Raw genomic sequence first — 57,671 nt, 5'->3', positions numbered from 1 at the left:
TCGTGCCGTACTGGATCGCCTTGTAGTAGGCGCCGGAAAACGCGGCGAGGCTGCCATGCGTGAGATGACCGCCGTGTTCCACCGCCATGCCCAGCAAGGTATCGCCGGGCTCAAGCAAGGCCGTGAGCACTTGGTAAACGGCGTTCGACGCTGAGTGTGGCTGCACATTGGCGTATTGCGCGCCGAACAGTTGCCGCGCCCGGCGGATGGCCAGCGATTCGACCAGCTCGACATTTTCGCACCCAGCGCTGTGACGCTTGCCGGACATGCCTTCAGCGGTCACGTTGACCAGCACGGAAGCGGAGGCCGCCAAGGTTCGCGGCTGGACTGCGCAGGAGGAGGAGACCAGTGAAAGCGTGTGCTGTTGACGCGTGACTTCAGCGTCGAGAATCGCCGCCAGTTCGGCGTCTTCTGCGCGAAGATCCGCCAGGCCGCGTCGCAGCAAGTCAGCCTGGTTCTTGAGCGGTTCAGTAATGACTGCCATTGCTTGATTCCTTCCCTGGTTTTGCGTGATTTGCGCATGTCCTTGCTTGCCAGATCTGTACAGGCGAATCCGTGTTTTGACCGCTGTGCGTGCAAAACTAAACCCTGTACAGGCCTCCCGGTTTTTAGTTCTTTCACTCTTGAGAATGCGATGCCGGATTGACGCATCATAAATTTTTCAGTGAGGAACGCCACAGAATTAATCAAAAAAATGAACATTCTTCAAAGAAAATGATTCTTTTTGTGGTCGCGTCGGGTGTAAAACGGGCACTGCCCGGGGCCGATTTTCAGGCCAAGGGTGGAAGTCGACAGGAACTGACGAGTCATTACCGAGGCTGAAATAGCCCCGCACGTTGGCGGAAGCCGCCTGTGAAAGCTGACTTTTTATACCGAATCCAGGGAGGGAGAATGCTATGATCCTGCGCGGCACTGACAGGGATATAACTGCAATTTCCTACCTCACTTGTGTATGTCCGGAATGATCATTCGGGACGTGACATTGATTGCAGTTAAAAATGGATGATAAGCATGTGATGCACAGAAGAGAAAGATCGGAGAATCTGAAGAACAACATCAAATACCTGATAAAGAGTCGCGGGGAGACGCAGCTGTCCTTGTGCAACTCCAGTGGTTTGACCCGAACGACCATCTACAACATCCTTGAAGGCAAGGTGGTCAATGTCCAGCAGTCCACTGTGCGCAAGATTTCTGATTTCTTCGGGGTGTCTTACGAAGAAATAGAGACGATTGATTTTGAAGAAAAGGAAATCATCGAAAGCAGTATTTCGCCACAGGGGAACATGAATCCGGCGGCGGTGCCTGTCATCAAGGAAAGTATGCTGCTGCAAAGTCTGGACAAAAGAATTGGCGAGTTGGCCACGATTCATCCACTGACTTACTATTTTGGCGCGTCCTTTAACCTGATTGGCGTGCTTCTGGAAAATGAAATCAGTGGCATGAATGAACCCGGCGATCTGTTGATCGTGCAGAAAGGAGCATCGACCAGCGACAGGGAAAAGCTGGTGTATGACAAAATCACAGCGAAGTTATCTATAAGCCATGAAGGCAGCTTTGATACGGATCGTGTATGCGTGATCGGAGATGTAATCGAGGAACGATTTAATGGATTGCAGTGTTGAATTGGAAAACAGCAAGTACAAGTTGCTGGGATTCGAAAATGGAAAAAGCCTGGCCGTCATCATGGTCATCGCGACAGGCAAAATAATTAAAATAAAGCTAAGTGAAGTGTTGAATAGTGAGATTATGGATAATCTGAATAAAATCGAAGTGAAAAACCTCTACAAGAAGTTTTACTCCCAGGGCGGAGCACTCACCGCTTACGAAATAAATGACCGTCATGAGAGTTCCTGGATGATCTACATCATCCTGAACCTGATGCTGTTCACACTTTACATTTTTACCAGTATTGCAGCGACAAAACCGATCTACCTCGAGTATTTCGATATTGTCGTAACGCCGGGCACCTTTCTCTATCCGCTGACATTCCTGATCGTCGACTTGCTCAACGAAACGTTTGGCCTGAGACTCGCGCGAAAAGCTATTCTGTTCGCGTTCATCAGCAACGCCGCGATTATCATTCTGCTGGCCATTACGACCCATCTTCCGGGACTGCCGGGTTGGAAACTCGATGGCGCTTACAATGATGTTATCAGTCAGTTGTCAGCAGTTCTGGTAGCGTCTTCTATATCGTTTCTGGTTTCCGAGAACATAAACTCGTACCTGTTGTGCAAGATTAAAGAGCTGACCAATTCCAGATTTCTGTTCTTGCGAGTGTTTTTAAGCACATTGTTTGCCGTGATCATCGACAGTTTTCTGTTCTGCTATATCGCGTTTTACGGAACGATGGAAAATAGCGCGATACTGGGCATGATCTACGTTCAGATCGCAATCAAGGTAGGTTTTGCCTTCTTTAATATCTTGCCGGCCTACGGCGCAAGATCATTGTTCAAGAAATACCTGACGGGTGCGCAGACGCAATAATGAGGGGAGGGCGCTCACTCGGCATGCTTGAGTGAGCGCTTGTTGTTGCAGTATTAATTTAAGCCAAGCTTCTCTTTCAAGCGTTGAGTTACCTGCACTTTATTGTTCAGGAACTCATTCAAGCCTTTGGCACGAAGATTACAGGCATCGCAATCGGAACATCCAGTGCCTTTGATGCCGTTGTAGCAAGTCAGTGTTTCTTCGCGAACCAGATCCAGTTGATGGTGGTAATCAGCCAAGGCCCAGGTTTCTGCCTTGTTCAGCCACATCAATGGCGTATCCAGTTGCAGCTTGTAATCCATGCCCAATTCAAGGGCTTTATTCAAAGCCTTGACGAACTCATCCCGGCAATCGGGATAGCCGGAGAAGTCGGTTTCACAGACACCGGTAATGACCGTTTTGGCCTGGACTTGATAGGCATAGATAGAAGCCAGGGTCAGAAACAGAATGTTCCGCCCCGGAACAAAGGTGCTTGGCAGGCTCTCGCCGGAACTGTTCACGGTTGGGACAGGAATGTTATCGCGGGTCAGGCTGCTGATGGCCAGCTCATTGAGCAAGGACACATCCAGCGTTTTGTGCACGGTGACACCGAGCTTTTTCGACAGCTGCTGCGCCACTTCAATTTCCGCGTGATGACGCTGACCATAGTCAAACGTGATGCAGTGGACTTCATCGTAGTGGGTCAGGGCGTGGATCAAACACGTGGTGGAGTCCTGCCCGCCGCTGAATACGATAACTGCTTTGTTGGTCATGGTTATGCTTCCTGCATTGAGGTCTTGAGGGCAAAGGGGGAGATGATACTCGAAATAGGGATGGAGTTCGGTGCCGAGTCCAGATGCGCTCGTGAGTCCGCGAGCGGCTATTTTAAGATGGAGTGAGGCTTCAATCCCTGAATAATAGGCATGTTAAATTGGAACCGTTTTTAGATCGGTGCAAAAAGCAGAGGGATCTAAACAACTGGCACGGCGCCCTGTGTGGCCAGCGCCACTTGCTCACCGCACCTGTGCCCAAACACTAGCTTTTCCATCGCCTCGACAAAAGTTCTGCCCTGCAGCCAGAACCCGTCATGAATGAAACTCAAGGCGTAGCAGCGACCTTTTTCGTCCATCAACAGTGCAGCGTGGCCATGATGAATTTCGGCGATGTTCACCAAGGTGCTGCCCAAGCGTTGCTGCCAGGCCAAGAAGTCTTCATCTCCATACAGGTGCTTAAAGGCGCGAAACGCTACATCGCTGGTAGCGCAGTCTTCGCCTGGGCCGCAGGTGCCGACGGTCAGGCCGGTCAGTTGTTCGAGCAGAGCAGCGGCCGGATGCTCGCGCGGGACGAAATCCGGCAATGGCTCGATATGGGTGACAGGCCAACCGGCAGCCAGGAAGAGTGGGTGGAGAGTCTCGGGAAGTTCGATCAGCGGGTGCATTGGGAGCGTCCAGGCTTAGGCAGCGATCTGCATTAACGGTCTTTTTTAATTGCACTGAATCGTTTGTCAACATCCAGCCGTACCGGGATACCTCGTCTCTGAGAGGTGCCCCTATTTCAATGGGCTTTTTCATGGGAACTGTTCCCCGGATTTAGTTTGCGACTCGCCTAAAGCATTGTTTTTTTTGATTAGCAGGAGCAGCAAAGTTATTTTTGTGCGCCTGTTGATCGCGCTTTCTGGAGCCATTTTGGGTAATGGGTTTTTTGTAAACTAGTATATTGGGAGTTCAGTTGGATTATCGACCATAATCAAGTCCACTGACTCGCCAGTAATACTGAAAAATTCGTCGAAAAAATAATTTAAATCGCTGGAGAAGACATCAAAAGCACCATGTCCATACTCGCCTGAAATTTTAGCGATCGCGACATATTGGCAGGAGTTTTTGAAAAGTTTATATGTCTCTTGGCTTATGGAGAAATCATCGCTCTGCAAGAAAACAGTTAAGGCGGGAGGCGTAGGTTTTTCCACGCTTCGATGCCTTGATAGTATTTCATGTTTTTTGACGTCCACTTCGTATCGTCTATGCGCATTCACTGCGTGCTCGAACCACCCATCTTTGCCTCTAAACATAAAAAATGGCATGTAGTGAAGTTCTTTGCTTGACGGTGGCTGAAGCTCTCCATTTATGTCGATGTAGTAACAATTGCTAATTAGGGATTTAATCGCAGCAGCGCCTTCCTTAGATTTATCGAACCCGATGGGGCCGTTTTTACCAACAGAGGCTAGCACTGCGAAATCGTCATTAATTTCCGCAGGGAGATTCCTAATGCGACTGCTAGAGGTTTTTTTGAAATCATCGAATTTTGCCCGATAACAAATAACAGAGGCTGAGTAATCGGCGTTCATTTTTTCAAGGACTTGACAGATTTTTGATTGATTACAATCACGTCAACATGTCTTTTGTGCGAAAAGTTTCCGAGCATGTTTTGTAGATGTATGTGCTCTAACTCGTTGGTCTCCATTTCGTACGCAGCATTGATCAAAAATAATCCTAAGCTTTTTATCGTTGCCGGATCTGCGAGAATTGAAATTTCATCCGGTTTTATGCTTTTGCGTTTTCCGATAGAAGATCCATAAGCAGTGAATTTTTTTAGGTTTTTCATGATTTAATTGTGGGGCTCGACAGTTCTATATTATTCGAATGGTTCGTTAATGTCGGTTTGAAGGTCGTGTATTCTGCTTGCTAATATCTTTTTGCTCAATGTTATGATGTCAAGATAATGGCTGGCGCTCATATTTTCAGTAAAAATATTGTTTCTTCCCCAAGGCTTCAAAGCTATATAGCTATCACCTGCTACACTAAAAAACGCACCCATGTCGCCATCGAACGCTTCAATTCCGAGAGGCAAGCAGGAGTGTCTAATATCACTGTTGATAAGTGACGAAAGTGTTTGCTCCAGTTTGTCTGGCTCGCAATCAATTGAGGTGTGTTCTTCGAGTCGAAAAATTAGATCTTCGAGAGCTCCAATCAGATTTTTCCCTAAGATGACTTGTTCGAAGTCGCCAATGGTTATCGACTCAAAAATAAAGCAGCAACGTGTGAAGATGTACCGTTTATCTTCCGATAAAAATATATCAACCTTAATATGTAGGTCAGTCATTTCACTCTCCTGCAATAGCAGTATTTTTTCATTGCGCTGAATCGTTTGTCGACTTCTGGTGGTACTGGGATGCCACGATTCTGAGAGGTGTCTCCAATCCTCAACCCCAAGCGCTGGCCGGCCTGGAGTCTCCATTGGTTTACCGCATGTGCATGTCGAGCTAAAGCTTTTCAATCAAACGATTAAACGCACGTGAGCAGCCTCGTTGCTTTGCATCTCTGATCATCGAATCGTGAGTGGACGGTTCAAACGTTTCGCGAACCGCTTTCTTTGCTATTTCATTGAACTGCACATTATCAAAATCACACTCTACTGTTGAAATCATATAAGAATTGCGCTTGGACCACTGGTCAAACCTTATGACGATTTTTTCATCGAAAATCAGTGCTCCATCACTTTTATCCTCGAAGAAAAAGAACACCATACGATTCGTATCGACATGCCCCATTGATGTAGCAAATGGCTGTTTTCTCAAAAGCGATGTCAGCCTTACCCCACCTGCAATACCAAGACCTCCCCCCAAACTCTCACTCGCAAAAAAATACTGCTTGAACACTACCGTTATTTTTCTACGAAAATAAGGAACGTCGTATGCTTTCTCGAAAGAATGAAAGCCATTCGGATCGCCGATCAGTTCAAAACCGGCGCTTATGAAATCCGACTCGGAAAAGCTGTCCAACCCAAAAATACTTGGCTGAAGATTGCCCGACCCCTCTATGAACAACTCAACAAGCTGATGAAAATCAGTAGAAACCATATATGGGTCAGGACTTTTTGTAATCTAATATAGTGTTGGTTCAGGCGGATTATCAACCCTGAGGCACTTTACTTGGTTCAAGATGAACGGCTCGCGGATCAAGAACAGATGTTAGGGTGCCGATCTTGTTAGGGGTAGACGGTGTATGTTGGTTTTTTGACCATATGATCCACCCCCTATATGCTCCGCAAGATCTACTTCAAGGCCACACAATCAAGGCTTTCTTTCTTTGTAATTACACTCCGCCACTCTTGCAACGTTCTCGCTTTCATCATTGAGCAGCTTTTCAAGAATTTCGATAGGTGTTTTTCTATTTGCAGCTATTGCACCTCTCACCACGGAGCAGGGATCCAAGGAAAGTCGCTCGAACAATGTAAGTGATAATTTTCGCTTGGATGCAACGAAACGTCGGACACTGGCATCGAACGCACATAGCTCTTCAAGAATTTCCAGTGGTACTGTTTTATTGTGAGCCACCCATCTTCTATGCTCAGGAAATCTTTCAATTACTTCGCGCCACACTGAAAGAGGAGCCTCTTCCATTGCTGCTCGATCATAATCGACTTTTATTTCACTATCGCGCAGCGCGACAAATTCTTCAGCAGACGTAATCATTTAGCATCCTTACACTTCAAAGACTTAAAGTTTATATTTTTCCCTGTCTCACTCTTATGTTTGCTCATGTAGTCACCGTAGGTGTCAGCGTCAGCAATCCATACTCCTTTTTGGTCGTAGACCTTCCACGCACTCTCACCATGACCCGTTTTGTCCTCTGACCACCATGTATCGGTTTTAGTGTCGTGATGGTACTTCGCGTAACCAACGCCAGCCACGTTCCCTTCACAAACTCGATCATACCGATTAACTTCCCATTTTTTCCTGCACGGGCATTTGGAGTTTTGATTTGGTTTATCAGACTTAGGTTTTCGCCCCGCACCATTTGGCGACTTCGTCAATCCAAGTGGATCGAGCCAGCTAAGCGGATTGGGCGCGTAGGCATACAGATTCAAACCGCCCACGTAGCTAACTGGATCCTTACTGATAAACCGCCCAACTCCTGGATCATAGTACCGATGCCGGTTGTAATGCAGCCCCGTCTCATGATCGTGATACTGCCCCTGGAACCGTATCGGGTTCTTCACGCCATGTTGCCGCGCCCACTCCGAACGCTGCTCCGTCACCTGTCCCCACGCCTTGTATTGCGCGGTCCAGGCCAGGTTGCCTTGCGAGTCCGTCAATTCCTGCGGCGTGCCGAGGTGATCACACTGATACCAGGCCAGCGCATCAAACGGTAATGCCGTTGCCTTGTGATTCCACACTGGATCTTCATCAAGGCTGTATTCACCGCTGTAATCCGGCAGCCCAATCAGATCAATTGGCGCATGCCGTATAGCCTGTGCCACAGGGACAAAAGTGCCCGGTTCGAAGACGTAGTGCACCGTGCGGCCGGGCTCGCCATCGCTTTGTGCCGGACTGCTTTCCCAGGCGAGGTTGTCGCCATCCCAGCCGTACAAGGTGAAGCCGCAGCCCAGTTCGCTCTGTTTGCGGGCGTGTTCGTTTCTGTTCCAGAGAGAGCCTGCTTCAGGACGCTGTTTGTAGTGCGCGCGGGAGTTTTTATGCAGGCGGCGTCCCAGTGCGTCGTAGGCGAAGTCAACGCTCAGACGCGGGTCTTCGAAATGCACCAGTCGATCAAACAGATCCCAGCGCAGGTCGCTGCGTTGGCCGTTGTGCCAGCGCTGGATCTGGTTGCCGCGTTCGTCGTAGTCGTAATGGGTGCCGGCGTATTCGCGCAGCAGGTTGTCGACCAGTTTGCTGCGCGGTGGGGTCAGGTCCAGTGGGCGGCGAATCTCTGTCGCTTTGTCGTTGAGCAGGTTGCCGGCCGGGTCGAAGGCGAAGGTTTCCACGCCTTGACGTGTGGTGGCGCTGAGCAGTCGGCCGACCGGATCGTAGCGATAGGCGAGCGGGCCGCGACGGCTGTCGTTGATGTCGGTCAGTTGGCCGGCGGCGTCGTAGCTGTACTCGCGTTTTAGCAGTGTGGATTTGTCGTCGCTGCGTCCCAGCAGTTGTTCTTGCAAACGGCCGGCCGGGTCCCAGCTTTGGGTTTGCAGCAGGTGGTTGCCTTGATGGCGGGCGACTTCGCGGTGCAGGTCGTCGCGCTCGTAGCCGATCAGTTCGTGCTCATCCAGGCGCAGACCGAGCAGGTGGCCGCTGCCGTAAGTCAGCCAACTGACGCGGTGGCCATCCGGACGCACGCTGGCGACTCGTTGGTTGAGCACGTCGTACTCGTGCTGCCAGATCGCGACGGTGGGTTTTTCCAGGCCGAGGTAATGTAGGTGTTCGCGCAGCAGATTGCCGGCCGGGTCGTGGAACCATTGCAGGCGACTGTCGGCGTTGTCAGCCAGCACCAGGTTGCCGTTGCCGTCGTAAGCGAAGGTCTCGCTTTGCGACTGCTCGCCCAGGGTGGCACGACGTTCGGTCAAACGGCTCATCGGGTCGAAGTTCAGCGAGATGACGCGTTGGCCATTGATCGATTGCGCGAGGCGCCCGGTGAGCGGGTCGTACTGATAACGCGTGCTGCGTCCATCGAAACCGCGTTCTTCGAGCAGGCGTCCGACCGGGTCGTAGTGGAAGTGCGCACGTTGTTCGTTTTCGTTTTCCAGGGCCGTTAGCCGTCCGAGACGGTCCCAGCGATAGCGCAGGGTTTGCTCGGCGGCATCGACACGCTCGGCGATCAAACCGGCAGCGCTGTAGCTCCAGGTGGTGCAACGATCGAGAGCGTCGACATGCGCCAGCAGCCGACCTTCGGCGTCACGCTCAAAGCGCTCTTCGGTCTTGTCCGGGTGCTTGATCAGCACCAGTTGCCCGGCCTTGTATTCATATTCGGTGGCGTTGCCGGCAGCGTCGGTGAAGCAGATCATCTGCCCCAGTTCGTTGTACTCCCAGGCGCTGGTCTTGCCCGAGCAATCGACGTACTCGACCAGTTGCCCGGCATCGTTGTAGTCGAGGATTTTTTCGTTGCCGTTGGCGTCCTTGATCGCGGTGGGCTGGCCGGATTTGTTGTAGGCGTATTCGGTTTTGTTGCCCAGCGGATCGAGCGCTTCGACCAGGTTGCCTTGGTCGTCATAGGCGCGTTGCCACTGACCGCCCTCGGCATCGCTGATCTTGATCAGCAGATCCTGATCATCGTAGGCGTAATGCATCACCGTGTGATCGGCGCGGATGTGCTCGAGCAGGTTGCTGCGTTCATCGTAGCTGTAGCGATCGGTGCTGCCGTCGGCATTCACACGGCGCACGATGTTCTTGGCCTCGTCGCGGAAGAACCACTCCGAACGCTCGTCCGCGTAGCGAATGCGATAGGTGTAGCCAAGGATGTCGTAGTAGTGCCAGGTCTCGTTGCCGAGGGCATCGGTGACGTAGGTCAGACGGATGTTCTCGTCCCACTCCAGGCGCGTGTCGAAGCTGCCGTCATCGGCCCATTCGCGCACGGCTTTGGCCTTGGCGCTCTGGCCATCCCACTGCAGATTCATGCCGCGCCCGGTGCGGTCGGTGTAGCGGGTGATCAGGTGATGCTCGAACTGATACGACCAGACGGCGCCGTTCTCGTCCTGCGCCTGAATCAGGTCGCCATAGGCGTCGTATTGGTACGCACAAAGTTGTCGTAACGGTTCTCCGTCAACGATCTGCCAGAGGCCGATAAACCGGCCGTGATCGTCGATCATCGTGCCGAGGTGCAAATGGACTTTGGTGAAGTCGTTTTCCTGATAGGTGATCAGGTCGGAGAGCAGCGAGTGTTCGCCGTGACGGTGCTCGTAATGCAGCATCACTCCGGCGCCGTTGCGCAGCGAAATGTTACTCAGCACAAAGCGCTGGCCACGACGGACGTAGGTTTCCTTGCGCTCGAAACCACGGCACAGCAACAGCTGATCTTCGCTGTTGCGGACCAGAGTGATGTCTTCGATGGCGTCGTAGTGGAACAGGCCGACTTTTGGCAGTGGATAGCTGTGGTCGCGGCCGTCGGCGCCGTAGAACGTCAGGCCATCGTCCACGCAGTCAAAACGTGTGGTGAATTCACTGATCCAGCGAGCGCCAAGTTCGCTCTGATCGTAGGCGTCGAGGCGCGAGTTGTAAGTGCGTGTCCATTCGATCGGGAAGGGGCCGGGCAGGCTGAAATCGGTATGGCTGAGGCTTTCCGAACCCAGGGCAAAATTGATGCTGAATTCAGTGGCGCATTTACAGGGACCTTTCTCCGGATTGGGCGCGCTTTTCGCTGGGACTTGCTTGTTGTTGGCGCCCAACTCGCCTTCCGCAGCCGTGTGCGTGGCCTTGCCGGTCTTCTCGGTATGGACCGCGGCGTTCTGCCCATGGGCATTGCGCTTGCGCCACAAGATCACGGCGCTGGAGAGGATCTGCAGCAGCCAGCCGATGGAGTTCTGCACATTTTTATCGTCGAGCTTGCTCAACTGCGTGCGCAGTTCCGGGCCCATCGCGCGCAGCTTGCCGGTCTCGGTGGTGATCTGTGTCTGGAGCTTGTTCGGCAGCAGGTTCTGCGCGACGCTGTTGACCATCCCTTTGCCTGCCGCTTTCAAGGCACTGTTGGCTGCCGCTAAAAAATTGTCGGCCGTCGCTAGGGGGTCGTTGAGCAGTTGGCCGCGGCCGACGCTGGCTCTTGCGCTGGCTTCCTCCAGATCGCCCTTGGCATCCAGCCGGCCAAGGGCCGTTGTTTCGATACCGGTGGCAATCTCGTTGATGATTTGTTCGCCGAGCTTGCCAGCGTCCGCCAGAATCCCCGGCAACTTGCCTTTGGCTTGCTCAACAAAGTCATCGAGGGTGCCGATAATCGAGGCGTTCAGGTGACCGACCAGCACCTCGATCACGGAGGTGCTGAGCAACAACTTGCTGCTGGCTCTCATCTCCTGACGCACCAGAAACAGCGTTGGCCGCAGGGTCATGCGCGCTGCGGCCATCGACGGTGGCAACGGCAAGACGCCGATCAGATTGATGCCGAGGCTGGCCCACGTGAGCAAGTCGCGTTGCTTGGCGTCCGACAGGGTGACGATGTCACTCAGCGCATCGACCAGCGCCATGATGTTGCCGACCACCGGCAAGAAACCGGCGTAGTTCTTGATTCGATCAAGCGTAACCACACCATCGGTGGCGGATTGCAGCCAGGCATCGAAAGCCGCCGCACTGCTGGCGACGTCCTGAACGTCGATGGCATTGAGTGGAACGATGGCAGCTTGGGGCTCACGTTTTGCGACAGCAGTTTCAGTGGTCATTACGGCATCTCACCCGCCAACAAGGCGCGGGTTTTGAGGACAAAAGTTGAAGACCTCAACGAGCGGGCGACAACAAGCCGCCTCTCAGAGGTACGCATCAAAGTAAAAAACGGGATTAGCTGATGACAGCGCCTTTCGGGCCACTGGCGATCAGTGCGGCGCCGCAGGCGGTTTTCATGCCGTCCAGTGCGATGGGGGTGCCATCGACGGTGTAGGTGCTGCTGCCCTCGGCAATCGGGAAAATCCCTTTGCACAATGGGCAACTGACCTTGTGACCGACCCCGGCAATCGGCTTGCCGTTTAGGTCGGTCTGGGAGAAGGCTTCGAGGACTTTGCCACCGTGCGTGGTGGAGTCGCCCAAGCGAATTGCGTCTTTCATTGCGTCATTCCTTTGACCGAGGGTGGCTGGCTCTGCGAGCAACCCTGTCGTTCCTGCCTGCGTTCAGCAGGCGTTAGTGCCGATTTGATATCAAAATCCGTGCCAGCCACCATATAGCCACTACGCAGTAAGGGTTTGCGCCGGATGCCTGTGGGATAAATCGATTTTTACTGGGGAAACCGCGTCAAAGTGCGCAAGAAGTTGCGCAGTGCTGTGCAACTTCTTGCGCACTCGGCTACAGGGCCCGTGTGACGTGGGCTGCAGGCGATTGGCGGGTGCTTTTTCGAAGGCAGGTGCGCAAGAAGTTGCGCACTTGGGCGGCTGATCGATTTCTGCCAAATCAATGGCGATTGCACTGACCTCAGCGTGAACAGGCGAAGGTCTGCAGTGGATCTTCAGCAGGTTGTGGGTCTGTTTCGCGGTATCCTGCGCGTTCTGATTACGGACGTTTTTCCATGCTGGTGATTTCCAACAACGTGCATCTGCCGGATGCCGAGATCGAACTGACCGCCATCCGCGCGCAAGGCGCCGGTGGGCAGAACGTCAACAAGGTCTCCAGCGCCATGCACTTGCGCTTTGACATTCCGGCCTCGTCGTTGCCGGAGTTCTACAAGGAGCGGCTGCTGGCGCTGCGTGACAGTCGCATCACCAGCGACGGCGTGTTGATCATCAAGGCGCAGCAATACCGCACGCAGGAAGCCAACCGCGCCGATGCGCTGGAGCGTCTGGTCGAGCTGATTCTCAGCGCGACCAAAGTCGAAAAGAAACGCCGTCCGACCAAACCGACCCTCGGCTCAAAGAAGCGCCGACTCGAATCGAAAACCAAGCGCGGCAGTATCAAGGCCGGGCGCGGCAAAGTGGATTTCTAGTCTTCGCGATACTTGGCGGTGTGCTTGTACAGATACACGCTCAGTGCCAATCCGCTTAGCGAGGCGAGGGCAGCGAAGAGGAAGATCGAGGCAAAACCGAATCCCGCGGCAATCGCCCCGGCCAATGGCCCGGTGATCCCCAGCGACAAGTCGATGAACAGCGAGTAAGCGCCGACGGCTGCGCCGCGACTGGAGGCGGGCACCAGATTCACCGCTTCCACGCCCAGCGCCGGGAACACCAGCGAGAAACCAAACCCGCTCAACGCCGCTCCGGCCAGCGCCCAATGTGCGTCCGGCGCCAGCCACAACAGCAGCAGACCAAGGGTTTCCACCGACAGACAGGCAATCGCCACACGAAAGCCGCCGAGGCGGTTGATCAGGTTGCCAAACAGCAGTCGCGCACCGATGAAGCTGGCGCCGAACAGGCTCAGGCACAGTACGGCGTTGTCCCAATGCTGGGTCGCGTAATACAGGGTGATGAAGGTGGCAATGGTGCCGAAGCCGATCGAACCCAGCGCCAAGCCACAACCGTGGGGAAACACTTTGCCGAGCACATGCATGAACGGCAGGCGTTCGCCGGCGACAATCGGTGCCGGCGTTTTTGGCCAGGCGAGCAACAGGCCCAGGGCGGCGAGCAGGATGATGCTGACGCCCATGCTCCACAGACCCAACTGGCCGACCAGCCACACACCGAACGGGGCGCCGACCGCCAGTGCGCCGTAACTGGCGATGCCGTTCCAGGAAATCACCTTGGCGGTGTTTGCTGCGCCGACCCGGCCAATGCCCCAGCCGATCGAGCCGGAGCCGACAAGGCTTTCCGCGCTGCCCAGTACCAGACGGCCGATCAACAGACTGATCAAACTGAGCATCGGCATGCTCGGTGTCCACGCCGAAATCAGCATGAACACACCGCTCAAACCACACCCGGCGAGGCCAATCATCACCGCGCGTTTGCTGCCTTGGTTGTCGATGATCTTGCTGGCATACGGGCGGCTGAGCAGGGTGGCGAGGTATTGCACGCTGATCACCAGACCGGCAATCACCGCACCAAAGCCCAGATCACTGTGCACATAACCCGGCAACACCGCGAGCGGAATGCCGATGTTCAGGTAACCGATAAAGGTGAAGAGGACGATGGAAACGACTTGCAGCGTAACCGCCAGGGGGCGCTGGGGTTCTGGCATAGAGGATGACATGGGTAACGATCCACGGGAGCGGCAGATTAGATAGGCTGCTTATGATACCGGCGCGGACGGATCTGGGGCGGGAAAAGTAAAACTATTTGCCGGGTGGGTGTTTCAGGATTTGGCCGGGGCAACCAGTTGTGTGGTGACCAGCGCCGCCAGGGCATTTTCTTCGCTGCCGAAACGGGCGAGCAGGGCGGCTTGTTTCTCGGGCGAGAGACGGTTCCAGATCTCGATCATTTTCTCGGTGGCGCCGATCAGGACGGCAGCTTGGCTTTCGGAGAATTCGTCGGTCATGGCGGGCTCGGGTTTCAGGCAGTGTGGAAAGCGCATGTTAGCGCTTTCCACACGGTCTGTACGACGGGTCTTACTCTTCGTTGTCGGCCGGGCGGCTCTCAACGGCTTCTTTCGGTTCGGGCTGCCCCGCGCCGGCTTGTTGCGTGGTCGTCTGCTCAGGTACGTGCAGGCTTGGGAAGGGGAGATTAGGAATCTCGTGCATGGTTGCGCTCCTCGCTAAGTCTGTTGATAGATCTGGTAGATCCGCGCTTCTTGAAAGCCTGCGCAGGATACAGCAGGAAAAATGACAATCAGACTTTTAATTCAAATTAATGCGACAGATGGCCGCAGGGAAGGGCAAAACCCAAAGGTCACCACAAAACAAATGTAGGAGTGAGCCTGCTCGCGATAGCGGTGTATCAGTCAACTAAGATGCTGGCTGATACACCGCTATCGCGAGCAGGCTCACTCCTACAGGGGTATTGCGGTGTTACTTGCTGACGTCGGCGATGGCTTGTGCCAGCAGGGCGAGGCGCGTAGCGTCGATACCGGCGACGTTCGCCCGGCCCGAGCTGACCATGTACACGCTGTGATGCTCGCGCAGTTGCTTCACTTGCTCCGGCGACAGGCCGGTGTAAGAGAACATGCCGCGCTGCACACCAATGTGTGCAAAACGCTCGCGCAGGCCATGCGGTTCCAGTGCTTCAACCAAGCCGCTGCGCAGTTGCGCAATCCGCAGGCGCATCGCTTCCACTTCATCGGCCCAGCGCGCTTTCAGTTCTGGATCGGCGAGGATGGTCGCGACCACCGCAGCACCGTGATCCGGCGGCGTCGACCACAGGTTGCGGGCGATGTTGGCCAGTTGGCTGCGGATGTCGATGAGCTTGTCGGCGGTTTTCGCGCAGACGATCAGCGCACCAGTGCGGTCGCGGTACAGGCCGAAGTTCTTCGAGCAGGAACTGGTGATCAGCAGCTCAGGCACCTCGGCCGCGAACAAGCGGGTCGACCACGCATCCTGCTCCAGACCGTCGCCAAAACCCTGGTAGGCAAAGTCGATCAGCGGCAGCAGATTGCGCGCGCGCACCACATCGAGCACGCGCTGCCAGTCGTCATGGCTCAAGTCAAAACCGGTCGGGTTGTGGCAGCACGCGTGGAGCAGCACCACATCACCTTTCGGTACTTCGTTGAGCACCGCGAGCATGGCGTCGACGTCGAGGCGGTTGTCACTGCCCACGTATGGGTAGTGACTGACCTTGACCCCGGCCGTCGCGAAAATGGTTTCGTGGATCGGCCAGGTCGGGTTGCTCAGCCACACGCCTTTGCCCGGCAGGCACTGAGCAATGAAGTCAGCCGCCAGACGCAGGGCACCGGTGCCGCCCGGGGTCTGGGTGGCGCCGGCGCGCTGTTCGGCGATCAGCTTCGAGTCGGCGCCGAGCACCAACTCGTTGATGACTTTGCCGAACAGCGGGTTGCCGTGGCCGCCGATGTAAGTCTTGGTGTCCTGGCTTTCGACCAGTCGCGATTCGGCGATTTTCACCGCTTCCGGGATCGGCGTCAGGCCCTGGGCATCCTTGTAGACGCCAACGCCCAGGTCGAATTTGCGCGGATTGCTGTCCTGCGCATACGCCTCCATCAAACCGAGGATCGGGTCGCCGGGTACCCGGCCGATGGCGTCGAAATGCATTACTTGCGTCCTTCTGCAGTCTTGGCCACTTCGTCAGTGCGCGCGGCCATGATGAAGTCGTTGCGGTGCAGGCCTTTGATCGAGTGGCTCCACCAGGTCACGGTGACTTTGCCCCACTCGGTGAGCAGGCCCGGGTGATGACCTTCGGCCTCGGAGATCTCGCCGACCGCGTTGGTGAAGGCCAGCGCGTACTTGAAGTTCTTGAACAGGAAGACCTTCTCCAGTTGCATGATGCTGTCGCGTACTTCGATGTTCCAGTCAGGGATCTGCTTGATCAGGATCGGCAGTTCTTCGTCGCTGACTTGTGGTGCATCGGCGCGGCAGGCTTCGCAGTGGGCTTGGTTCAAAGTGGACATGGTGTATTCCTGAAATCGAGTGTGTTTTTTTTATAAAGGCTTCTGAGTCGTCAATGCCGTCACGCTAAACCAAAGTGGCGGCGACTGACAGGCTCAATTGTCAGCAAAAGTCGCGGTTCACGCGGCTTTGGGTTTCGGCGGAAATTTCGGTGCGTGCAGACCCAGCTGCATGCCTTGGCGAACCATGGCCATGATGTCTTCATGGGCCACGTCGAACAGGCGCTTGAGGTTCGGCAGGACAAAGTACAGCGGTTGCAGGATGTCGATGCGATACGGCGTGCGCATGGCTTCGAGCGGGTCGAAGGCCTGATGTTCAGGCTCGTCCGACAGCGAATAAACGGTTTCTTTCGGCGAGGACAGGATGCCGCCACCGTAGATGCGTTTGCCTTGCGGAGTGTCGACCAGGCCGAACTCGATGGTCATCCAGTACAGACGCGCCAGATAAACGCGTTCTTCCTTGGTGGCCTGTAGGCCGAGCTTGCCGTAGGTGTGGGTGAATTCGGCGAAGTACGGGTTGGTCAGCAGCGGGCAGTGACCAAAGATCTCGTGGAAAATATCCGGCTCTTGCAGGTAGTCCAGCTCTTCGCGGGTACGAATAAAGGTCGCGACCGGAAATTGCTTGCTGGCCAGCAGTTCAAAAAACGTCTGGAAGGGAATCAGTGCCGGAACGCGGGCGACCTGCCAACCGGTGGTCTCGCCGAGCACCTTGTTGATCTCGCCGAGTTGCGGAATGCGGTCGTGGGGCAGTCCGAGTTTTTCGATACCGTCCAGGTACTCCTGGCAGGCACGCCCTTCAATCACTTTCAACTGGCGAGTGATCAGCGTGTTCCACACCGCGTGTTCTTCGGCGGGGTAGTCGATAAAACCTTGCGCATCGGGCTCGCGGGCCACGTATTGCGTCTGCTTCATACTGCTCTCCTGCTAGGGGAATTCGTTCTTGTTATGTCCAGCGATGGATTCAGAATTACCTGAGAGCGGATTGATGTGCAGCAGGTTGAATGGCCTGTGCGTAGGAAATTTCTCTGTAATTCGTAAAGTTATCGTTACGGTTTGGCGGATATCTCGCGTTTGCAGTGATTCATGGGTTTGAAAAGGCGGTTGGCTGTCACATAATCTTGACAACTATCTGCGTGCCGCCACAGAAAAGTCTGGCGCGGTCCCCCTGTAGGAGTGAGCCTGCTCGCGATAGCGGTGTATCAGTCAGCATCAATATCAACTGACCCAAAGCCATCGCGAGCAGGCTCACTCCTACAGGTTTCTCATCGTTTATTCGGGCGATTTATATGCGCATCAAAGTCCACTGCCAGAACCGCATCGGCATCCTGCGCGACATCCTCAACCTGCTGGTGGCCTACGGCATTAACGTCGCGCGCGGTGAGGTCGGTGGCGAGCACGGCAATGCGATCTACCTGCACTGCCCGAATCTGATCAATATCCAGTTCCAGGCGCTGCGACCGAAATTCGAGGCGATCGCTGGGGTGTTCGGCGTCAAGCGGGTAGGGCTGATGCCCAGCGAGCGCCGGCACATGGAGCTGAACGCCTTGCTCGGCGCGCTGGAGTTTCCGGTGCTGTCGATCGACATGGGTGGCTCGATCGTCGCCGCCAACCGCGCGGCGGCGCAGTTGCTCGGTGTGCGCGTCGATGAAGTGCCGGGGATTCCGCTGTCGCGCTACGCCGAGGATTTCGACTTGCCAGAGCTGGTGCGCGCCAACAAATCGCGAATCAACGGCATGCGGGTCAAGGTTAAGGGCGACGTCTTTCTCGCCGATATCGCGCCGCTGCAATCGGAGCATGACGACAGCGAAGCCATGGCTGGCGCGGTGCTGACCTTGCATCGCGCCGACCGCGTAGGCGAGCGCATCTACAACGTGCGCAAGCAGGAGCTGCGTGGCTTCGACAGCATCTTCCAGAGCTCCAAAGTCATGGCCGCCGTGGTGCGTGAAGCGCGGCGTATGGCCCCGCTCGATGCACCGCTGTTGATTGAAGGCGAAACCGGCACCGGCAAGGAATTGCTCGCGCGTGCTTGCCACCTCGCCAGCCCGCGCGGGCAGTCGCCGCTGATGGCGCTCAACTGCGCAGGCCTGCCTGAGTCGATGGCCGAGACCGAGCTGTTCGGCTACGGCCCCGGCGCTTTTGAAGGGGCGCGGGCCGAAGGCAAGCTCGGCCTGCTGGAGCTGACGGCGGGCGGCACGCTGTTTCTCGATGGTGTTGGCGAAATGAGCCCGCGCTTGCAGGTGAAGTTGCTGCGCTTTCTACAGGACGGTTGTTTCCGTCGCGTTGGCAGTGATGAAGAGGTTTACCTGGATGTGCGGGTGATCTGCGCCACGCAGGTCGACTTGTCGGAGCTGTGCGCGCGGGGCGAGTTTCGCCAGGATTTGTATCACCGCTTGAACGTGCTCTCCCTGCATATCCCGCCGTTGCGCGAATGCCTCGACGGACTGACGCCGCTGGTCGAGCACTTTCTCGATCAGGCCAGTCGGCAGATCGGTTGCTCGCTGCCGAAACTGGCACCGGCAGCGATGGATCGGCTCAGTCATTACCACTGGCCGGGCAACGTGCGGCAACTGGAGAACGTGCTGTTCCAGGCGGTTTCCCTGTGCGATGGCGGCACGGTGAAGGCCGAGCATATTCGGCTGCCGGATTACGGCGTGCGTCAGCCACTTGGCGATTTTTCGCTGGAGGGGGGGCTGGACGAGATTGTTGGCCGCTTCGAGAAAGCGGTGCTGGAGCGGTTGTATTCCGAGCATCCGAGCAGTCGGCAGTTGGGTAAGCGGTTGGGGGTTTCGCACACCACCATTGCCAACAAGCTGCGTGAATATGAAGTCGGCAAAACCGAGTCGTAGCCCAAACATGTGTGGGTAGTGATGGCCTCTTCGCGAGCAGGCTCGCTCCCACATTTGAAATGCATTCCCCTGTGGGAGCGAGCCTGCTCGCGAAAGCGATAGTCCAGGCAACACCAGCGCCAGACATTGCCACCTACCGGCATAACACCGCCGGTTTTTCGTCTTCGATACATTTCAGATTTCCCCTCATCACTCCCCAAGTCCTTTGTTTACCGGGTCTTTGTGCGCCAGAAAAAAGTTGGTCTGCAAATTGCTTATGGCTCAGCAGTACAGCGGTGGGCGGCAAACGTCCGGCATGCAGAGGAAAGAGTGTGGACAAGTACCTTTATGTGGCAATGACCGGCGCCAGCCAGAACGCACTGGCGCAGAAGGCTCATGCCAACAACCTGGCGAACATCTCCACCAACGGTTTTCAGCGCGACCTGGAGCAGGCGCGTTCGATGCCGGTGTTCGGTGACAGCTTTCCGGCGCGTGCGTTTGCCATGAGCGAACGGCCCGCCACTGATTTCACCCCAGGCTCGCTGGTGCAGACCGGTCGTGACCTCGACGTCGCGGTGACCGGCAACGGTTTCATTGCCGTGCAGAACCCGAACGGCGGCGAAAGCTACGTGCGCACTGGCAGCCTCAACGTTGACGCCCTCGGCGTGCTGCGCGCCGGCAACGGCATGCCGGTGATCGGCAATGGCGGCCCGATCGCCGTGCCGCCCGAGCAGCAGATTGAAGTCGGTGAAGACGGCACCATCAGTATTCGTGCAATGGGCGAAGGCCCGCGCGTCATGGCGGAAGTCGACCGGATCAAACTGGTCAACCCGGACATCAAGAACATGAACAAGGGCCTCGACGGCTCGATCTACACCAAGGACGGCCAGCCGGCGCCGGCCGATGCCAACGTCAAACTGGTGTCGGGTTTCCTTGAGTCGAGCAACGTCAACGCCGTTGAAGAGATGACCTCGGTGCTGGCCTTGGCCAAGCAGTTCGAGTTGCACGTCAAGATGATGAACACCGCCAAAGACGACGACCAGGCCATGGCTCGGGTCTTGCAGATCAGCTAATTATCAGAACGTCGCGCCGAAAAACAGGCGCACGAGGAGAATCGAATGCTTCCGGCTCTATGGGTTGCCAAAACCGGTCTGTCCGCCCAGGACACCAACCTGACCACCATTTCCAACAACCTGGCGAACGTGTCGACCACGGGTTTCAAACGTGATCGCGCCGAGTTCCAGGACTTGCTCTATCAGATCAAGCGTCAGCCAGGCGCTCAGTCGACCCAGGACAGCGAACTGCCGTCGGGTCTGCAACTGGGTACTGGTGTGCGCATCGTCGGCACCCAGAAAAACTTCACCGCCGGCAGCCTGCAAACCACCGAGCAGCCGCTGGACATGGCCATCGACGGTCGCGGTTTCTTCCAGATTCTGCAGCCGGACGGCACCACGTCCTACACCCGTGACGGTACCTTCCACCTCGATTCCAACGGCCAGATCGTTAACGCCAGCGGTTTCGCTCTGGAACCGGCCATCGTCATTCCGAACGATGCCCAGACCTTCACTGTCGGCCGTGACGGCACCGTGTCCATCACGGTTGCTGGCAACGCTGCGTCGCAGGTGATCGGCAACCTGCAAACCGCCGACTTCATCAACCCGGCCGGTCTGCAAGCCGTGGGCAACAACCTGTTCCTGGAAACTGCCGCTTCCGGCGCGCCGCAAGTCGGCACCCCGGGTCTGGCCGGTTTCGGTACCACCCTGCAGAACACCCTGGAAACCTCCAACGTCAGCACTGTTGAAGAGATGGTCAACATGATCACCACTCAGCGCGCTTACGAGATGAACTCCAAGGTGATCTCCACCGCTGACCAGATGCTCTCGTTCGTAACGCAGAATCTGTAATCAAGTCTATGAGGCGGCCATGAGGTCGCCTGCAACACCGTGAGGTAGGGTCATGAATCGCTTTGTATCTGTTCTGGCATTGAGTGGGGTCGTCTCGCTCGCGGGCTGCGTCGCCCCGACGCCCAAGCCCAATGACCCTTACTACGCCCCGGTGTTGCCGCGCACGCCGTTGCCGGCTGCGGCCAACAACGGCTCGATCTATCAGGCCGGCTTCGAGCAGAACCTGTACAGCGACCGCAAGGCTTTCCGTGTCGGTGACATCATCACCATCACCCTGAACGAGCGCACACAGGCGAGCAAGAACGCCAACTCGCAAATGGACAAGAACAGCGATAACAAGGTCGGTCTGACCTCGTTGTTCGGCTCCAGCCTGACCACCAACAACCCGATCGGCGGCAACGACCTGAGTCTGAACGCCGGCTACAGTGCCGACCGCTCGACCAAGGGCGACGCCAAGTCCGGGCAGAGCAACAGCCTGACCGGTTCGATCACCGTGACCGTCGCTGACGTGCTGCCCAACGGCATCATCGCCGTGCGTGGCGAGAAGTGGCTGACGCTGAACACCGGTGACGAACTGGTGCGCATCGCCGGCCTGGTACGCGCCGATGACATCGCCACGGACAACACTGTGTCGTCGACCCGGGTCGCCGATGCACGCATCACCTACTCGGGTACCGGCGCGTTTGCCGATACGAGTCAGCCAGGCTGGTTCGACCGTTTCTTCCTCAGCCCGCTGTTCCCTTTCTAGGTGGCTACGTTGAATTTCAAGAGCCTCATGCTGGCTGCGGCGCTGATGTCCGCAGCCTTTGGTGCCCACGCCGAGCGGCTGAAAGATATCGCCAGCATTTCCGGCGTGCGTTCCAACCAGTTGATCGGTTACGGCCTGGTGGTCGGGCTTAACGGCACCGGTGACCAGACGACGCAAACCCCGTTCACCCTGCAGACCTTCAACAACATGCTCTCGCAGTTCGGCATCAAGGTGCCGCCGGGATCGGGCAACGTGCAGTTGAAAAACGTCGCGGCAGTGTCGATCAGTGCTGACTTGCCGGCGTTCGCCAAGCCGGGTCAGCAGGTCGACATCACGGTCTCCTCGATCGGTAACTCCAAGAGCCTGCGCGGCGGCACACTGCTGCTGACCCCGCTCAAGGGTATCGACGGCAACGTCTACGCGGTCGCTCAGGGCAACCTGGTGGTTGGCGGTTTCGACGCCGAGGGCCGTGACGGTTCGAAGATCACCGTCAACGTTCCGTCGGCCGGTCGCATCCCTGGCGGTGCTTCGGTGGAGCGTTCGGTGCCGAGCGGTTTCAATCAGGGCAACAGCCTGACGCTGAACCTCAACCGTTCCGACTTCACCACGGCCAAACGTATCGTCGACAAGATCAATGACATGCTCGGCCCTGGCGTTGCGCAAGCCATCGACGGCGGTTCGATCCGCGTTACCGCGCCGCTCGATCCGAGCCAGCGCGTCGACTACTTGTCGATCCTGGAAAACCTTGAAGTCGACCCGGGTCAGGCGGTGGCGAAAGTCATCATCAACTCGCGCACCGGCACCATCGTTATCGGCCAGAACGTGAAAGTGTCGCCAGCCGCCGTGACCCACGGCAGCCTGACCGTGACCATCACCGAAGACCCGATCGTCAGCCAGCCCGGCCCTCTGTCCAATGGTCAGACGGCTGTCGTGCCGCGCTCGCGGGTGAATGCCGAGCAGGAAGCCAAACCGATGTTCAAGTTCGGCCCGGGTACCACCCTCGACGAGATCGTGCGGGCGGTGAATCAGGTTGGCGCGGCACCGGGTGACTTGATGGCGATCCTCGAAGCCTTGAAGCAGGCCGGCGCGTTGCAAGCCGACCTGATCGTGATCTGAGGCCGACCCTTATGGATATGCGCAAAAGTGGTCTGGTCAGCAGCAGCGATTCGGGTTCCTACTCGGACCTCAATCGCCTGAACCAACTCAAGGTCGGCGACAAGAACAGCGATGCGAACCTGCGCAAAGTGGCGCAGGAATTCGAATCGCTGTTCCTCGGCGAGATGCTCAAGTCGATGCGCTCGGCGACCAACGCCTTGGGTGAAGACAATCCGCTGAACACGCCGGCGGCCAAGCAGTATCAGGAAATGTACGACCAGCAACTGGCCGTTTCCATGTCCCGTGAGGGTGGTGGTATCGGTCTGGCCGACGTGCTGATGCGCCAGATGTCGAAGAACAAACCGCTGGCACCGGGTGAGGCTGCGGCCGCGTCCGCTGCCAAGCAGGAAGAGGCCAAGGCGAAAGCTGCGGCCGTGGTCACACCGGTTGCCGCTGGCACCGTTGCTACCAACGGCCCGTTGTCGCGTCTCAATGGCGAGCGCCCGTTGTGGGCATCGCGTTCGGTGAACGCGCCGAACACGCAACTCGCTCATCGCAATGACATGGAAATGATCAACCAGCGTCGTCTGGCCTTGCCACCGAAACTGGCCGATCGTTTGCTTGCCGGGCTGGTGCCCTCAGCTACGCCGGCAGCCGCCACGCAGTTGCCGCCGTGCGCGACCGCCGCCACCACCACCGGCGCCGGCCCGTTGTACAACGGCGACTGGCTGGCGCGCGCCGAGGGCGAAAAAGCCTCTGGCGCACAGATGCAGGTCTACGGTCGCGCCATGGCGCAGATTCCGCTGGCACCGGCGAAAAAAGCCTTCAGTTCCGCCGACGAATTCGTCAACACCATGCTGCCGATGGCCAAGGAAGCGGCCGACCGTATCGGCGTCGATCCGCGTTATCTGGTGGCGCAAGCGGCGCTGGAAACCGGTTGGGGCAAGTCGGTCATGCGTGCCCAGGATGGCAGTAGCAGCCACAACCTGTTCGGCATCAAGGCGAGCAGCAACTGGAAGGGCGATTCGGCCCGGGCGATCACCAGCGAGTTCCGCAATGGCGAGATGGTCAAGGAGACGGCCGAGTTCCGTTCCTACGCCTCGTACAAGGACAGCTTCCACGATCTGGTGACTTTGCTGCAGTCCAATAATCGCTATCAAGATGTCGTGAAGTCTGCCGATAACCCAGAACAGTTTGTACGCGAGTTGCAAAAGGCCGGTTACGCAACCGACCCGAACTACGCAAGCAAGATTTCGCAGATTGCCAAGCAGATGAACAGTTTCCAAAACTACGCTGCGGCGGGTGTCTCCACCACGCCTTTATAAGGCACAAGGTATAAGGTCTGAACCATGAGTTTGCTCAATATCGGGATGTCGGGACTGACGGCCAGCCAGTCCTCTTTGGCTACGACAGGCAACAACATTGCCAACGTCGACACCGCCGGTTATTCACGCCAGCAAACCGTGCAGGGCACCAAATCCTCGCAGCAGTACGGCACCGTGTTTATCGGCACCGGCACGACCCTGGCTGACGTTCGCCGGGTCTACAACTCTTACCTGGAATCCCAGCTGCACACGGCAACTTCGCTCAACAGCGAAGCAGCGTCGTACCTCGCGCAGGCGACGCCGCTGGACTCCACGTTGTCCGACACCAACACCGGCCTGACCGGTGTGCTGCAAAAGTTCTTCACGACGATGCAGGGCGTGTCGACGTCTGCGACCGATGACACCTCGCGTCAATCGGTGCTGACCGGTGCGCAAGCGCTGACCAGCCGCTTCAACTCCATCGCCAAACAGCTCAACGACCAGAACACCACCATCAACGGCAGCCTTGGCGACATGGCAGCCCAGGTGAACAAACTGGCCACCTCGATTGCCAACCTGAACCAGAAGATCGGCGAGATCTCCACCAGCGGTGGTGCGCCGAACGATTTGCTCGACAGCCGTAACGAAGCGGTACGCCAGTTGTCCGAGCTGACCGGCGCGCAGGTCGTCGAGCGCGGCAGCAGCTTCGACATCTACGTCGGTAGCGGCCAGCCCCTGGTCATTGGCAACTCCGCCAACTCCCTGAGCACCGTGCCGCTCAAGGATGATCCATCGCGCATGGGCATCCAGATGGATCGCGGTTCGAGCACCATCGACATCACCTCGGTGATCAGTGGTGGCGAAATCGGCGGCCTGCTGACCTATCGCAAAGAAGTCCTCGATCCGTCGCTCAATGAGCTGGGCCGTGTGGCCCTGGTGATCGCTGATCAGGTCAACAGCCAGCAAGCCCAGGGCATCGACAAGAACGGTGACTTCGGCGCCGCGATTTTCAACAACATCAACAGTGCCGCGCTGATCAGCCAGCGCAGCATCGCGAAGGATGGCAACAGCGCAGGTTCGGGCAACCTCGATGTGACCATCAAGGACAGCGGCAAGCTGACCACCAGCGATTATCAGGTCACGTTCACCAGCGCCACCGACTACTCGGTCAAGCGCTCCGACGGTACCGATCTGGGCACCTTCAGCACCACCACCAATCCACCGCCAGTGATCGACGGTTTCACCCTTGCGCTCAAGGGTGGGGCGTTGAGTGCCGGTGACAGCTTCAAAGTGACGCCGACCCGCAATGCGGCCGCGAGCATCCAGACGGTGCTCACCGATCCGAAGAAAATTGCTGCGGCCGGTCCGTTGACCGGTGTGGCCAGCGCCAACGGTCTGGGCAATTACACCCAGCCGACGCTCAGCTCCAAAATCGATATCTACAACCCGACTGCCCAGGCTGACATGCAGGCGGCGCTGAAAAACTCGACGCCGGTCAAACTGGTGTTTGGTGACGTCACCGGTGGCAGCCAGTCTTACAAATTTGTCGATGCCAAGGGCGGCCTCATCAGCAGCGGCACTATCGTTCCCGGTCAATCGAACACGCTGGACCTGAAAGTCGGCATCGTCGATGCCAGCGGCAACCCGGTACTGGACACCAGCGTCACGCCGAACGTGCAGAAAACCTTCTCGGTGCAGACCACCGTTGGCGGCACGCCGAAGCCGGGCGAAACCTTCACCATGAACCTGACCGGTGCGGCGTCTTCGGACAACCGCAACGCGCAAGCGCTGGTTGGCCTGCAAACTGCGCAGACCGTCGATACCGGTTCGGCGAGCAAGGGCATCAGCCTGACCGACGCCTACAACAAGCTGGTGACCAACGTCGGTACCAAAACCGCTCAAGGCAAGTCCGACAGCACCGCGACCACAGCGATTCTGGATAACGCCAAAGGCGCGCGCGACTCGCTGTCCGGGGTCAACCTGGATGAAGAAACCGGCAACCTGGTCAAATACCAGCAGTACTACACAGCGTCCTCGCAGATCATCAAAGCTGCGCAGGAAACTTTCGCCACGCTGATCAACAGCCTTTAAGGAGTCGTAATTCATGCGCATTTCCACCGCCCAGTATTACGGCACGCAAGCGTCGGACTATCAACGTAACTTCAACAAGGCTGTGGCTACCGCCAGCGAGGCGAGCAGTCTGCAGCGCATCACCAACGCCTCCGATGATCCGATCGGCGCCGGTCGGTTGCTGCAACTGGGCCAACAGGCGGCGATGCTGGATCAGTACAAGACCAACGTCGACACCACCAAGAATTCGTTGAATGTGCAGGAGTCCACGCTGGATTCCATCACCACCGCACTAGCGCGTGCCAAGGAACTCGCCCTGGCCGCCAACACCGGCACGCGTACCGACAAGGATCGCCAGGCTTACGCTGCGGAACTGAGTCAGATCCAGCAACAAGTGCTGGGCCTGATGAACTCCAAGGATGCCAACGGCAACTACATGTTCTCCGGTTCGAAGACCGATACCGCGCCGTACTCGCAGAATGCCGACGGCACTTACACCTACAACGGTGACCAGACCACGATCAACCTGGGCATCGGCGACGGTATGACGGTCGGTACCAACACCACCGGTTGGGATGCCTTTCAGCAGACCATCAACACCGGCCGCACCAGCACCAACATGACGGCTCCGGCAGTGGATGACGGCCGTGTCGTGCTGTCCAGCGGTACCGTTGGCAATGTTGCCACGTACAACTCCAAGTTCTCCGGTGGTCAGCCGTACACCGTCAGCTTCGTCAGCAGCACCCAGCTGCAAATTACCGACGCGCTGGGTAACGACGTGACGGCCGAAGCCAGCCAGAATGGCGCGATCGTCAACACCACCGGCACCAACCAGACGGTCAGTTTCCGTGGTGTCGACCTGAAGCTGAACATCAACCTGAAAGCGGGTGACACCAACCCGGACGCGGTCATTGCCGGACACAGCTTCCAGTTGTCGACCCAGCCGGATTCGTTCACCACCGCGCGCAGCCCGGGTAACCCGTCTACTGCGGTGATTACCGGTTCGACCATCACCGACCAGTCGGCCTATACAAACGCCTTCCCGCAAGGCGGCGCGGTGCTCAAGTTCACCAGCGCCACGGCGTTCGATCTGTATGCGGCGCCAGTCACTGCGGACAGCAAACCCGTGTCGTCCGGCACCGTGGCTGGCGGCAACGCGACCGCTGCGGGCGTGACTTTCGCGCTGGGCAACACGCCGGCCGCTGGCGATCAGTTCTCGATCCAGCCGAACAATCACCAGACCCAGAACGTGCTCGACACGCTGGGCCAGATGATTACGGCGTTGAATATGCCGATCGACGGTGATGATGTTGCCAAGCAGAAGTTTCAGGGGGTCATGGAGTCGGGTCTCGGCAACATCGACGCCGCCACCAACCAGATTGGCGCTTCTGTCACCACCATTGGTGCCCGTGGCCAGGCGCTGGAGATGCAAACCGCGACCAACCAGAGCCTGAGCACGGCGAACACCACGACCCAAGGCTCGATCCGTGATTCGGATCCCGCCGAAGTCATGACCCGCCTGACCCTGCAGCAGACCATGCTGCAAGCCGCGCAGTTGGCGTTCAGCAAGATCAGCCAGTTGGGTCTGTTCAACAAGATCTGACGGTTAACGGGCGTGTGAGCGCCCGTTTGCTCTATCCCTCAAGTAATGTTTTTTGCGGTTTCAAGGGCTCGCTTTACCGAGCGGGCTCGTACCGCCTGTGAGCCCGCCGTGAATTCACTCCCTCTCGTCAGCCTTGTCATTCCCGCCTTCAATCCACGCTTTTTCGAGCGTGCGTTGCGCAGCGCCGTCGGCCAAGGCTATGGCCATCTGGAAATCATCGTTTGCGATGACAGTCGTGGCATCGAGATTGAAACCATCGTCTCGAATGTCGGCGAGGAGACCGGCGTCGCCGTGCGTTATGTACGCAACCCGCGCACGTTGGGACTGGTCGGCAACCTGAAAGCCTGCCTGGATCAGGCGCAGGGCGAATTCATCAAGTTTCTGTGTGACGATGATCTGCTCTATTCCGCCTGTATCGAGCAGCAGGCGCAGGAGATGCGCCGCGCTGAGGTCAGTCTGGTGCTGGCCCAGCGACTGCTCTGGGACGCGAACGACATCATCCTGCCTGCGCGTCTGGAAAACACTTCGCTGTCGCCGGTCAGTGGCCTGTTCAAGGGTGACGATCTACTGGCGATATTCGAAAAATTCCCGGTCAACGTTCTCGGCGGATTCAGCAACGCGCTGTTTCGCCGCGCGGACGTCGCCGAGCTGCTGCCGGCATTGACCGAGGAGGGCGGCTGTTTCGTCGCGAGCCTGGATTTCGCCTTGTATATCTGCCTGCTGCGCCGCGGCAACCTGGCGGTGTCGAACAATGTACTGAGCGCCGAGCGCCTTTATCCGGAGCGGCTGAGTGCGCAACAACCGATGAAGGACGCGATGGACGTCGAGCGCGAGTGGCTCTCGCAAATGCTCAAAGTCCGCAACGGTGAGTCGGCGCCGGCGCCAGGCTGGGTGCGCTACATCCCGCTGGCAAAGGCTGATGAGTCGCCAAGGGTTTGGGATGAGCTGCCGTTGAGTCGCACCCTGGGTTCCCGGCAGAGCCGCCAGGAGTGTGGCGTCGGGGTGGATAGCCTGAGTTTCGGCGAACTCTATGCGCAATGGCTGGAGTGCCGGGTGCTGACCGAAGGGCAGCGCAAGATGCTGCCGGAAACCATCGCCGGTTGGTCGCACCAGCCGCGAATCGTACCGGTCATCATCGACGACAAAGGCAGTCGCGCTGGTGTAGAGCGTACGCTGGAGGCCCTCGCCAATCAGGATTACCCGGCGGAACTGGTGCTGGTACTGTCCGCCTCCTGCTCCGAAGCGGAGCTGGATGGCCGTGTGTTTCGACTGCCGCTGCAAGACGACGGGCTGGAGCAGCTCAACACCTTGCTGCCGCAACTGGAAGGCGCCGACTGGTTCTACCTGCTGCAACCCGGTGATCGCCCGGTGGCTACGGCGTTGCTGATCATGGCTGACCGGATCGCGCATTCGCGGACTTTCACTTGCCTGTACAGCGACGAAGGCAGTCTGCGCAATGGCGAGTCGGCAGAGCCTGCGTTCAAGCCGGATTTCAACCTCGACCTCATGCGCAGCTACCCCTACGTCGGGCGGGCGCTGGCGTTCAAGCGCGAGCGGGTTCTGGAGTTGGGAGGGCTGGCGTCTGACTTTGCCCAACTGGCGCCTCACGACCTGCTCTGGCGGATGGTCGAGAACGACGGCACTCAGGTGGTCGGGCATATCGCCGAAGTGTTGCTCGAATCGAAATTCGATCTGTCCCAATGGCTCACCGATGCAGGTGTGCTGGAACAGAATCCACGGCTGCTCGATGCGCATCTGCAGCGTTTGGGGATTGCCTACGAGACCCGGCGTGAGGGCCGTGAGCTGCTCAATCGGGTCGACTATCGTCACGCCCGCCGCCCGTTGGTCTCGGTGATCATAGTCGCTCAGGATCAGACGGCAGCCTTGCAGCGTTGTGTCGAAACGCTGCTGGAAAAAACCGCTTACACCGAGTACGAAATTCTCCTCGTCGATAGCGGTAGCGAAACCGCCGAGGCGCGGGCCTGGCTCGACGGCATGGGACAGTTGGGCGGTGAGCGGATTCGTGTGTTGCGCTGCCTGCAAAAGCACAACCCTGCCGCCATTCACAACTTTGCCGTGAGCCAGGCGCGTGGCGAGTACGTGTTGCTGCTCAACGCTTTTGCGGTGATCACTCAAGCCGATTGGCTCGACGAATTGCTCAATCATGCGCAGCGCCCGGAAGTCGGAGTGGTCGGCGCCAAGTTGTTCGATCCGGACGGCGGGATCTTGCATGCCGGCCTGATTCTCGGTTTGCAGGGGCCGGCCGGGCTGCCGTTCCTGGGGCAACCGATGCAGTCGGAGGGCTATATGTTCCGACTGCAGGCGGTGCAGGATCTGAGCGCCGTCGGCGGTGACTGCCTGATGGTTCGCAAGTCGGTCTTCGAGGAGGTCGCGGGGCTCGACGAACAGGACTTGAAGATCGCGTACAACGTCGTGGATCTGTGCCTGCGTATCGGCCGCGAAGGTTACCTGGTGGTGTGGAATCCGCATGCCAGGCTGGCGCTGGGCACACGCCCGAGCGCCGTGGCAACGAGCGAAGAGCAACAACAGCACGAGCGCGAGCAGGATACTTTTTACCAGCGCTGGTTGCCGCTGATTGCGCGCGATCCGGCCTACAACGTCAACCTTGCGCTACAGGGGATCGGGGCCACCAACTTCAGTCTCGAACCGGGTCTGCTGAGCGGCTGGCGTGCGTTTTCCAAGTCGAGTCTGCCCAACGTGCTCGTGGTACCGATCAACGCTTCTGCCATCGGCCATTACCGCATGAGTCAGCCGATGCTCGAGCTGGAGGCGGCCAACCGGGTCGAAGGGCGCATCTGTTACGGCTTGCCGTCGATCGTCGACATCGAGCGTCAGGCGCCCGACGTGATTGTGCTGCAGGGGCGCTACTCGGAGCACGCCATCGATGAAATCCCGCCCCTGAAGAAGTATTTCAGCGCCCGGCGTATTTTCGAACTGGATGACTATGTCATCGACGTTCCTCATCGCAATGCCCACATCCGCAACATGCCGAACAAGCAGGACATGGAGCGCATGGTGCGTCGAGCGATCGGCCTCTGCGATCGGGTGGTGGTGTCGACGCAGCCACTGGCCAATGCGCTGTCGGACATGCACCACGACATTCGTGTGGTGCCGAACATGCTCGCCAAAGACCTTTGGAGCAACCTGCGCAGCCAGCGGCGTACGTCGAAAAAGCCACGGGTCGGTTGGGGCGGTGGCACCAGCCACCACGGCGACCTGGCCGTGATCGCCGAGGTGGTTCGCGAGCTGGCCAATGAAGTCGACTGGGTGTTCTTCGGCATGTGCCCGGATGACCTGCGTCCGTACATGCATGAATTCCACGGGGTGATCCCGCTTGACGTATATCCGGCGAAACTGGCCAGCCTCAACCTCGATCTGGCCCTCGCACCGCTGGAGTTCCACATCTTCAACGACTGCAAGAGCAACCTGCGGCTGCTGGAGTACGGCGCTTGCGGCTACCCGGTGATCTGCACTGACACCGAAGCCTATCGCGGCTACCTGCCGTGTACGCGGGTCAAGACCAACACCACCGATGAGTGGCTGCAGGCGATCCGCATGCACCTGGCCGATCCTGATGCCAGTTACCGCATGGGCGACGAGTTGCGTGAGGTGGTGTTGCGCGATTACGTGCTGCGTGGCGATAACCTGCGCTATTGGGAAAATGGCTGGCTGGCGGACTGACCGGTTCCAATCGTTTAAATAGCTCGATGAAAGGGATGAGTCCGGTGACGGATTCATCCTTTTTTTCATGGCCGCACGTACTGCGACACACTGCGCACCGAGCTGGCGCGTTTCCTGCAAGTCCCCCTCAAATCGCCATAAAACGAGCGCTCGCGGTCATTGCCCCTGCGCCCGAAACGGCAGAAAGGTTTAGCCAGAAGGCCGCACGCTCAAGAAAGCGACGCGCAGCGCTGTGACGAACGAGAGGGGAGAGGATGAAGGCAGTTATTTTGGCGGGTGGTCTGGGCACGCGCATCAGTGAAGAGTCGCACCTCAAGCCCAAGCCGATGATCGAGATTGGCGGCAAGCCAATTCTCTGGCACATCATGAAGCAGTACTCCGCCCACGGGATTCACGACTTCGTGATCTGCCTGGGCTACAAGGGGTACGCGATCAAGGATTTCTTCGCCAACTACTTCCTGCACACCTCCGATGTGACCTTCGACATGCGTGAAAACCGCATGGACGTTCACCAGAATTACAGCGAGCCATGGCGTGTGACGCTGATCGATACCGGTGAAGAAACCATGACCGGTGGCCGCCTGGGGCGAGCCGCGCGCTATCTGGAAGATGAGGAAGCCTTCTGCTTCACCTATGGCGACGGCGTTTCCGATTTGAACATCAGCGCGTTGGTCGACTTCCACCTGACTCACGGCAAACTGGCCACCGTCACCGCCGTACAACCGCCGGGACGCTACGGCGCGCTGGATCGCGAAGGCGACCGGGTGCTGGGTTTCACCGAGAAGCCACGCGGCGACGGAGGCTGGATCAATGGCGGCTTTTTCGTGCTGTCACCCAAGGTCCTGCCGCTGATCGAAGGCGATTCGACCTCTTGGGAATCCGGTCCGCTGGACGGCCTGGCCGCCCGCGGTGAGCTGATGGCGTTTCAGCACGATGGTTTCTGGCAACCCATGGACACCCTGCGCGACAAGAACCACCTCGAAGCCCTGTGGCAGAGCGGGGAGGCCCCATGGAAGCAATGGGACTGAGTGCGGATTTCTGGCGCGGCAAACGCGTTCTCGTCACCGGACATACCGGTTTCAAAGGCAGCTGGCTGACCCTGTGGCTGCAAAGCCTCGGCGCGCAAGTCAGCGGCTTTTCCCTGGATCCGTCGACCGAGCCGAGCCTGTTCGAACTGGCGCGCGTGCACGAAGGCATCAACGATCAGCGTGGCGATCTGCGAGATCTCGGCGCCTTGCTGGAAATCATCGCCGACACCGAGCCGGAGATCGTTCTGCACCTGGCCGCGCAGCCGTTGGTGCGCGAAGGCTATCGCGATCCGCTCGGCACTTACTCCAGTAACGTCATGGGCACGCTGAACCTGCTCGAAGCGATTCGTCAGGTCGGTTGCGTGCGCGCCTGCGTGCTGGTGACCACCGACAAGGTCTACGCCAACAAGGAATGGCTGTGGCCGTACCGCGAAGACGAAGCCCTCGGTGGTCATGACCCTTACAGCAGCAGCAAAGCTTGCTGTGAGTTGCTCGCACAATCCTATGCCGCGTCGTTTTTCCCAGCGGACAAGTACGCCGAACACGGTCTGGCCCTCGCCACCGCGCGTGCCGGCAACGTCCTCGGCGGCGGCGATTTTGCCCCTGAGCGACTGATTCCCGACGTGCTCAAAGCGTGGACTGCCGACGAGCCGGTGACCTTGCGCTACCCGCAAGCCGTGCGCCCGTGGCAGCACGCGCTGGAGCCGCTGGCCGGTTATCTGCAACTGGCCGCCGGCCTCTACGAAGAGGGCCCGGAGTACGCCGGGGCGTGGAACTTCGGCCCAGGCGAGGCGGACATGTGCAGCGTTGGCGAAGTGGTCGAACTGCTTGCCAGCCGCTGGCCGCAGGCGCGCGGTCTGCGCATCGAGAAAAGCGAACTGCACGAAGCGGGCCTGTTGCGTCTGGACAGCAGTCGCGCGCGCCAAGTGCTTGGCTGGCAACCACGCTGGACCTTGCAGGCCTGCCTGACCCAAACCCTCGACTGGCACCTGGCGTGGCAGAACGGCGATGACATGCGCACCGTCACCCTCGGCCAATTGAACCTGTACCGAGGCGCGCTGTGAGCGAGTTTTCCCTGAAGGCGTTGCCGCTGGCCGGACTGTTCAGCGTTCAGCACAAGCGTTTCGAAGATCAGCGCGGGCACTTCGCCCGGTTGTTCTGCGAGGGCAGTCTGAGTGCGTTCGGCAGTGAATTTCATATCCGTCAGATCAACCATTCCTGCACCCGCGAGAAGGGCAGTGTGCGCGGTCTGCATTATCAGAACGCCAACGCCCCGGAAGCCAAACTGATCACCTGCCTGCGCGGTGAAGTGTGGGACGTGGCGGTGGATTTGCGCCCCGACTCGGAAACGTTTCTGCACTGGCACGCCGAGCATCTGAAGGCCGGTGACGGTCGCAGCCTGTTGATCCCTGCCGGGTTCGCCCACGGTTTCCAGACCCTCACCGAAGATGCCGAATTGCTTTACCTGCACAGCGCCGATTACGCACCCGAGCACGAGGGCGGTCTGTCGGTGAATGATCCACGGCTGGCGATTGCCTGGCCGTTGCCTGTCAATAATTTGTCAGCGCGTGATTCCAGCCATCCCGCGCTCGATCAACACTTTGCTGGAGTGCGTCTATGAACTGCCGTGGGTGCGCCGCACCGCTGAGTCTGCCGCTGATCGACCTCGGCACCTCGCCGCCGTCCAACGCCTACGTCCACGCTGATCGCCTGGAGCAGGCCGAGCAGTGGGTGCCGCTGAAAGTCGCGGTGTGCCAGCAATGCTGGCTGGTACAGACCGAGGATTACACCAGCGCCGACAGCCTGTTCGACGCCGAGTACGCTTACTTCAGTTCGTTCTCCAGCACGTGGCTGGCCCATGCCGAGCGCTATGTCGCCGAGATGGTCGAGCGCTTCGGCCTGAGCGCCGACAGCCGCGTGGTGGAAGTCGCTGCCAACGACGGCTACCTGCTGCAATACGTCGCCGCGCGTGGCATCCCGTGCCTGGGTGTCGAGCCGACCCGCAGCACCGCACAGGCAGCGCGGGAAAAAGGTCTGCAGATTCGTGAGCTGTTCTTCGGTCGCGATAGCGCCGCGCAGTTGCAAAGCGAGGGCTGGGGCGCTGATCTGATGGCAGCCAACAACGTGCTCGCGCATGTGCCGGACATCAACGATTTCCTCGGCGGTTTCGCGACGCTGCTCAAGCCGACCGGCGTGGCCACGTTCGAATTCCCGCAACTGCTGACGCTGATGGCGGGCGCGCAGTTCGACACGCTCTATCACGAGCACTATTCCTACCTGTCGTTGACGGCCGTGCAGACCCTGTGCGAGCGCAATGGTCTGGAAGTGTTCGACGTCAGCCAGCTACCGACGCACGGCGGCTCGCTGCGGGTGTTCGTGCAGCGCAAGGACGGCCAGCGTCGCCCGGTGCAAGCGGCGGTGCAGCAGCAACTGCAGGCCGAACTCGCTGCCGGGGTGAAAACCGCTGAGTACTACGCCTCGCTCGCCCCTGCGGCAGAAAGCATCAAGCATCAATTGCTGCGCTTTCTGTTACAGGCCAAGGCTGAAGGCAAGCGTGTGGTCGGTTATGGCGCTGCCGCGAAGGGCAACACCTTGCTCAATTACGCTGGGGTCAAAGCGGATTTGCTGGCCTGGGTGGCCGATGCCAACCCGCACAAGCAGGGCAAGTTCCTGCCGGGCAGCCGCATCCCGATTGTTGCGCCTGAGCGGATTGCCCAGGAGCAGCCGGACTACATTCTGGTGTTGCCGTGGAACCTGTTGAGCGAAGTGACGCAGCAACTGTCTGCGGCCAAGGCATGGGGCGCACGTTTTGTCGTCGCCGTTCCGGAGTTGAGCATCCAATGAGCAGAATTCATTACACCAAACCCAGCGTTGGCGAACTCGAAGCGCAGTACGTCCTGGACGCCGTGCAGAACGGTTGGGGCGCACGTTGCTACGAATACCTGACACGTTTCGAGCACGGCTTTGCCGAGCATCTGGGCGCCACCTACGCCATCGCCACTTCCAGTTGCACCGGTGCGCTGCACATGGGCATGGCCGCGCTGGGTGTCGGCGCTGGCGATGAAGTGATCCTGGCCAACACCAACTGGATTGCCTCGGCGGCACCGATCACTTATCTGGGCGCCACGCCGGTGTTTGTCGATGTACTGGCGGACAGCTGGTGCCTGGATCCGCAGCTTGTCAGAAAGGCGATCACCCCGCGCACCAAGGCGATTCTCGCCGTGCATCTGTACGGCAATCTGTGTGACATGGACGCGCTGCTCGCCATCGGTCGCGAGTTCGGCATCCCGGTGATCGAAGACGCGGCGGAAGCCATCGGCTCGCAATGGCGCGGCAAGGCTGCCGGTTCGCTGGGGGCTTTCGGCGCTTTTTCGTTTCATGGCACCAAGACCATGACCACCGGTGAGGGTGGCATGTTCGTCACCTCGGACAAGGCTTTGTATGAGCGGGTCCTGACCCTGTCCAACCATGGTCGTGTGGCAGGTTGCACCAAGCAGTTCTGGCCGGAGTTCGTCGGCTTCAAATACAAGATGAGCAATCTGCAGGCCGCTGTCGGCTGTGCCCAGGTCGAGCGAATCGATGAGTTGATCGAACGCAAACGGGCGATTTTTGCCAACTACGCGCGGGCGCTCGAAGGCGTACCGGGTGTGTCGCTCAATCCCGAACCGGCCCATGGCCGTAATGGCTACTGGATGCCGACCGTGGTGTTCGATGCCGATACCGGTATCCATCGCGAGCAAATGATCGCCGTCTTCCAGGCCGCCGACATCGACGCGCGGGTGTTTTTCTGGCCGCTGTCGTCGCTGCCGATGTTCAGCGCATACGCGGTCGACACGCCGCTGGCGTTTGCCTTGCCGGAGCGCGCCTTCAACCTGCCGAGCTATCACGACATGACCGACGCCGATCAGCAGCGTGTGGTGCAAGTGGTGCTGGATCTGCTGGCTCGCGGGCACACAGTGTGAAGCTGTATCTGCTGGGGGCCGCCAACCCGGAAGCGGTGCGCATGCTGCACGCCGTCAAGCGCAGCTCGCCGAACGTCGAATTCGCCTTCCTCGACAACGATCCGCGCAAGCACGGCACGCTGTTTCATGGGGTGCCGGTGCTCGGTGGTTGCGAACTTGTCGGCGAGCTCAATGGCGAGGATGTGCGCTTCGTCAATCTGATCACTGGCAGTACCCGGTTACGCTACGAAACCACCTGTCAGCTGGTGGATGCCGGTGCGCGCCTCGGTCAGTTCGTTCATCCGGGGATCGACCTGAGCATGATCCGCATGGGGCAGGGCAGTTATCTGCAGGAAGGCGTGCTGATGCAGGCTGAAGTGACACTGGGCGACAACACCAGCATCAGCGCCGGCAGTGTCGTGGGGCATGAAGGGCAGATCGGCCACTCGGTGTTCATGGCGCCGGGTGTGTGTATCGCCGGTTGCGTGGAAATCGGCGACGGGACCTTTATCGGCACCAACGCCACGATCCTGCCGCGCCTGCGCATCGGTCGCTGGGTAACCATCGGTGCCGGTGCGGTAGTGACCAAAGATGTTCCGGATTTTTCGGTCGTGGTGGGCAATCCCGCCAGGATCATCAAGACCAATGCAGTGCCTTACCCGGATGCCAGGGTGTTCAGGTAGGCCGTTTCCCGAATTTTTGGAGAGTTGCAATGAATCCGCATGAACAGTTTCGCGAAGAAGTAAAAGCCAACATCGAAGGCCTGCAGAAAGACAAGGCCTTGCAGACCGAGTCTCTGGACTGGGTCGGCACCACGGCCAAGCACAAGTACACGTACAACTTCAGCTGGATGGGCCGGCCGATCATTCAGTTCCCGCAGGACATGGTCGCGATGCAGGAAATCATCTGGAACCTGCGTCCGGACGTGATCGTCGAGACGGGTATCGCGCACGGCGGTTCGCTGGTGTTCTACGCCTCGATCCTGGAACTGATCGGGCATGGCGAAGTACTGGGCATCGACATCGATATTCGCGAGCACAACCGCGAAGCCATCGAAGCGCACCCGATGTTCAAACGCATCAGCATGATCCAGGGTTCGAGCATCGATAACGCCATCGTCGATCAGGTGCGCGAGCGCGTGCAGGGCAAAAAAGTGCTGGTGGTGCTGGACTCCAACCACACCCACGAGCATGTCCTCGAAGAACTGCGTCTGTATGCACCTTTGGTTTCGGTGGACAGCTATTGCGTGGTCATGGACACCGTGGTCGAAGACATGCCGGCCGATGCGTTCCCGGATCGTCCGTGGGGCAAGGGTGACAACCCGAAAACCGCGGTGTGGGCTTACCTGGAAGAGAATCGCGATTTCGAGATCGATCAGGCGATTCACAGCAAATTGCTGATCACAGTCGCGCCGGATGGTTATCTGCGTCGCGTGCGTTAATCGACACAACAACGATGAGTTTTCGGCGACGCGCCGTTTGTGGGGAATATATGCAAGGCAAGAACACTTCAGGAACCGATCTGGCACTCAACGAACAGTTGACCGTCGTGCTGATCTCCCACGAACGCCCGGCGTTTTTGCGTAGAGCCATTCGCTTCTACAGCAGTTTGCCGTGCAGGATTCTGGTGCTGGATTCGTCGGCGGTGGCGCTGACGGGCATCCCTGCCGAATTCACCCACGTGGATTATCAGCACTTGCCGCAGTTCGGCTACTGGGGGATTCGCGCCAAGCTGGCTTACGGTGTCGAGCAGCTGCAAACGCCTTACATGGTGTTTGCCGCCGACGACGACTTCCTGGTGCATGATGCCCTGCACGAAGCCGTGGCATTCATGGAGGCCAACCCCGATTACAGCCTGTGCCACGGCTACAGCCTGATGTATCTGGCATTCGCCAACAGCGTCAATTACTTCCGGCGGGACAAGAAAGTCTGCGAAGACTACTCCGCCGATCAGGCCGAGGAGCGTCTGCTCGATTACATGCATCAGTACCTGCCGCCGTTCTATGCCGTGCAGCGTACGGCGATCTTGCGCGACTGGTACGCAGCCATGCCGCAAGACACGATCTTCCAGTGGCAGGAAGTCGGTCACACCTTTTACATGCTGGCCCGGGGCAAGGTGCGGATTCTGCCGATTCCTTATGTCGTGCGCGAAATCAACTATGGCCAGTCCGATCACAACACCGAGATTTATCACACGCTGGCCTATATGGACGCCAAGAGCGTGGCCGGACGTGAAGCGTTTGCCGAATTCCTCGCAGGGTTGCCGACCCAGCTCCAGCATCAGGATCCACAGCAGGGCAAACAGTTTGCTCTGAAGAGTTTTGCCACGCTGGCCGACAGCCTGAAGAACTATCGGGCACTCACCGCCGAGTTGATTTTCGAGTCGACCTGGGTCGATATCGCGACGGACCCGCAGCGTCGGTTCGGTCCGAAGCAATACGTGGAAATGCCGTTCTACAATCAGGTGTTTTTCGATCAACTGACGCAATTCGAGTTTCTGTTGCACGCGATGCCTGCCGGACGCGTTCAGCTCCAGGAACTGGAAGGTATCTGGGCTCGCCAGCAGAGCCTGATGCTGGCACGCAACAATGACACCCCGCAAAGCGTGCTTGACCGCTTGTGGCAGGCGCACGACGCCAACGTGTTCAATCGCGCGGTGATCAAGCAACTGATCGCGCAATTGCAACCGCTGGACGAGGAAGACGACGTGCCCGTCCTGCGCGACTGGGTCGCGCGTCTGGACACGGTGTTGCTCGAAGGTCATCAGCCGACATTCGCCAAGATGCTCACCGGCCGACTGCTCGAGTGGCTCGCTGCACGTGAGCCGGATACCGAGCAGGCCGCGGCGATTGCCGGTCACCTGGCAGACAATGCCGGTGGTCCGCAGTTCGGCATTTTCCTGCTCGATCTGGACAACGACATCGACAAGTTGCAGATCACCCTGGACAGCTTGCTTGAAGGTCACAGCAAAGCCTTCAAGGTTGTGGTCTTCACCACGGGCGAACCGCCGGCGGCAACCACTGCACAAAATACCCTGCACTTTGTGCGCGTGACCCAAAGCAACTTCGTCGACAAGCTCAACCAGAGCGTTAATCAGTCGACCAGCGACTGGCTGCTGCTGGCTGAGGCGGGTGAAGAGTTCACGGCTGCCGGCCTGCTGCGGGCCAGTCTCGAACTGATGGCTGCGCCGGGTGTGCGTGCGGTTGCCACGGATGAGATCCAGCGCCAGGAAAATGGTGCGCTGGTGGATATGTTCCGCCCGGGCTTCAACCTCGATCTGCTGCAGAGCGTTCCGTCACTGATGGCCCGGCACTGGTTGATTCGTCGTGAAGTGCTGACGGGGCTCGGCGGTTATCAGGCCGATTTCAGCAAGGCGCTGGAACTGGATGTGCTGCTGCGCATCATCGAGCAGAGCGGCCTCGATGGCCTCGCCCATCTCGATGAACCATTGCTGATTACCCGGGCGCCGGAGCTGGCAGAAAATCCTCACGAGCGTCAGGCGCTGCTGCGGCACTTGGGCAATCGTGGTTACAAGGCTCAAGTCACCTCGACGCAGCCTGGCACCTGGCAGATCGACTATCGCCATGTCGAGCGGCCGCTGGTCTCGGTGATCGTGCCCGCTGGCGACGATCTTGGCGCATTGCAACGTTGCCTGGATGGCGTGCTGCTCAGAACCCGTTACACCCGCTATGAGTTGCTGGTGGCGGTCAACCCGAATCAGTCGGCCGAGATCAATGACTGGCTGGGAACGCTGCATAACGCCAAAGTGCGGGTGCTGCATGCTGATCGTCCGCTTGACCCAGTGGCGCTGTACAACGCGGCCAGCCAAGAGGCGCAGGGCGAATATCTGGTGCTGCTGGCCACCGACAGTGAAGTGGTCAACCCGAACTGGATCGAGTCGTTGCTCAATCACGCGCAGCGTCCTGAGGTCGGCATCGTTGGTGCCAAACTGGTGGACCGCGACGGCAAGATCGCCCAGGCAGGTTTGATTCTCGGGCTGAACGACGGGGTGGCTTCGGCCTTCATCGGCGAGAAACACACTAACGCGGGTTACATGCAGCGCCTGACGGTCGAGCAGAACTATTCGGCGGTGTCGAGGGTGTGCCTGATGGTGCGCAAAGAATTGTTCAACGCACTGGGTGGCCTGGACGAAGTGACCTTCGCCGACGGCTTCAGTGACGTTGATCTGTGTCTCAAGGCCGGGCAGGCCGGTTACCTCACCGTGTGGACGCCGCTGGTGCAGGTGTTGCACACCGGCGAGTTGCCGCAAACCCCTGAAGCATTGGCTGCATTGCGTGAGAAGTGGAGCGCGGCTTTTGCCCAGGATCCGGCGTACAACGCCAACCTGGCGCTGACCGGCAAAGGTTTTACCCTGGGCGAAAGTGCCCCGATCAATTGGGCGCAATTGCTCGGCTAAGCGTGGCGAACAGGACACAGGAATTCAGACATGTTCAACGGTAAATCGATTTTCATCTCCGGCGGCACCGGCTCGTTCGGGCGCAAATTCATCGCCCGACTGCTGGAGCAATACCAGCCCAAACGCGTGGTGGTGTTCTCCCGTGACGAGCTGAAACAGTACGAGATGCAGCAGACGTTCAATGCGCCGTGCATGCGTTACTTCATCGGTGACGTGCGCGATGCTGATCGCCTGCGGCAGGCCATGCGCGGGATTGACTACGTGGTGCATGCCGCCGCGTTGAAGCAGGTGCCGGCAGCGGAATACAACCCGACTGAATGCATCCGTACCAACGTCAACGGCGCGGAAAACATCATTGCCGCCGCCATCGACAACGGCGTGAAGAAAGTCGTGGCACTGTCGACCGACAAGGCGGCCAGCCCGATCAACCTGTACGGCGCGACCAAGTTGCTCTCGGACAAGTTGTTCGTCGCCGCCAACAACATTGCCGGCGAGCAGCAAACCCGTTTTGCCGTGGTGCGCTACGGCAACGTGGCGGGCTCGCGTGGCTCGGTGGTGCCGTTCTTCAGCAAGCTGATTACCGACGGCGCTACGGAGTTGCCGATCACCGACGAGCGCATGACGCGGTTCTGGATCACCCTCGACCATGGCGTACAGTTTGTCCTCGACAGCTTCGCGCGCATGCACGGTGGTGAAGTGTTCGTGCCGAAAATTCCGTCGATCCGCATCGTCGATCTGGCGCGGGGCATGGCCGAGCATCTGCCGCACAAGAACGTCGGCATTCGTCCCGGCGAGAAGCTGCATGAATTGATGGTGCCGCTGGACGATGCGCGGATGACCCTTGAGTTTGAGGATCACTACACCATCCAGCCATCGATCCGCTTTACCAGCGTCGATGTCGATTTTGCCGTCGACAATCTTGGCGAGCAGGGGCGTGCCGTGAGCGAGGATTTCGAGTACCGCTCCGACACCAACCCGCACTTCCTCTCGGTCGGACAGATCACTGACCTGCACGCGAAGCTCTCGGTATGATTCCCTACGGTCGGCAAAGCCTCGATCAGGCAGACATCGATGCGGTTGTCGAGGTGCTGCAATCAGACTGGCTGACCCAAGGGCCGACCATCGAGCGCTTCGAGCAAGCGATGGCCGAACGGTGCCAGGCGGACTTCGCCGTCGCGGTGTGCAACGCCACGGCGGCGCTGCACATCGCCTGCCTGGCCGCGGGCCTGGGGCCGGGCGATCGTTTGTGGACAACGCCGAACACCTTTCTCGCCTCGGCCAATTGCGGGCGTTATTGCGGCGCCGAGGTCGATTTCGTCGATATCGATCCGCTGACCTGGAACCTCGATGCCTTCGCCCTAGAAGCGAAACTCGATCAGGCCGAACAGGACGGCAACCTGCCGAAAGTGCTGGTGGCGGTGGCGTTCTCCGGGCAGAGCTGCGACATGCGCCGCATTGCGCAACTGGCCGAGCGCTACAACTTCACCGTGATCGAAGATGCTTCTCACGCGGTCGGTGCGTCGTACGCGGGACGTCCGGTGGGGTGCGGCGAGTTTGCGGCGATGACGGTGTTCAGCTTTCACCCGGTGAAGATCATCACCAGCGCTGAAGGCGGCATGGTGTTGACCAATCGCCCGCAACTGGCTGAGCGCCTGCAGCGTTTGCGCAGCCATGGCATGACCCGTGATGCGCAGCAGATGACCGAGCCGAGCCACGGCCCGTGGTATTACCAGCAGATCGAGCTGGGCTTCAATTACCGCATCACTGATTTGCAGGCGGCGTTGGGCCTGTCGCAACTCGGCAAACTGGACGATTTCATCGCCCGTCGCCGCGAACTGGCGGCACGCTACGAACGCTTGCTGGCGTACTTGCCAGTGACGTTGCCCAGCCTTCAGCCGGAGGCAGAATCAGCTTGGCACCTGTACGTGATTCGCTTGCAGACTGATCGCATCAGTCTCTGTCACCGGCAGGTCTTCGAAGGCTTGCGCGCGGCGGGCATCGGCGTGAACCTGCACTATATTCCCGTGCATCTGCAGCCGTACTATCGCGACCTGGGCTTCGCCGAGGGCGACTTTCCCGAAGCCGAGCGTTATTACGCTGAGGCGATCAGCCTGCCGATGTTCCCGCTGCTGAGCGATGAACAACAGGATTACGTGGTCGAGCAATTGCGTCGGCTGACCGAATAATTGCCGCTGCGGCGATGGATGGGTATCTGCAATGCGTGATCTGAGTGAGCAGGAAAAATTCTGGCAGGGCGATTTCGGTAACCAATACGTTGAGCGCAATATCGGTCAGCCGCTGGTGGCCGCCAGTCTGGCGATGTTCGCCAAGGCCCTGAGTCGCGCCGGGCGCATCGACAGCGTGGTGGAACTGGGCACCAATGCCGGTAACAACCTGCAAGCGTTGCATCAACTGTTGCCGCAAAGTGAACTGTTCGGCGTCGAGATCAATGAAAGCGCCTGCGCTCAGGCCCGGGCGCTGGGCATTGCGCAGATCTGGCAGGGTTCGCTGTTCGACTTTCCCCGCGAGCGAACCTACGATTTGAGCCTGAGCAAAGGCGTGCTGATTCATCTGGCGCCGGAGTTGCTGGCGACTGCGTACGCGCAGTTGTATGCGCTGAGCCGGCGTTACATTCTGATCGCCGAGTACTACAACCCGGCACCGGTGGAAGTGCCTTATCGCGGCAACAGCGGCAAGCTGTTCAAACGCGATTTCGCTGGCGAGATGCTCGATCGCTATGCCGATCTGCACCTGCTCGATTATGGTTTCGTCTATCACCGCGATCCGCAATTCCCGGCGGACGACATCACTTGGTTCCTGCTGGAAAAACGCCCTTGAGCAACGTCGCAATCATCCCGGCCCGTGGCGGCAGCAAACGCATCCCGCGCAAGAATCTTGCGCTGTTTGACGGTGTGCCGATGATTGTCCGTTCGATTCGCACCGCGCTCGACTCCGGGTTGTTCGATCAGGTGGTGGTCAGCACCGACGATGCCGAGATTGCCGACGTTGCGCGAGCGCACGGTGCGCAGGTGCCGTTTATGCGCCCGGCGGCGCTGGCCGATGATTTCACCGGTACCGCAGCGGTGATCGTGCACGCCCTGCAGCAATTGCCTGGCTTTGATTACGCCTGTTGTGTGTATGCCACGGCGCCGCTGTTGCAGGCACGTTATCTGCGCCAGGGCATCGAGTTGCTGGAGCAACGTCCAGACAAGTCATTCACGTTCTCCGTGTGCGGTTTTGGTTTTCCGGTGCAGCGCGCACTGACGCTGGATGCGCAGGGCGCCTTGACGGCGTTGTATCCCGAATTTCGCAACACCCGTTCGCAGGATCTGCCCGAAGCGTTTCAGGACGCCGGCCAGTTTTACTGGGGGCGCAGTGACGCATGGTTGCGTGGCGAAGTGCTCTATTCGCCAGCCAGTCTGCCGGTGATTCTGCCCCGACATCTGGTGCAGGACATCGACACCCTTGAAGACTGGAAACGCGCCGAATACCTGTACGCCGCGCTCAAGGCCGGTGGAGAGCTGCAATGAGAGTGCTGATTCGTGCCGACGCTTCGCCAACCATCGGCAGCGGCCACATTGCCCGCTGTCTGACGCTGGCGCGAGTGTTGCGCGGGCAGGGCAGCCACGTCGCGTTTGCCTGCCGCTGTCTGCCGGGGCATCGCCTTGCTGCCTTGCGCGCCGAGGGCTTCGAGACTTTTGCGCTGCCTGAGCGCTATACCGCGGAAGACCCACAGCAGGCCATCGAATCGATGCTGCCGTGGCAGGCCGACATCGACGCGTTGGCGGCGGTGCTCGAGGGGCACGCCGAATTCGACTGGGTCATCGTCGATCACTACGGCCTCGATCACCAATGGCAAACGGCTGCTCGACAGTGGGCGCCACGGATTGCGGCAGTGGATGATCTTGCTACGCGGCGCTACAGCGTCGATCTGCTGCTCAATCAGAATCTCTCGGGCCTGCACGAAAATTATCGGCCGCTGTTGCCGGCAGGGTGTCGCACCTTGCTCGGCCCACGCTATGCCATGCTGCGCGAAGAATTCCGCTGCCCGGCCATCGAGATCAAACCCACGGCGCGAAGGGTATTGGTCAATTTCGGCGGTTTCGATGCCGCGATGCAAACCCATCACGCGATGCTCGCGCTGGCGGATTTTCCCGAGTTGCAGGTGGACTTCGTCGCTGGCGCCGATAACCCGGCATGGGCGCAGATGCAGGCCTTGTCCGAGACACGGCCGAACTGGCGTCTGCACAGTTTTGTCAGCGACTTCTACCAGCGCATGACCGAGGCTGATCTGTTTATCGGCGCCGGGGGCGGCACCAGTTGGGAGCGGGCGGCGATGGGGCTGCCGACGATCTGTATTGCCGTGTCGAACAATCAGCAGGCCAACGGCGAAGTCATGGCGGCAGCAGGCGCGCATGTGTTCATGGGCGCCCGTGAACAGGTCAGTGTCGAGCAATTGCGCGACGCTATCGGCTTTGTCACCGGCAATCGTTATTTGCGCCAGAGCCTGGCCGAACGCTCGCGACGACTGGTCGACGGGCGCGGTGCCGAGCGAATTGCGGTGGCACTGGCCGGTGCGGTGCTCAAGGTGCGCGCGGCGACCCTGGACGATGCGCAGTTACTGTTCGATGGACGTAATGCCGAAACGGTACGGCGCTGGTCGCTGGACAGTGGCGTGATCGACTGGCCGCAGCACCTGAACTGGCTGACGGCGAGTTTGCGCAATCCACAGCGCCTGTTGTTGATCGCTGAGGCGGACGACGGCGCGGTCGGCGTCGTGCGTTATGACCTGCGCGGGTTTGAAGCCGAAGTCTCGATCTACCTGCTTGAAGGGCGGATGGGCTTGGGGTGGGGCAGGGCGCTGTTGGCCCATGGTGAGGCGTTTGTTGCTACGCACTGGCCGCAACTGCAGGTCATCACCGCTCAGGTGTTGCCGGACAATCGTCCCTCGTTGAATGTGTTTCGTGACGCCGGGTTCACTCAAAGTGCCTGTGCGTTCACCCGTGTTTTGAAGGATCACCCGCATGACTAGTTTCAAGATCGGCAACCGCTTGATCGGCGCCGACGCGCCGCCATTCATCATTGCCGAGATGAGCGGCAACCATAACCAGTCGCTGGACGTCGCCCTGCAAATTGTCGAGGCAGCGGCCAAGGCCGGGGCGCATGCCTTGAAACTGCAAACCTATACCGCTGAAACCATGACGCTGGACCTGGCTGAAGGCGAGTTCTTCATCAAGGATCCGGGCAGTCTGTGGGCCGGCACTTCGCTTTATGCTCTGTATGAAAAGGCCCATACGCCGTGGGAATGGCACGCGCCGATTTTCGCCCGAGCGAAAGAGCTGGGCATGCTCGCGTTTTCCACGCCGTTCGACGACAGCGCCGTGGACTTTCTCGAAAGCCTCGATGTGCCGGCCTACAAGATCGCCAGTTTTGAAAACACCGATCTGCCGCTGATCCGTCGCGTCGCGGCCACCGGCAAACCACTGATCATCTCCACCGGCATGGCCAGCATCGCTGAGCTGGATGAAGCCGTGCGCGCTGCCCGCGAGGCGGGGTGCAAGGATCTGGTGCTGCTCAAATGCACCAGCACCTATCCGGCGACACCGCTCAACAGCAACGTGCGCACGATCGCGCATCTGCGTGAGTTGTTCGGCTGCGAAGTGGGGCTGTCGGATCACTCGATGGGCGTCGGTGTGTCCGTAGCTGCCGTGGCACTCGGCGCGACGGTGGTGGAAAAACACTTCACCCTCGACCGTTCAGCAGGTGGCGTCGATGCGAGCTTCTCGCTGGAACCAGCGGAAATGGCCAGTCTGGTGGTGGAAACCGAGCGCGCCTGGCAAGCCATGGGCCAGGTGCATTACGGCGTCACAGAGGCTGAGCGCAAGTCGCTGGTCTATCGCCGCTCGCTGTACGTCACCGCCGATATGGCGGCCGGTGACACCTTTACCGGGGACAATCTGCGCGCCATTCGCCCCGGCCTCGGTCTGCCGCCCAAGCACACCGACGCCGTCCTCGGCCGCCGCGCGCGCGCGCCGATCAAGCGTGGCACGCCGCTGGACTGGTCGTTGGTCGAATAAGCCGATCTGCACCGATTCGGCAAAATAGCGTGACCTGCGAGTCATAACGCGCATCTTCACTGTATTGTATTGATCGGGGAGATGGCGCCTGGCTCGTTTTCGATTCCAGTGATAGCCCTTTGTGCTCCCCGTGGCTGCCCGTTGTGGCGGCCGTTTTCTGTTTGTCGGCGCCCCTCGAAATCCTTGCGAGCGGTGGTCTTGGGCTGTTTTTTATTGGGAAGCCGTAATGATTGGCATAAAAAGCATTGCGAGCTACGTTCCTGTAGCCGGCGTGGACAATTACGCACAAGGTGCAAAATTCGAGAAGGATGAAGAATTCATCCTTGGCAAGATCGGCTCGGCATTCCTGCCGCGCAAAGACGCTGAACAAGAAACTTCCGATCTGTGCGTGGAAGCGGCCAATGCGCTGTTTGCCAGTAACCCTGATCTGAAGCGTGAATCGATCGACGCCTTGATCGTCGTCACTCAGAACGGTGACGAAGAAGGTCTGCCGCACACCGCCGCGATCGTGCAGGACAAACTCGGTCTGCCGACCAATGTGGCGGCGTTCGATATTTCCCTGGGCTGTTCCGGTTATGTCTACGGCATCTACGCGATCAAGGGCTTCATGGAAGCCGCCGGCCTGAAGAACGGCCTGCTGATCACCGCTGACCCGTATTCGAAAATCGTCGACCCGGAAGACCGCAACACCACCATGCTGTTCGGTGATGCCGCGACCGCTACGTGGATGGGCGAAGATCCGGTCTGGGCGCTGGGCAAGGCCAAGTTCGGCACTGACGGCTCCGGTGCGCCGCACTTGAAAGTCACCGATGGCGTGTTCTTCATGAACGGTCGTCAGGTGTTCAACTTTGCGTTGCTGAAAGTGCCAGCGCACCTGCATGAGCTGCTCGATGATTCGGGCCTCAAGGCTGACGACATTGATGCGTTCTGCATTCACCAGGGCAGCGCGGCGATTGTCGATGCCGTGGCGCGTCGCTTCGAAGGCGAGCCGGAGAAGTTCATCAAGGACATGGTCGAGACCGGCAATACCGTGTCGTCGAGCATTCCGTTGCTGCTGGAAAAACACGTCATCGATTCCGATTGGCAGCGTATTGCGCTGAGCGGTTTTGGTGTCGGTCTGTCGTGGGGCTCGGCGATCATCTACCGCCCTTGAGCCAGAGCAAAAACGGCGGATACAAAAATAGCGTTCAAGGTTAACCTTGAACGCTATTTTTTTGCCTGTAAGGGAGCGCGAGGCGCCATGAGCGAGTTTTTCCAAGCCAATGCCGAGGTGTTGCAGCGGCGCTGGCCGGCGCTGTTTGCACGATTGCTGGCTGAAGACACTTCGGTCATTCACGCCGAGCTGGTGCAAGGCCTGGGCTCTACGCTGAGTGTCGACGGGATTCAACTGACCAGTCGTCACGACCGGATCCACGAGGCCCGGGTCCAGGCAGCCAGCCTGGCGGAAAAACCTCGGTTGCACGTCTACGGCACCGGCCTTGGCGACCTGCCGTCGGTGTTGCTGGAACGCGCGGCACTTGAGCGGTTGTACGTGCACATCCTCAACGGCGCCTTGTTTGCGTTGGTTCTGCAGTTGCTCGACCAGCGGCAATGGCTTGAAGACCCCAGAGTCGAGCTGATGTATGCCGGCGATCATGCAGATATCTACACGCCGTTTTTTGCGCTGCCCGCGGAAATGCTCCTGGCCGATGACTTCAGCGCGAAGATTCGTGATCGGCTGGTCAATGAGGTTCACCTGAGTTTCAACAATCGCGAGTTCGATCCGCAATTGCCGGCGATCCAGCAGCGCTTGCGCGATAGCCTGGAGGTGCTGCTTGCCGATGATGACGTGGCGCGACTGTTTGGTACCTGTGTCGGCCGCGAAATCTATGTGATCGGCACCGGGCCGAGCCTGGAAGGCCATTTTGAACGACTGGCGGCGGTCCGCGCTCAGGCCGAGCGGCCGCTGTTCATTTGTGTCGACACGGCTTATCGGCCTTTGCGTCAGCACGGGATCATCCCCGATCTGGTGGTGACGATCGATCGGTTGATCAGCTTTCGGCACTTGCCTTTCGAGGAGTCGGACGGCATCCCGCTGGTGTACCTGCCCATGAGCTCGCCGACGGTGTTGAAGGCCTGGAAGGGCAAACGCTATGGCGCCTATACCGCCAGCCCCGTCTACGCCACGTTGCGTCAGCAACACCCACGAGCCGAATTGAATGCCGGCGGCAGCGTGATTCACCCCGCCGTGGATCTGGCGGTGAAAATGGGCGGCACGCGCATCACGCTGTTCGGCGCCGACTTTGCCTTCCCGATGAACAAGACACATGCCGGCTGGGACGATGGCGATCTGGGGCCAGCGCTGGAGCAGGCTCGGCACTGGGTGCGTGACGGCAATGGCGAACGTGTCCGGACGCAGTTGAATTTTCGTGGCTACCTGTGCGTGCTGGAGCGTTATATCGCGTTGCATCCAGAAGTCAGCTTCCTTAACAGCAGTCGGGCGGGCGCGATGATCGTGGGCACACAATTCAATCCGGAGTTTGTGCAATGAGTGCGCAAGTGAATTGCATCAGCGCCTGCCGGCAATGTGCGGGATTGTTTCGTTTGGGCCGTGATGTCGAAGCGGCGCTGACCATGGTCGATGTGTTCGATGAGGCGCAGCAGTTTTTTTCGCTCGCCCGTGAGGATGTCCAGCAGTCGTGGGCACAGGTGCTGACACACATCCTGGCGTGTCAGGAACGCCAGGATTGGCTGGGGCTCGCCGATTTCATCGAGTATGAGCTGATTGAATTGCTGGACGGTGCGCAGCGCTGAGGGCGGGGGGCGACCGCTCTGGCACAAGGGTTGTTGGTGTGGGCAGTTTTATGGCGTCATTTTTTCGTGGGTGGGGTGCGCTAAGCCCTTGTTTTTTTGGGAGTGGCAGGGTGATGGCAAATTTTTTTCAAAAAGCCCTCAAGCAACCTGCAAACCCGACGATAACTATTACGAAGGTTCTCTAGGCCATACCCGGCGGTTGCCAGGGCCGGAAGCCGCAGTACCCAACCAACGAGGAATTCGTCATGGCTTTAACAGTAAACACCAACACCACGTCGTTGAACGTTCAGAAAAACCTGAACCGCGCTTCCGACGCTCTGTCGACTTCGATGCAGCGCCTGTCTTCCGGCCTGAAAATCAACAGCGCTAAAGACGACGCCGCTGGCCTGCAGATCGCTACCCGTATGACTTCCCAGATCCGTGGTGGCAACCAGGCGATCCAGAACGCCAACGACGGTATCTCCGTTGCTCAGACCGCTGAAGGCGCTCTGCAAGCTTCGACCGACATTCTGCAGCGTATGCGTGAACTGGCTGTTAAAGCCCGTACCGGTACCAACGGCAGCATCGACCAGAAAGCAACGAACGACGAATTCGCCCAGATGTCGGACGAACTGACCCGTATCTCTGCTTCCACCAACCTGAACGGCAAAAACCTGCTGGACGGTTCGGCTGGTACTGTGACCCTGCAAGTGGGCGCAAACACCGGTTCGGCTAACCACATCGACCTGGTACTGAGCTCCAAGTTCGACGCCGTCAGCCTGTCCGTAGGTAGCGGTACTGTAGTTCTGACCGGTGCAAGCGTATCGGGCGCTGCTGCCAACATCGACAACGCAATCACCGCGATCGACGCTGCAATTGCCGCGATCAACAGCACTCGTTCGAGCCTGGGTGCTTCGCAAAACCGTCTGACCAGCACCATCTCCAACCTGCAGAACATCGTTGAGAACACCACCGCTGCTCAGGGTCGTGTACAAGACACCGACTTCGCCGCAGAAACTGCTAACCTGACCAAGCAGCAAACTCTGCAGCAGGCTTCGACCTCCGTTCTGGCTCAAGCCAACCAACTGCCTTCCGCTGTACTGAAGCTGCTTCAGTAATATCGGAACAAGTTTGGGCGGGAGGGTGCGCTGGTCGTGCTCTCTCGCCTTTTTACGTTAGGAGGTGATGAGCATGGACATGAGCGTCAAGCTTAACCAGTCTTATCCGGCTCCCAAGCCAGTAGCGCCGGTTGCTGACAAACCGTCAGAAACGCCTAAGGTTGCCAAGACTGAAGCTCCGGCCACTGCCAAGAGTCAGGATACGGACGATGCCAAGTTGAAGCTGGCCGTGCAGGAGATCGAGAAGTTTGTTCAATCGATCAAGCGCAATCTGGAGTTCTCTATCGACGAGCATTCCGGGAAGGTCATCGTCAAGGTGATCGCAAGCGAGACGGGTGAGGTCGTTCGACAGATTCCCTCCGCAGAAGCTCTCAAGCTGGCAGACAGCCTGGCCAATGCAAGCCACGTGTTGTTCGACGCCAAAGTCTGATAGCTGGCATGAATAATGTTTGTCCATTCTCAGGACGCGGGTAACGGTCAAAAGAATGGCAACAATCTGAAGGGAGATGCAAATGGCAAGTCCAATTCTACCGGGTTCCGGACTGGGTTCCGGCCTGGACATCGGTGCGATCGTCACTGCGCTGGTCAACGCCGACAAGGCGCCGAAGCAGACGCAGATCGATACCGCGACCAAAGCCAATACGCTGAAGATTTCCGGCGTCGGTTCGCTGAAGAGTGCATTGACCACGTTCCAGACGGCGATGACCAATCTGGGCAGCAAGACCAATCCTGCCTTTGCCGGCTTCACCGCGACTTCGAGCAATACCAATCTGAGCGCGACGTCCGACAGCACCGCAGTGACGGGCAATTACAACGTCGTTGTCAGTCAATTGGCCACTGGCTCGAAAATCGCCAGCGCCTCTTTCGCCGGCGGTGCCGCCAGTGCCATTCCGAGTGGTACCCTGAAAATCAGTCAGAATGGCACTGATTACAATGTCGACATTCCGGCAAATGCCACGTTGCAAACCACCCGCGACGCCATCAACAAGGCTCAGGGCGCCAACGGGATTTCCGCCAACATCGTGACCGACAGCTCCGGTTCGTCGCGCCTGGTGATCAGTTCGAGCAAGACCGGCGAAGGCTCTGACCTCAAAGTCAGCGGTATTGCCGGTCTGGAAATCGATGGCACCCAGAAGATGGGCGCTAGCCCGGCTGCAGGCGCTTCAGGCGCTGTCAACGACGTTGCGGGCAACGCCAAGCTGACCATCGACGGCCTTGAAGTCACCAGCAAAAGCAATACGGTGACCGGCGCAATCAGTGGCTTGACCCTGAACCTGACGACGGTCAGTCCTGTCGTGGGTAACGCTGCGACGCCGACTGTGGTCAGCGTGGACGCCAACACCAAAGGCCTGCAGACATCGATTCAGTCGTTCGTCGACGCTTACAACACGTTGAAGACCACCATTGATACGCTGTCCAAGGCGACGCCGGATGCCGATGGCAAGCTGACCGTGCAAGCGGCGTTCACCGGCGACGCGATGCCGCGTGCACTGATTGCCGATATTCGTGAACAGTTGACGGCAACAGGCGCTGGCGGCCCGTTGTCAGTGCTGTCGCAGTTGGGTGTGATGACCGACCGCGACACCGGTAACCTGAAGTTTGACACCGCTGCTTTCACCAAAACCATGGCGCAGCCAGGCATGACCGGCCAGGTTCAGCAGTTGTTTACCGGCACCGACGACACCAATGGTCTGCTGACGCGCATGAGCAAGGTGGTTGATCCGTATCTCAAGCCGCCAGCGGGTAGCATTAACGGCGTCGGCTTGCTTGATCAGCGCATGGCCATTCTCACTAAAAACACCAGAAACCTGACCGACCAGCAAGCGGCGCTGGATTTGCGTGTCGAGAACCTGACCAAGACGTTGACTGCCAAGTACAACGCCATGGACTTGCTGGTAGGCCAGATGAAGGCGACGGCGAGTAACATCACGTCGTTCTTCAGCTCGCTGAACGCTCAGCAGTCCGCGAAGTAACAGACAGGCACGACAAAAACCCGGCTACGCTTTATCGGCGTGTGCCGGGTTTTTGTCTTTTTGATCTAAAGTTCTCTGATTCGTTGGCGATACACTGGTTATACGAGTCAATGTGGCAATGAGGTAGAACATGAATCCGATGTTAGCCCTTCGGCAATACCAGAAAGTCGGCGCACATGCACAGACGTCCGAAGCGAGCCCGCACCGCCTGGTGCAAATGTTGATGGAAGGTGGCCTGGGGCGTATCGCTGAGGCCAAGGGCGCGATTGAGCGCAAGGACATTGCTGCCAAATGCACGGCCATCAGCAAGGCCGTGGGCATCATTGGTGGCTTGTGTGAAGGTCTGGACCTGGAAAACAGCGCCGATTCGGTTGCTGAGCTCAACCAGCTCTACATCTACATGATGAAGCGACTGGCTGAGGCCAACATCAAGAGTGATCCGAAGATCCTCGACGAAGTTGCCGGGCTGCTGCGCACCGTGAAGGAAGGTTGGGACGGCATTGCTCCGCCAGGCCCCCAGTTTTAAGGAGATCACCATGAGTCTTGTATTGCAGCGAATCGCCGATACCCGTGAAGCGTTGGTCACTGCGCTGGCCGAACGCAATTGGGAAGCCATTGGCGAGCTGGATCTGGCTTGCCGTTCCTGCATGGAAGACGTCATGGCTGAAGCTGCACTGGATGAAGACGCGTTGCGCAACAATCTTGAGGAGTTGCTCCACGTCTACAAGGAGCTTCTTGAGGTGGCGATGGGTGAGCGGCAGGCGATAGCCAACGAGATGTCGCAGATCACCCAAGCGCAAAAGGCGGCAAAGGTTTACCATCTGTTTGGTTAATTAACCTCCAGTTAATCCAGACATGTGCGCCATAAATTTGACTGTGCACGGTTTTTTGACTTAACTAGTGGCTGTTTTCAGATTTCAGGCGTCTACAGGCACATGGTGTCCTGCAAGCGTCTCGCTTGCCCCTTATTTTGGGCATTGAGTTGACTAGGGAAGTTGCTATTGCATGTGGCGTGAAACCAAAATTCTGCTGATCGATGACGATAGCGTCCGCCGCCGCGACCTGGCGGTGATTCTAAATTTTCTTGGCGAAGAAAATTTACCCTGCGGCAGCCATGACTGGCAGCAGGCAGTCGGCTCTTTGTCGTCTAGTCGTGAGGTCATTTGCGTACTGATCGGGACGGTTAATGCTCCTGGTGCGCTTTTGGGCTTGCTAAAGACACTCTCAACCTGGGATGAGTTCCTTCCGGTTTTGTTGATGGGCGATAATTCTTCCGTTGACCTGCCTGAAGATCAGCGTCGCCGCGTGCTTTCGACCCTCGAAATGCCACCCAGCTACAGCAAATTGCTCGACTCCCTGCACCGTGCCCAGGTCTATCGCGAGATGTATGACCAGGCCCGTGAGCGCGGTCGTCATCGCGAACCCAATCTGTTCCGCAGCCTCGTCGGCACCAGTCGTGCGATACAGCACGTGCGTCAGATGATGCAGCAAGTCGCAGATACCGATGCCAGCGTGCTGATCCTCGGTGAGTCCGGGACCGGCAAGGAAGTGGTTGCACGTAATCTGCATTACCACTCCAAGCGTCGCGATGCGCCATTCGTTCCGGTCAACTGCGGGGCGATCCCGGCAGAGCTGCTCGAAAGCGAATTGTTCGGCCACGAGAAGGGTGCCTTCACCGGCGCGATCACCAGCCGTGCCGGCCGTTTCGAACTGGCCAATGGCGGTACGCTGTTTCTTGACGAAATCGGCGACATGCCGCTGCCGATGCAGGTCAAACTGCTGCGCGTCCTGCAGGAGCGCACCTTCGAACGCGTGGGCAGCAACAAGACCCAGAGCGTCGATGTGCGCATCATCGCTGCGACGCACAAGAATCTCGAAAGCATGATCGAGATCGGCACCTTCCGCGAAGACCTCTACTATCGCCTGAACGTGTTCCCGATCGAGATGGCGCCGCTGCGTGAGCGCGTCGAAGACATTCCGTTGTTGATGAACGAGCTGATCTCGCGCATGGAGCACGAGAAGCGCGGTTCGATCCGATTCAACTCGGCGGCGATCATGTCGCTGTGCCGTCACGGCTGGCCGGGCAACGTCCGCGAACTGGCCAACCTGGTGGAGCGCATGGCGATCATGCATCCGTACGGGGTGATCGGCGTGGTCGAACTGCCGAAGAAATTCCGCTACGTCGATGACGAAGACGAGCAAATGGTCGACAGCCTGCGCAGCGACCTCGAAGAGCGTGTGGCGATCAATGGCCATACGCCGGACTTCACCGCCAATGCCATGCTGCCGCCGGAAGGCCTGGACCTGAAAGACTACCTCGGCGGTCTGGAACAGGGCCTGATTCAACAGGCGCTGGACGATGCCAATGGCATTGTTGCGCGTGCCGCTGAGCGTCTGCGTATCCGTCGTACCACCCTGGTCGAGAAGATGCGCAAGTACGGCATGAGCCGCCGCGATGGAGATGAACAGGCGGAGGATTGACGCCTGTTTTTCAACCGCTTCATTTATAAGCGGTTTTTTTTAGGCACGGGTATTGCTACAGCCCTCGCAACGTTCCGTTTAACTGACGGTCAGCCAAGCGAGAAAGCACAATGCCCCAAGCCCAGATGTCTTCTGCCTCCAATCCCGAGGGGCAACCGTCCTCCGTAGAGCAGGCGAGCCGACAGGGCCTTGAGCAGGCATTCGAGCTGTTCAGCCAGATGTCCAGCCAACTGACAGATTCCTACAGCATGCTTGAAGCACGGGTGACCGAGCTCAAGGGGGAGCTGGCGGTGGTCAGCGCCCAGCGCATGCAGGAGCTGGCGGAAAAAGAACGCTTGGCCAACCGTCTGCAAAACCTCCTTGATCTGTTGCCCGGTGGCGTCATCGTCATTGATGGTCACGGCATGGTGCGTGAAGCCAATCCGGCCGCCATCGAACTGCTCGGTCTGCCGCTTGAGGGCGAGCTGTGGCGCCAGGTGATTGCGCGCTGCTTCGCCCCGCGTGAAGACGACGGTCATGAAATTTCCCTGAAAAACGGTCGACGCCTGTCGATTGCCACCCGCTCGCTGGACGCCGAGCCGGGGCAATTGGTGCTGCTCAACGACCTGACAGAAACCCGTCATCTGCAAGACCAACTGGCGCGCCATGAGCGTTTGTCCTCACTGGGCCGCATGGTCGCCTCGCTGGCCCATCAGATCCGCACGCCGCTGTCTGCCGCTTTGCTCTACGCCAGTCATTTGACTGAGCAGGAATTGCCGGTGGCCACTCAGCAGCGTTTCGCCGGTCGCCTGAAAGAGCGTCTGCATGAACTCGAGCATCAAGTGCGCGACATGCTGGTGTTCGCTCGCGGTGAATTGCCGCTGACCGATCGCCTGACCCCAAATGCTTTGATGCAGGCGCTGCAAGCGGCGGCGTTGACCCATGTGCAGGATCTGCCAATCCGCTGGCAGTGCGACAGTCATGCCGGAGAGTTGCTGTGCAATCGCGACACGCTGGTCGGCGCGCTGTTGAATCTGATCGAGAACGCGATTCAGGCGAGTGCCGGCAACGTCCGCCTGAAAGTGCATTGCTACAGCCGCGACAACAGCCTGCGCTTGAGCATCAGCGACAGTGGCAGCGGCATCGAGCCGGCGATTCTGGCGCGGCTCGGCGAGCCATTTTTTACCACCAAAGTCACCGGCACCGGTCTGGGCCTGACCGTGGTCAAGGCAGTGGCCCGGGCGCATCAGGGAGAATTGCTGCTGCGTTCGCGGGTCGGGCGCGGCACGTGCGCGCAGGTGATCCTGCCGCTGTTTTCCGCTGTACACGGAGCTGAGTAAAAGACATGGGCATCAAGGTTTTGCTGGTCGAGGATGACCGCTCATTGCGCGAGGCGCTGGCCGACACGTTGTTGCTCGCCGGTCACGATTACCACGCGGTCGGGAGCGCCGAGGAGGCGCTGACGGCGGTGGCGCGCGAAGCGTTCAATCTGGTGGTCAGCGACGTCAACATGCCCGGCATGGACGGTCATCAATTGCTCGCCCTGCTGCGCGCCCGCCAACCGCAATTGCCGGTGTTACTGATGACGGCGCACGGTGCGGTCGAGCGCGCGGTCGATGCGATGCGCCAGGGGGCGGCGGACTATCTGGTCAAACCCTTTGAGCCCAAGGCTCTGCTCGATCTGGTGGCGCGGCATGCGTTGGGCAGCATCGGTGCAAGTGACGGCGAAGGTCCGGTGGCGGTCGAACCGGCCAGTGCGCAATTGCTCGAGTTGGCGGCGCGGGTGGCGCGCAGTGATTCCACGGTGCTGATCTCTGGCGAATCCGGCACCGGTAAGGAAGTGCTGGCGCGCTACATTCATCAGCAGTCCCATCGCGCCAGTCAGCCGTTCATTGCGATCAACTGTGCGGCGATCCCGGACAACATGCTCGAAGCCACGTTGTTCGGCCACGAAAAGGGTTCGTTCACCGGCGCCATCGCGGCGCAGGCCGGCAAGTTCGAACAAGCCGACGGCGGCACGCTGCTGCTCGACGAAATCTCCGAAATGCCCCTCGGTCTGCAAGCCAAACTGCTGCGTGTGTTGCAGGAGCGCGAGGTCGAGCGCGTGGGTGCGCGTAAACCGATTGCTCTGGATATTCGCGTGGTCGCCACCACCAACCGTGATCTGGCCGGCGAAGTAGCGGCGGGGCGTTTCCGCGAGGACCTTTTTTACCGTCTGTCGGTTTTCCCCCTGGCCTGGCGTCCACTTCGCGAGCGCACTGCCGATATCCTGCCGCTGGCCGAAAGGTTGCTGGC

Annotated in this window: 52 protein-coding genes (2 of these 52 only partly in view); 37 read left to right on the top strand and 15 right to left on the bottom strand. The window is 58.7% G+C overall.

The annotated features are described in order from the left end of the window. Positions 1–484: the 5' portion of a serine hydroxymethyltransferase gene (locus KBP52_RS10680; RefSeq protein ID WP_212622716.1), read on the bottom strand. 866 nt of this gene lie to the left of the window's left edge; only the first 484 of its 1,350 coding nucleotides appear in the window; it begins with the start codon at positions 482–484; its stop codon lies off the left edge, out of view. A 532-nt stretch (positions 485–1,016) separates the two neighbouring features. Between KBP52_RS10680 and KBP52_RS10675 the strand changes: the two genes are divergently transcribed. Both KBP52_RS10675 and KBP52_RS10670 read left to right on the top strand, forming a co-directional pair. Further along, on the top strand, positions 1,017–1,622 hold the full coding sequence (locus KBP52_RS10675; protein ID WP_077571669.1) for a helix-turn-helix transcriptional regulator: 606 nt from the start codon (positions 1,017–1,019) through the stop codon (positions 1,620–1,622). Further along, the gene (locus tag KBP52_RS10670; protein ID WP_007919658.1) at positions 1,606–2,484 is read left to right on the top strand and encodes a queuosine precursor transporter; all 879 of its coding nucleotides are present in this window, start codon (positions 1,606–1,608) and stop codon (positions 2,482–2,484) included. Before KBP52_RS10675 ends, KBP52_RS10670 begins: the two co-directional genes overlap by 17 nt. 53 nt (positions 2,485–2,537) lie before the next feature. Here the strand turns inward: KBP52_RS10670 and queC are convergent, their stop codons facing one another. From queC to KBP52_RS10630, 8 genes are all read right to left on the bottom strand, one after another. Then, complete coding sequence (gene queC / locus KBP52_RS10665; protein WP_077571617.1) at positions 2,538–3,236, bottom strand: 7-cyano-7-deazaguanine synthase QueC; 699 nt, start codon at positions 3,234–3,236, stop codon at positions 2,538–2,540. A 197-nt stretch (positions 3,237–3,433) separates the two neighbouring features. After that, complete coding sequence (locus tag KBP52_RS10660; RefSeq protein ID WP_212622715.1) at positions 3,434–3,901, bottom strand: SUKH-3 domain-containing protein; 468 nt, start codon at positions 3,899–3,901, stop codon at positions 3,434–3,436. 270 nt (positions 3,902–4,171) lie between these two features. Then, the gene (locus tag KBP52_RS10655) at positions 4,172–4,807 is read right to left on the bottom strand and encodes a hypothetical protein (protein WP_212622714.1); all 636 of its coding nucleotides are present in this window, start codon (positions 4,805–4,807) and stop codon (positions 4,172–4,174) included. A gap of 287 nt (positions 4,808–5,094) precedes the next feature. Continuing rightward, positions 5,095–5,562, bottom strand: coding sequence for a hypothetical protein (locus tag KBP52_RS10650; RefSeq protein WP_212622713.1), 468 nt, complete (start codon positions 5,560–5,562; stop codon positions 5,095–5,097). Positions 5,563–5,722: 160 nt separating this feature from the next. Beyond that, entirely contained in the window at positions 5,723–6,319 is a 597-nt protein-coding gene (locus tag KBP52_RS10645) for a hypothetical protein (protein ID WP_110719987.1), read from the bottom strand. 213 nt (positions 6,320–6,532) lie between these two features. Continuing rightward, complete coding sequence (locus KBP52_RS10640; RefSeq protein WP_160056731.1) at positions 6,533–6,934, bottom strand: hypothetical protein; 402 nt, start codon at positions 6,932–6,934, stop codon at positions 6,533–6,535. Then, positions 6,931–11,595 carry an RHS repeat-associated core domain-containing protein gene (locus tag KBP52_RS10635; protein ID WP_249122267.1) on the bottom strand — a complete coding sequence of 1,555 codons (4,665 nt, stop codon included), beginning with the start codon at positions 11,593–11,595 and terminating at the stop codon, positions 6,931–6,933. Before KBP52_RS10635 ends, KBP52_RS10640 begins: the two co-directional genes overlap by 4 nt. 115 nt (positions 11,596–11,710) lie before the next feature. Next, positions 11,711–11,974 (bottom strand): PAAR domain-containing protein, encoded by a 264-nt coding sequence (locus KBP52_RS10630; protein WP_077572604.1) that lies wholly within the window; start codon positions 11,972–11,974, stop codon positions 11,711–11,713. A gap of 455 nt (positions 11,975–12,429) precedes the next feature. Between KBP52_RS10630 and arfB the strand changes: the two genes are divergently transcribed. Continuing rightward, positions 12,430–12,843 carry an alternative ribosome rescue aminoacyl-tRNA hydrolase ArfB gene (arfB, locus tag KBP52_RS10625; RefSeq protein WP_007920134.1) on the top strand — a complete coding sequence of 138 codons (414 nt, stop codon included), beginning with the start codon at positions 12,430–12,432 and terminating at the stop codon, positions 12,841–12,843. Here the strand turns inward: arfB and KBP52_RS10620 are convergent. The 6 genes from KBP52_RS10620 to phhA all read right to left on the bottom strand — a co-directional run bounded on the left by KBP52_RS10620 (position 12,840) and on the right by phhA (position 17,252). Further along, on the bottom strand, positions 12,840–14,027 hold the full coding sequence (locus KBP52_RS10620; protein ID WP_212623122.1) for an MFS transporter: 1,188 nt from the start codon (positions 14,025–14,027) through the stop codon (positions 12,840–12,842). The two genes, arfB and KBP52_RS10620, sit on opposite strands and share 4 nt — an antisense overlap. A gap of 114 nt (positions 14,028–14,141) precedes the next feature. Then, positions 14,142–14,324, bottom strand: a complete 183-nt coding sequence (locus KBP52_RS10615) for a hypothetical protein (RefSeq protein WP_025113527.1) — start codon at positions 14,322–14,324, stop codon at positions 14,142–14,144. Between the two features lie 70 nt (positions 14,325–14,394). Further along, a complete protein-coding gene (locus KBP52_RS30675) occupies positions 14,395–14,526 on the bottom strand; it encodes a hypothetical protein (protein ID WP_016987951.1) in 132 nt (43 codons plus the stop codon). A gap of 267 nt (positions 14,527–14,793) precedes the next feature. Then, positions 14,794–15,987 (bottom strand): amino acid aminotransferase, encoded by a 1,194-nt coding sequence (locus KBP52_RS10610; protein WP_212622712.1) that lies wholly within the window; start codon positions 15,985–15,987, stop codon positions 14,794–14,796. Continuing rightward, positions 15,987–16,343 carry a 4a-hydroxytetrahydrobiopterin dehydratase gene (locus KBP52_RS10605; protein WP_212622711.1) on the bottom strand — a complete coding sequence of 119 codons (357 nt, stop codon included), beginning with the start codon at positions 16,341–16,343 and terminating at the stop codon, positions 15,987–15,989. Before KBP52_RS10605 ends, KBP52_RS10610 begins: the two co-directional genes overlap by 1 nt. Positions 16,344–16,460: 117 nt before the next feature. Next, a complete protein-coding gene (gene phhA / locus KBP52_RS10600; protein WP_007920123.1) occupies positions 16,461–17,252 on the bottom strand; it encodes a phenylalanine 4-monooxygenase in 792 nt (263 codons plus the stop codon). A 374-nt stretch (positions 17,253–17,626) separates the two neighbouring features. Between phhA and KBP52_RS10595 the strand changes: the two genes are divergently transcribed. The 34 genes from KBP52_RS10595 to KBP52_RS10430 all read left to right on the top strand — a co-directional run. After that, on the top strand, positions 17,627–19,186 hold the full coding sequence (locus tag KBP52_RS10595) for a sigma-54-dependent transcriptional regulator (protein WP_212622710.1): 1,560 nt from the start codon (positions 17,627–17,629) through the stop codon (positions 19,184–19,186). 311 nt (positions 19,187–19,497) lie between these two features. Further along, a complete protein-coding gene (locus KBP52_RS10590) occupies positions 19,498–20,238 on the top strand; it encodes a flagellar basal body rod protein FlgF (RefSeq protein ID WP_007920119.1) in 741 nt (246 codons plus the stop codon). Positions 20,239–20,283: 45 nt separating this feature from the next. Beyond that, the gene (gene flgG, locus KBP52_RS10585) at positions 20,284–21,069 is read left to right on the top strand and encodes a flagellar basal-body rod protein FlgG (RefSeq protein WP_007920118.1); all 786 of its coding nucleotides are present in this window, start codon (positions 20,284–20,286) and stop codon (positions 21,067–21,069) included. A 52-nt stretch (positions 21,070–21,121) separates the two neighbouring features. Continuing rightward, positions 21,122–21,817, top strand: coding sequence for a flagellar basal body L-ring protein FlgH (gene flgH, locus KBP52_RS10580; protein WP_038363773.1), 696 nt, complete (start codon positions 21,122–21,124; stop codon positions 21,815–21,817). A 27-nt stretch (positions 21,818–21,844) separates the two neighbouring features. Further along, positions 21,845–22,933: a flagellar basal body P-ring protein FlgI gene (locus KBP52_RS10575; RefSeq protein WP_176091703.1), complete on the top strand. Its 1,089-nt coding sequence runs from the start codon at positions 21,845–21,847 to the stop codon at positions 22,931–22,933. An 11-nt stretch (positions 22,934–22,944) separates the two neighbouring features. Beyond that, positions 22,945–24,237: a flagellar assembly peptidoglycan hydrolase FlgJ gene (gene flgJ, locus KBP52_RS10570; RefSeq protein ID WP_212622709.1), complete on the top strand. Its 1,293-nt coding sequence runs from the start codon at positions 22,945–22,947 to the stop codon at positions 24,235–24,237. 24 nt (positions 24,238–24,261) lie between these two features. Further along, a complete protein-coding gene (flgK, locus tag KBP52_RS10565) occupies positions 24,262–26,307 on the top strand; it encodes a flagellar hook-associated protein FlgK (protein ID WP_077571630.1) in 2,046 nt (681 codons plus the stop codon). 13 nt (positions 26,308–26,320) lie between these two features. Beyond that, the gene (locus tag KBP52_RS10560; protein WP_077571631.1) at positions 26,321–27,889 is read left to right on the top strand and encodes a flagellar hook-associated protein 3; all 1,569 of its coding nucleotides are present in this window, start codon (positions 26,321–26,323) and stop codon (positions 27,887–27,889) included. 108 nt (positions 27,890–27,997) lie between these two features. Then, positions 27,998–31,591, top strand: a complete 3,594-nt coding sequence (locus KBP52_RS10555; RefSeq protein WP_212622708.1) for a glycosyltransferase — start codon at positions 27,998–28,000, stop codon at positions 31,589–31,591. A gap of 254 nt (positions 31,592–31,845) precedes the next feature. Further along, a complete protein-coding gene (rfbF, locus tag KBP52_RS10550) occupies positions 31,846–32,619 on the top strand; it encodes a glucose-1-phosphate cytidylyltransferase (RefSeq protein WP_077571633.1) in 774 nt (257 codons plus the stop codon). Beyond that, positions 32,601–33,683, top strand: coding sequence for a CDP-glucose 4,6-dehydratase (gene rfbG, locus KBP52_RS10545; protein WP_116033114.1), 1,083 nt, complete (start codon positions 32,601–32,603; stop codon positions 33,681–33,683). Before rfbF ends, rfbG begins: the two co-directional genes overlap by 19 nt. Beyond that, positions 33,680–34,240, top strand: a complete 561-nt coding sequence (gene rfbC / locus KBP52_RS10540) for a dTDP-4-dehydrorhamnose 3,5-epimerase (RefSeq protein WP_093439614.1) — start codon at positions 33,680–33,682, stop codon at positions 34,238–34,240. Before rfbG ends, rfbC begins: the two co-directional genes overlap by 4 nt. Then, positions 34,237–35,463, top strand: a complete 1,227-nt coding sequence (locus tag KBP52_RS10535) for a class I SAM-dependent methyltransferase (RefSeq protein WP_212622707.1) — start codon at positions 34,237–34,239, stop codon at positions 35,461–35,463. Before rfbC ends, KBP52_RS10535 begins: the two co-directional genes overlap by 4 nt. Further along, positions 35,460–36,581, top strand: coding sequence for a DegT/DnrJ/EryC1/StrS aminotransferase family protein (locus tag KBP52_RS10530; RefSeq protein WP_212622706.1), 1,122 nt, complete (start codon positions 35,460–35,462; stop codon positions 36,579–36,581). The genes KBP52_RS10535 and KBP52_RS10530 overlap by 4 nt, the downstream gene beginning before the upstream one ends. Further along, a complete protein-coding gene (locus tag KBP52_RS10525) occupies positions 36,578–37,243 on the top strand; it encodes an acetyltransferase (RefSeq protein WP_116033125.1) in 666 nt (221 codons plus the stop codon). The genes KBP52_RS10530 and KBP52_RS10525 overlap by 4 nt, the downstream gene beginning before the upstream one ends. A gap of 29 nt (positions 37,244–37,272) precedes the next feature. Beyond that, on the top strand, positions 37,273–38,001 hold the full coding sequence (locus KBP52_RS10520) for a cephalosporin hydroxylase family protein (protein WP_077571639.1): 729 nt from the start codon (positions 37,273–37,275) through the stop codon (positions 37,999–38,001). Positions 38,002–38,051: 50 nt separating this feature from the next. Next, positions 38,052–40,976 (top strand): TIGR00180 family glycosyltransferase, encoded by a 2,925-nt coding sequence (locus KBP52_RS10515; RefSeq protein WP_212622705.1) that lies wholly within the window; start codon positions 38,052–38,054, stop codon positions 40,974–40,976. Between the two features lie 30 nt (positions 40,977–41,006). Further along, a complete protein-coding gene (gene pseB / locus KBP52_RS10510; RefSeq protein WP_116033133.1) occupies positions 41,007–42,008 on the top strand; it encodes a UDP-N-acetylglucosamine 4,6-dehydratase (inverting) in 1,002 nt (333 codons plus the stop codon). Next, on the top strand, positions 42,005–43,162 hold the full coding sequence (pseC, locus tag KBP52_RS10505; RefSeq protein ID WP_212622704.1) for a UDP-4-amino-4,6-dideoxy-N-acetyl-beta-L-altrosamine transaminase: 1,158 nt from the start codon (positions 42,005–42,007) through the stop codon (positions 43,160–43,162). The genes pseB and pseC overlap by 4 nt, the downstream gene beginning before the upstream one ends. A 31-nt stretch (positions 43,163–43,193) precedes the next feature. Then, entirely contained in the window at positions 43,194–43,814 is a 621-nt protein-coding gene (locus tag KBP52_RS10500; RefSeq protein WP_137219393.1) for a pseudaminic acid biosynthesis-associated methylase, read from the top strand. Further along, positions 43,811–44,506, top strand: coding sequence for a pseudaminic acid cytidylyltransferase (pseF, locus tag KBP52_RS10495; protein WP_116033141.1), 696 nt, complete (start codon positions 43,811–43,813; stop codon positions 44,504–44,506). Before KBP52_RS10500 ends, pseF begins: the two co-directional genes overlap by 4 nt. Next, on the top strand, positions 44,503–46,008 hold the full coding sequence (gene pseG / locus KBP52_RS10490) for a UDP-2,4-diacetamido-2,4,6-trideoxy-beta-L-altropyranose hydrolase (protein WP_212622703.1): 1,506 nt from the start codon (positions 44,503–44,505) through the stop codon (positions 46,006–46,008). The genes pseF and pseG overlap by 4 nt, the downstream gene beginning before the upstream one ends. Beyond that, positions 46,001–47,053 (top strand): pseudaminic acid synthase, encoded by a 1,053-nt coding sequence (gene pseI / locus KBP52_RS10485; protein ID WP_077571646.1) that lies wholly within the window; start codon positions 46,001–46,003, stop codon positions 47,051–47,053. The genes pseG and pseI overlap by 8 nt, the downstream gene beginning before the upstream one ends. Before the next feature lie 226 nt (positions 47,054–47,279). Then, positions 47,280–48,206 carry a ketoacyl-ACP synthase III gene (locus KBP52_RS10480; protein WP_212622702.1) on the top strand — a complete coding sequence of 309 codons (927 nt, stop codon included), beginning with the start codon at positions 47,280–47,282 and terminating at the stop codon, positions 48,204–48,206. A gap of 87 nt (positions 48,207–48,293) precedes the next feature. Continuing rightward, the gene (locus KBP52_RS10475; protein ID WP_123594711.1) at positions 48,294–49,583 is read left to right on the top strand and encodes a 6-hydroxymethylpterin diphosphokinase MptE-like protein; all 1,290 of its coding nucleotides are present in this window, start codon (positions 48,294–48,296) and stop codon (positions 49,581–49,583) included. Continuing rightward, the gene (locus KBP52_RS10470) at positions 49,580–49,846 is read left to right on the top strand and encodes a hypothetical protein (protein WP_116033149.1); all 267 of its coding nucleotides are present in this window, start codon (positions 49,580–49,582) and stop codon (positions 49,844–49,846) included. The genes KBP52_RS10475 and KBP52_RS10470 overlap by 4 nt, the downstream gene beginning before the upstream one ends. 245 nt (positions 49,847–50,091) lie before the next feature. Continuing rightward, positions 50,092–50,943: a flagellin domain-containing protein gene (locus KBP52_RS10465; protein ID WP_077571650.1), complete on the top strand. Its 852-nt coding sequence runs from the start codon at positions 50,092–50,094 to the stop codon at positions 50,941–50,943. A gap of 73 nt (positions 50,944–51,016) precedes the next feature. Continuing rightward, entirely contained in the window at positions 51,017–51,373 is a 357-nt protein-coding gene (locus tag KBP52_RS10460; protein ID WP_077571651.1) for a flagellar protein FlaG, read from the top strand. Between the two features lie 82 nt (positions 51,374–51,455). After that, positions 51,456–52,916 carry a flagellar filament capping protein FliD gene (gene fliD / locus KBP52_RS10455; protein ID WP_077571652.1) on the top strand — a complete coding sequence of 487 codons (1,461 nt, stop codon included), beginning with the start codon at positions 51,456–51,458 and terminating at the stop codon, positions 52,914–52,916. Positions 52,917–53,046: 130 nt separating this feature from the next. Continuing rightward, positions 53,047–53,442: a flagellar export chaperone FliS gene (fliS, locus tag KBP52_RS10450; RefSeq protein WP_064119541.1), complete on the top strand. Its 396-nt coding sequence runs from the start codon at positions 53,047–53,049 to the stop codon at positions 53,440–53,442. A 10-nt stretch (positions 53,443–53,452) separates the two neighbouring features. After that, positions 53,453–53,749, top strand: a complete 297-nt coding sequence (locus KBP52_RS10445) for a hypothetical protein (protein WP_007920054.1) — start codon at positions 53,453–53,455, stop codon at positions 53,747–53,749. A 172-nt stretch (positions 53,750–53,921) separates the two neighbouring features. Next, positions 53,922–55,397 (top strand): sigma-54 dependent transcriptional regulator, encoded by a 1,476-nt coding sequence (locus tag KBP52_RS10440; RefSeq protein WP_007920053.1) that lies wholly within the window; start codon positions 53,922–53,924, stop codon positions 55,395–55,397. A gap of 125 nt (positions 55,398–55,522) precedes the next feature. Next, the gene (locus KBP52_RS10435) at positions 55,523–56,716 is read left to right on the top strand and encodes an ATP-binding protein (RefSeq protein ID WP_212623121.1); all 1,194 of its coding nucleotides are present in this window, start codon (positions 55,523–55,525) and stop codon (positions 56,714–56,716) included. Between the two features lie 5 nt (positions 56,717–56,721). Next, positions 56,722–57,671, top strand: partial view of a sigma-54 dependent transcriptional regulator gene (locus KBP52_RS10430; RefSeq protein WP_077571654.1) — the 5' portion only. It continues 442 nt past the right edge of the window; only the first 950 of its 1,392 coding nucleotides appear in the window; its start codon is at positions 56,722–56,724; the stop codon falls past the right edge of the window.

Origin of the sequence: Pseudomonas sp. SCA2728.1_7 (genome assembly GCF_018138145.1) — a bacterium.
Classification (GTDB): Bacteria; Pseudomonadota; Gammaproteobacteria; order Pseudomonadales; family Pseudomonadaceae; genus Aquipseudomonas; species Aquipseudomonas koreensis_A.
Note: the sequence above shows the minus strand (reverse complement) of the source record. Positions and strands in the feature narration are given on the sequence as shown.

Excerpts from the sequence above, each read along its gene's own strand:
- KBP52_RS10675 (WP_077571669.1), top strand. The coding sequence starts at position 1,017 with ATGCACAGAAGAGAAAGATCGGAGAATCTGAAGAACAACATCAAATAC.
- KBP52_RS10670 (WP_007919658.1), top strand. The coding sequence starts at position 1,606 with ATGGATTGCAGTGTTGAATTGGAAAACAGCAAGTACAAGTTGCTGGGA.
- queC (WP_077571617.1), bottom strand. The coding sequence starts at position 3,236 with ATGACCAACAAAGCAGTTATCGTATTCAGCGGCGGGCAGGACTCCACC.
- KBP52_RS10660 (WP_212622715.1), bottom strand. The coding sequence starts at position 3,901 with ATGCACCCGCTGATCGAACTTCCCGAGACTCTCCACCCACTCTTCCTG.
- KBP52_RS10655 (WP_212622714.1), bottom strand. The coding sequence starts at position 4,807 with ATGAACGCCGATTACTCAGCCTCTGTTATTTGTTATCGGGCAAAATTC.
- KBP52_RS10650 (WP_212622713.1), bottom strand. The coding sequence starts at position 5,562 with ATGACTGACCTACATATTAAGGTTGATATATTTTTATCGGAAGATAAA.
- KBP52_RS10645 (WP_110719987.1), bottom strand. The coding sequence starts at position 6,319 with ATGGTTTCTACTGATTTTCATCAGCTTGTTGAGTTGTTCATAGAGGGG.
- KBP52_RS10640 (WP_160056731.1), bottom strand. The coding sequence starts at position 6,934 with ATGATTACGTCTGCTGAAGAATTTGTCGCGCTGCGCGATAGTGAAATA.
- KBP52_RS10635 (WP_249122267.1), bottom strand. The coding sequence starts at position 11,595 with ATGACCACTGAAACTGCTGTCGCAAAACGTGAGCCCCAAGCTGCCATC.
- KBP52_RS10630 (WP_077572604.1), bottom strand. The coding sequence starts at position 11,974 with ATGAAAGACGCAATTCGCTTGGGCGACTCCACCACGCACGGTGGCAAA.
- arfB (WP_007920134.1), top strand. The coding sequence starts at position 12,430 with ATGCTGGTGATTTCCAACAACGTGCATCTGCCGGATGCCGAGATCGAA.
- KBP52_RS10620 (WP_212623122.1), bottom strand. The coding sequence starts at position 14,027 with ATGCCAGAACCCCAGCGCCCCCTGGCGGTTACGCTGCAAGTCGTTTCC.
- KBP52_RS10615 (WP_025113527.1), bottom strand. The coding sequence starts at position 14,324 with ATGACCGACGAATTCTCCGAAAGCCAAGCTGCCGTCCTGATCGGCGCC.
- KBP52_RS30675 (WP_016987951.1), bottom strand. The coding sequence starts at position 14,526 with ATGCACGAGATTCCTAATCTCCCCTTCCCAAGCCTGCACGTACCTGAG.
- KBP52_RS10610 (WP_212622712.1), bottom strand. The coding sequence starts at position 15,987 with ATGCATTTCGACGCCATCGGCCGGGTACCCGGCGACCCGATCCTCGGT.
- KBP52_RS10605 (WP_212622711.1), bottom strand. The coding sequence starts at position 16,343 with ATGTCCACTTTGAACCAAGCCCACTGCGAAGCCTGCCGCGCCGATGCA.
- phhA (WP_007920123.1), bottom strand. The coding sequence starts at position 17,252 with ATGAAGCAGACGCAATACGTGGCCCGCGAGCCCGATGCGCAAGGTTTT.
- KBP52_RS10595 (WP_212622710.1), top strand. The coding sequence starts at position 17,627 with ATGCGCATCAAAGTCCACTGCCAGAACCGCATCGGCATCCTGCGCGAC.
- flgG (WP_007920118.1), top strand. The coding sequence starts at position 20,284 with ATGCTTCCGGCTCTATGGGTTGCCAAAACCGGTCTGTCCGCCCAGGAC.
- flgH (WP_038363773.1), top strand. The coding sequence starts at position 21,122 with ATGAATCGCTTTGTATCTGTTCTGGCATTGAGTGGGGTCGTCTCGCTC.
- KBP52_RS10575 (WP_176091703.1), top strand. The coding sequence starts at position 21,845 with ATGCTGGCTGCGGCGCTGATGTCCGCAGCCTTTGGTGCCCACGCCGAG.
- flgJ (WP_212622709.1), top strand. The coding sequence starts at position 22,945 with ATGGATATGCGCAAAAGTGGTCTGGTCAGCAGCAGCGATTCGGGTTCC.
- flgK (WP_077571630.1), top strand. The coding sequence starts at position 24,262 with ATGAGTTTGCTCAATATCGGGATGTCGGGACTGACGGCCAGCCAGTCC.
- KBP52_RS10560 (WP_077571631.1), top strand. The coding sequence starts at position 26,321 with ATGCGCATTTCCACCGCCCAGTATTACGGCACGCAAGCGTCGGACTAT.
- rfbF (WP_077571633.1), top strand. The coding sequence starts at position 31,846 with ATGAAGGCAGTTATTTTGGCGGGTGGTCTGGGCACGCGCATCAGTGAA.
- rfbG (WP_116033114.1), top strand. The coding sequence starts at position 32,601 with ATGGAAGCAATGGGACTGAGTGCGGATTTCTGGCGCGGCAAACGCGTT.
- KBP52_RS10535 (WP_212622707.1), top strand. The coding sequence starts at position 34,237 with ATGAACTGCCGTGGGTGCGCCGCACCGCTGAGTCTGCCGCTGATCGAC.
- KBP52_RS10530 (WP_212622706.1), top strand. The coding sequence starts at position 35,460 with ATGAGCAGAATTCATTACACCAAACCCAGCGTTGGCGAACTCGAAGCG.
- KBP52_RS10520 (WP_077571639.1), top strand. The coding sequence starts at position 37,273 with ATGAATCCGCATGAACAGTTTCGCGAAGAAGTAAAAGCCAACATCGAA.
- KBP52_RS10515 (WP_212622705.1), top strand. The coding sequence starts at position 38,052 with ATGCAAGGCAAGAACACTTCAGGAACCGATCTGGCACTCAACGAACAG.
- pseB (WP_116033133.1), top strand. The coding sequence starts at position 41,007 with ATGTTCAACGGTAAATCGATTTTCATCTCCGGCGGCACCGGCTCGTTC.
- pseC (WP_212622704.1), top strand. The coding sequence starts at position 42,005 with ATGATTCCCTACGGTCGGCAAAGCCTCGATCAGGCAGACATCGATGCG.
- KBP52_RS10500 (WP_137219393.1), top strand. The coding sequence starts at position 43,194 with ATGCGTGATCTGAGTGAGCAGGAAAAATTCTGGCAGGGCGATTTCGGT.
- pseG (WP_212622703.1), top strand. The coding sequence starts at position 44,503 with ATGAGAGTGCTGATTCGTGCCGACGCTTCGCCAACCATCGGCAGCGGC.
- pseI (WP_077571646.1), top strand. The coding sequence starts at position 46,001 with ATGACTAGTTTCAAGATCGGCAACCGCTTGATCGGCGCCGACGCGCCG.
- KBP52_RS10480 (WP_212622702.1), top strand. The coding sequence starts at position 47,280 with ATGATTGGCATAAAAAGCATTGCGAGCTACGTTCCTGTAGCCGGCGTG.
- KBP52_RS10475 (WP_123594711.1), top strand. The coding sequence starts at position 48,294 with ATGAGCGAGTTTTTCCAAGCCAATGCCGAGGTGTTGCAGCGGCGCTGG.
- KBP52_RS10470 (WP_116033149.1), top strand. The coding sequence starts at position 49,580 with ATGAGTGCGCAAGTGAATTGCATCAGCGCCTGCCGGCAATGTGCGGGA.
- KBP52_RS10465 (WP_077571650.1), top strand. The coding sequence starts at position 50,092 with ATGGCTTTAACAGTAAACACCAACACCACGTCGTTGAACGTTCAGAAA.
- KBP52_RS10460 (WP_077571651.1), top strand. The coding sequence starts at position 51,017 with ATGGACATGAGCGTCAAGCTTAACCAGTCTTATCCGGCTCCCAAGCCA.
- fliD (WP_077571652.1), top strand. The coding sequence starts at position 51,456 with ATGGCAAGTCCAATTCTACCGGGTTCCGGACTGGGTTCCGGCCTGGAC.
- fliS (WP_064119541.1), top strand. The coding sequence starts at position 53,047 with ATGAATCCGATGTTAGCCCTTCGGCAATACCAGAAAGTCGGCGCACAT.
- KBP52_RS10445 (WP_007920054.1), top strand. The coding sequence starts at position 53,453 with ATGAGTCTTGTATTGCAGCGAATCGCCGATACCCGTGAAGCGTTGGTC.
- KBP52_RS10440 (WP_007920053.1), top strand. The coding sequence starts at position 53,922 with ATGTGGCGTGAAACCAAAATTCTGCTGATCGATGACGATAGCGTCCGC.
- KBP52_RS10435 (WP_212623121.1), top strand. The coding sequence starts at position 55,523 with ATGTCTTCTGCCTCCAATCCCGAGGGGCAACCGTCCTCCGTAGAGCAG.